A 57,671-nucleotide genomic window follows, 5' to 3' on the forward strand; every position below is an offset into this window, starting at 1 on the left:
TGGGGACTCAACCCGAAGTGCTGCTGGCGCAATCGGCTCTGGAGACAGGTTGGGGCCAGAAAATGGTCCGTGGTCATAAAGGTGAGTCCAGCAACAACCTGTTTAATATCAAGGCCGACAGACGTTGGCAGGGTGAGAAAGCGGCAGTGTCTACCCTGGAATATGAGCAGGGCACAGCTGTGCGGCAAAAAGCTGACTTTCGGGTGTACGACAGTTTTGAGCAGAGCTTTAACGACTTTGTCCGCTTTATTTCCGATAACGATCGTTACAGCCAGGCGCGCAAGATGGCCGCTAATCCCGACGAGTTTATCAAGGCACTGGCCGAGGCGGGATACGCCACGGATCCTCAATATGCCAACAAGGTGATGAAAGTGCTGGATACCATCAAGGCCGATTTTGGTCAGTTGTTGCAGGAGTTCGGCTCAAAGCCGGGCCAGTAAAGGTGCAGGAGCGATAACCCATGTCTATGGATCTGTTCAATATAGCCCGCAGCGGGATCCTGGCTGCCCAATCACAATTGGGGGTGACCAGTAACAATATTGCCAACGTTAATACCGAAGGCTATCACCGCCAGGTGGCTATTCAGGGCAGCTCCACCTCAATGCGTCTTGGCAATAACTTCTATGGCACAGGTACTTATGTGCAGGATGTAAAGCGTATCTACAATGATTATGCTGCCAGAGAGCTGCGTATCGGTCAGACAGGGCTCAGTGCTGCCGAGGCCAGCTACACCAAACTCAGCGGGCTGGATCAGCTGTTTTCCCAAATAGGCAAGGCGGTGCCAGCCTCATTGAATGACTTTTTCTCCGGTCTCAACAGTCTGGCTGACCTGCCAGCGGATCTGGGGATCCGCGGCTCTGTGCTCAATTCGGCCTCGCAACTGGCGCAGAATCTCAATCAAATGCAGAGTCATCTGACAGGTCAGGTGCAGCAAACCAATGATCAGATTGAAAGCATTACCACCAGGATCAATGAGATCAGTAAAGAGATGGCGCAGATCAATCTTGAACTGATGAAGTCACCCGGTAACGATGCGCAGCTGTTGGATAAGCAAGATGCGCTGATTAAAGAATTAAGCCAGTACGCCGAAGTCAATGTGATCCCGCTGGAAAACGGTGCCCGCTCCATCATGCTGGGCAGCTCTTTTATGTTGGTATCCGGTGAAGTGGCCATGACCATGGGCATGACCGCAGGTGACCCCTTCCCCAATGAGCCAGAGCTGACCTATAGCCTCGGGGGCAACGAGTTGAAGGCTGACCCCGCCAAGCTTGGGGGGCAACTGGGCGCCTTATTTGATTTTCGTGACAACACCCTGATGCCCGCCAGTCATGAGCTGGGGCAGTTGGCGCTGGGAATTGCCGATGCTTTTAACGAGATGCAGTCCCAGGGTTTTGATCTCAATGGCGAGCTCGGACAACCCATTTTTACCGATATCAATGACCCTGTGATTGCCGCCGGCCGTGTCGGCGCCTATTCCGGCAACGCGGGCACAGCTTCTTTGAGCGTTAATATCGATGATGTCGGCGCCCTGTCCGGCAGCAGTTATGAGCTGAACTATACCAATGCCGGTACTTATGAACTCAAAGACATGAAGACGGGGGCGGTGACCAATTTGACGCTCAACGGCGATACCCTGGAAGGCGCCAACGGCTTCAGTATCAAAATTGATGCCGGTGCCATGGCTGCCGGTGACAGGTTTGAAATACGGCCAACGGCCAATGCGGCGGCCAACATAGATGTAGTGATGTCCGATCCCAAGGGTATTGCCGCAGCGGCGCCGAAAATCACCGCCAACGCAGGTAATTCAGGCAGCACTTCAGTGAAGTTGGTCAGCATAGACGACAGAAGCGCGGCCAATTTCCCCGTGACTGACAGTGAGCTGACATTCACCCTGGATACCAGTGTCAATCCGCCTTCCTATGAAGTCTTTGATGTCAACGGCGCTTCTTTGGCAACCGGGACGGCTGCGGGCACTCCGCCGCAGATCAGCGCCTTTGGTTTTACTTTTGAAGTTGATGGCAGCAGTGGCGGTAGTGAGAGTTTCACCTTTGATCTCAGCTTTGCGCCGGGTGACAACAGCAATGCCTTGGCCATGGCCAAACTCAGTGACAGCAAGATAATGAATAACGGTAAGTCGACCCTGGGTGATGTGTTTGAAAAGACCAAGCTGGATATTGGCAGCCAAACCAAATCTGCCCAAGTCAGGGCCGGTTCGGCGGAGGCCATTTACAACCAGGCCTATGCCAGAGTGCAATCGGAATCCGGGGTTAACCTGGATGAAGAAGCGGCCAATTTGATGCAGTTCCAGCAGGCCTATCAGGCATCGGCACGGATCATGACTACGGCCAATGCCCTGTTCGACACCCTGTTCAGTTCGGTTCGATAGGAGCTTGAGAGATGCGTATTTCAACTTCACAGATGTATCAGCAGAATTTAAACAGCATTCTGCAGAAGCAAACCGATACCAACAGGATCCTCGAACAGCTCTCCAGCGGTAAAAAGGTCAACACTGCCGGTGATGACCCGGTGGCAGCTATCGGCATAGACAACCTCTATCAGCAAAATGCGCTGGTGCAGCAGTATCTCAAGAATGTGGATTACAGCAAAAACCGCTTATCTTTGGCGGAAAGCAAGCTCGGCAGCGCCGAAACTTTGGTCACCGGCATTCGTGAACAGATGTTGCGTGCAGTAAATGGCACCCTTGGTCCCTCGGAACGGCAAACTATTGCCGATGAAATGCGCAGCAGTCTGGATGAACTTCTAAGTATTGCCAATACCCAGGATGAGTCAGGCAATTACCTGTTTGCCGGATACAACACAGATTCTCAGCCCTTTGCCTTCGATGCCAGCGGCAACATGGTTTACAGCGGTGACAGCGGCGTTCGTGACGCCTTGGTGGCACAAGGGGTTGCTATGGGCACCAATATTCCCGGGGACTCGGCTTTTATGAATGCTGCCAACGCCTTGGGTGACTATGGCGTCAATTATTTGGCCCCGCAAACCGGGGAGTTCAGGGTACTCAGTGCCAAAATAAGCCCTCCTGGGAGCCATGTGGCTGATACCTACACCTTTAACTTTACCGATAACGGCGCTGGTGGGGTTGATTTGCAAGTGTTGGATTCAAGCGGCACGGCTGTCAGCAATGTGGCTAACTTCGATGCCAGTAACCCAGTGAGCTTCAACGGTATTGAGGTGAAGCTGGATGGCACGCCGGCTGGCGGGGATTCCTTCACCATGGAACCTAAGGCCGAGGTGCCGATTTTCGACACCATTCAGCAGGCGATAACCCTGCTGGAGGATCCAGACCTGGTCAATACCCCCAACGGACAAGCTGAGTTGGCACAGTTATTGGATAATCTTGACAGTGGTATGACTCAACTCGGTGTAGCCAGAGGCGTTGCGGGCAACAGTCTCAAAAGCCTCGAAAGCTACAGCAGCAATCATGCAGAAGAAGAGTTGGTGAATAAGTCGGCATTGTCACTGCTGGAGGATCTCGATTACGCCGCGGCGATAACCGAATTTCAAAAACAGCAGTTGGCCTTGAACGCCGTTTCAAATGTGTTCAGTAGAGTGGGTTCTGTTTCCCTGTTTGACTTTATTTAACAGTAAACAAAGACCTACCCGTCTGTCAGATAAATTGTTAACAATTTTAGCCAAGCTCCGAGTCTTGGCGCTAAAACTAGGAAGAGGAACTCAACATGGCTATTACCGTTAATACCAACGTAACTTCATTGAAGGCGCAGAAAAATCTTAACGGCGCCAACAACCAGCTGCAGACCTCCATGGAACGTCTGTCCAGTGGCCTGCGTATCAACAGCGCCAAAGACGATGCTGCCGGTTTGCAGATCTCCAACCGTTTGACCAGTCAGATCAACGGCCTGGATGTGGCCCAACGCAACGCCAATGACGGTATTTCTATCGCCCAAACGGCCGAAGGCGCCATGCAGGAGTCCACCAATATTTTGCAGCGTATGCGTGATTTGTCACTGCAATCGGCCAACGGCTCCAACTCGGCCGAGGATCGCACCGCTATGCAAAAAGAGTTGTCGGCCCTGCAGTTAGAGTTAACTCGTATCTCTGAGACCACCTCTTTTGGGAATCAGAAGTTGTTGGATGGCAGCTACGGAACTCAGGCCTTCCAGGTGGGCGCCAATGCCAATGAAACGATTTCCGTCACGTTGGGAGATGTGGGCGCTGATGCAATAGGCAAGTCAGGAGGAAAGGAAGTCACGGGTACTTTTGCAGCTGCTAACGTTACCGGTTTGATTGCGGGAACCGGTAACGAGGCTTTGGAGTTCGGTTACACTGATGCGGACGGTAACACAAAAACGCTTACAGTTGACTTAACAAATGCATCAGATATTGATGGTTTGGCGTCTGCAATCAATACTGCTTTAGCCGATACTGGAGTTTCTGTTGTTAAAGACACTGCTGGCACAGGGTTGACGTACAGTGGTGTTATGGAAAATGGCAGTACTGCTTTGACAGTATCAAAAGCTACGATAGATGATGGTAGCGGTGGTTCTTCGGACATTGCAGCAGCCGTTGCCGTAACAGTTGGCGTGGACGATTCAGGATTTTCAGCAATTGGAGATGTTGACATATCCACTGCCGATGGAGCACAGAGTGCTGTTAGCGTGATTGATGCTGCAATTGCCGGCATTGATAGCCAACGAGCAGATTTGGGTGCGGTGCAGAACCGTCTGAGCTTTACTATCAACAACCTGAACAACATCTCTACTAACGTTTCAGATGCCCGTAGCCGGATTCAGGATGTGGACTTTGCCAAGGAAACGGCCACTATGACCAAGCAGCAAATTTTGTCTCAGACATCTTCTGCCATGCTGGCCCAGGCTAACCAGTTGCCTCAGGTAGCTCTGTCACTGCTTGGTTAAACTTGACAGGTAAATAAAAACTGCAATGGCATCAACCCACAACAGCGGCCAAAGCCGCTGCTGTGGGTTTTACTCATTAATGTGAGCGGGAAATTAAGTTATAGCAATAGCACGACTATATAAAAGTTATTAAAATACAATTAATTAGTTATAATTTATAAAAATGATGATTTTTTGGCTAAAGTCTCTCAGTTGGCTGCCGTTACAGTGACTGTAACAGATTAGCTCCGCTTGGCTTGACAGCCAGCCAGCGGTCAACCAGCAAGAGAGGAACCTATTATGGCCATTTCCGTCAATACCAACGTGACTTCCCTGAGTTCACAAAAGAACCTCAATAATGCCAACAGTGCATTGAAAACCTCCATGGAGCGTCTGTCCAGTGGCCTGCGTATCAACAGCGCCAAAGACGATGCTGCCGGTCTGCAGATCTCCAACCGTTTGACCAGTCAGATCAACGGCCTGGATGTGGCCCAACGCAACGCCAACGATGGTATCTCCATCGCCCAAACGGCCGAAGGCGCCATGCAGGAGTCCACCAATATTTTGCAGCGTATGCGTGATTTGTCACTGCAATCGGCCAACGGCTCCAACTCGGCTGAAGACCGTGCTGCTATGCAAAAAGAGATTACCTCGCTCCAAGAAGAATTGACCCGTATTTCCGATACCACAGCTTTTGGTGGCCAGAAACTACTTAACGGTAATTACGGAACTCAGGCCTTCCAGGTGGGCGCCAATGCCAATGAAACGATTTCCATCACGTTGGGAGATGTGGGCGCTGATGCAATAGGCAAGTCAGGAGGAAAGGAAGTCACGGGTACTTTTGCAGCTGCTAACGTTACCGGTTTGATTGCGGGAACCGGTAACGAGGCTTTGGAGTTCGGTTACACTGATGCGGACGGTAACACAAACACGCTTACAGTTGACTTAACAAATGCATCAGATATTGATGGTTTGGCGTCTGCAATCAATACTGCTTTAGCCGATACTGGAGTTTCTGTTGTTAAAGACACTGCTGGCACAGGGTTGACGTACAGTGGTGTTATGGAAAATGGCAGTACTGCTTTGACAGTATCAAAAGCTACGATAGATGATGGTAGCGGTGGTTCTTCGGACATTGCAGCAGCCGTTGCCGTAACAGTTGGCGTGGACGATTCAGGATTTTCAGCAATTGGAGATGTTGACATATCCACTGCCGATGGAGCACAGAGTGCTGTTAGCGTGATTGATGCTGCAATTGCCGGCATTGATAGCCAACGAGCAGATTTGGGTGCGGTGCAGAACCGTCTGAGCTTTACTATCAACAACCTGAACAACATCTCTACCAACGTGTCAGACGCCCGTAGCCGTATTCAGGATGTGGACTTTGCCAAGGAAACGGCACAGATGACCAAGCAGCAGATTTTGTCTCAGACTTCTTCTGCCATGCTGGCTCAGGCTAACCAGTTGCCTCAGGTGGCTCTGTCACTGCTGTAATCCAAGCGATTAAGGCATAAAAGGTTATAATCAGGAGGGGGAGGGCTTAGTGCCCTCCCTTTTATTTGACGTACCGGGAATAATGGGTTTGCAATGTCACCGGATGATGTTTTAGTCCTTTATGGCTTTTGTTGTACTGGTTATGATGTGACCGATTGCCAGATGTCCAAAGGATGAAAGTGCGTCGTTAAGTTTGTGGCAAACCGTAACAGTGAGTAGGGAGAAACCTATGAGCGGTGAAATACAAATGGCTCCTGCAATTTCAGTTGTGGCAACGCCAGCAACTGAAAAATATGACAGGGCACAACAGAATAGCAGCTCAGACAAGTTGGCTGAAGTTGGCACGAAAGCTGCTTTGAATCCAACAGAGCTAGCCGGTGTTGCGTCCGCAAAGCCAGTCGAGGCTGAAGTAGATACTGATACCCTGATAGCGCTGACAGATTCTCTGACTGATATGATGAGCATGATGCGTAAGGGGTTGGAATTCAGGGTCGATGAGATGCAAGGAATGCCAGTTGTCAGTGTGATGGATATGGACTCGGGTGAACTGATAAGACAAATTCCTTCCGAAGAGGCTTTGGCCTTGGCTGAGAAAATGTCTGAAATTGCCGGTGTATTGATGAAGACTGAGGCGTAACTGGTACGTCACAATATTTAGGAGGTTAGCATGGCGGGTTTAACTGCGACCGGCATAGGTTCTGGGCTGGATATTAGTGGTATTGTTTCTGCTTTGGTTAATGCCGAGAAAGCCCCCAAGGAAGCTAGGCTCAATCAGACAGAAGGGTTGATCAACACTCAAATTTCGGCGATAGGTGCGTTGAAAAGCAGTATTTCCGAGTTTATGGATAAGTTGAAACCCTTGTCTGAAAGCAAAACCTTTACCGGCTTTACTTCCAACTTATCCAAGAGCGATTATTTATCGGCCAAGGCGACGCCGGATGCTGTTGCCGGCAGTTACAACCTGGTGGTTGAACAGTTGGCGCAGAGCCAGAAGCTGGGTTCGGCCAATGTAACCGACGTGACCTCCTCTATTGGCAGTGGTTCGCTGGACATTGATGTTGCAGGTGAAAGCTTTGCAATTGAGGTCAACAGTGATGATTCGCTGCAGGATATAGTGAAAAAAATCAATAGCGCAGAGGATAATGTAGGGGTCACGGCGACTATTATCAACAGTGATGCCGGCCCCCAGATGGTGCTGACTTCCAATAAGACCGGAACAGAAAATCAGATTCAATTATCGGCTACAGATGATACTGGCACTGCGTTGGCAGATACTTTCGCAATGACGGAAGTTCAAGCCGCTAAAGATGCCATATTGTATGTTGATGGTTTGAAGGTAACATCAAATTCCAATGAGGTTGAGAATGCCATTCAGGGGGTGACATTAAACCTCAAAGATGCGGATGCCGATAAAAGCACAACTCTGACCATAGAGCCGGACAGGGCTGGGGCAACCAAGGCGATTAAAGAGTTTGTTGATGCCTATAACAGCATGATGGAAACGGCCCGTGGGATGTCGAGTTATGATCCTAAGACCAAGCAGTCAGGTGTATTTCAAGGTGACTCTCTTATCCGGAGTTTACAAGGGCAATTTAGGGGGGCCATCTCATCGTCTTACGGTGAAGGTATGGCGTTGGCCAATCTGGGGATCAAGACTACCCGCGATGGTTCCTTGGAACTTGATGAAGATCGTCTAAAAGAAGTGCTGGAAAATGATTTAGCCAATGTCACAGACTTTTTTACCAATGAAGAGAATGGGTTCGCGGCTAAAATGAAAAGCGTTGGTGATACCTATGTCCAAACTGGCGGATTGCTCGATAGTCGTGATGAATCACTGGATAATCGTCTGGCCAGGATTGGAGATGAACGCGAGTCTCTGGAATTAAAAATGAAGGCTTATGAGGATAGGCTCACTAAACAATACAATGCGATGGATTTATTGGTTGGTCAACTCAACTCTCAAGGAGCCTTGCTGAGCCAGCGTTTGAATTCTCTCCCTGGATTGGTATCCAAAGATAAGTAACTCTATTATGGAGGTTAATTGAATTTGGAGCAGCAGATACTGTTGGACGAGTTGGCAAATTTGTCCAAGAAGCTTGTGGGGGTAGTAGACCAACTTGAGCAATGCTTGATGGAGCAGCTGGAAGAACATGAAGAGTTGGCTAGAGTCTTGCATGATTTGGTATTCGAGCGCCAAAAATTAATCGAACAGTTGGTAACATTACCACTGGAAAGTAGTCAAGATGTATTGGAACAACAACACCAACTGACTTTGGACATAGAACGTCGGATTTCTGTTGTTAGGAAAGCCTATGCCGATACTTTGATTACGCTCCGGGGGAATGATCGCAAACTGAATGTTTATCGATCCCTAGATTTTGAAAGGTAGGAACGAGCTATGAGAGGTTCACTGCAGTCGTATAGAACAGTTTCTCTGGAAAGCCAGCTTTCTGAGGCGAGTCCTCATAAAATCACTCAAATGATGTTCAGCGGGGCTTTGGAAAGAATCGCGCAGGCCAAAGCTGCGATGGAGCAAAATAATGTTGCCCAAAAAGGCGTCCTCTTGGGTAAAGCTATTGGTATTATCCAGGGGTTAAGAGGAAGCTTGGTAATGGAAGCCGGTGGTGAAATCGCTACCAACCTCAGCAATTTGTACGACTTTATGCTGCGACGTATTACAGAGGCGAATCTCAACAATGATGTGCAGGCTCTGGATGATGTTGCGGCTGTGCTGCGGGATATCAAAGAAGCCTGGGATGCTATCCCCGCCGATAAACATCACCTTACGGCTCATGAAGAAAATCGCTGAGTTATTGCTCACTCTGAACAAAGGCGCTTAAAGCGCCTTTTTGACGTTCGCCATTTAATTGACGATATCGGCGTTTATACCCTGAATTTAGACTAAAATCTGGAAGGGGTAGGCAGAAAAGCCATCCTAGGCTTGCTTATATCGTGCCGATAATACAATATTCAGCATTGCTACAAATTTAGCTGAGTATGTGAAGAAAGCATTGCCAGACTTTCCAGAGCAACTAACACTAATAATTAATGCGAATCCATAATTGCCAAAGCTTAGCGGCCCACTGAATGATGCATACAGATCAACGAATTTTACTTGTCGGACCCCCCTCTGAGCGTACCAATCGCTTGTCTTGTGTTTTAGAGTTTATTGGTGAGCAAGTGGAAGTCGTGGCTCCCGATACAATTGATGCACAATCGCCGGAAACTCGATGTCGGGCCATGATTTTGGTTGCAGATAGCGTAGAGGGTGATGCATTACAATCTCTGATGTTCAAACTGCCATGGCAGCCTATGTTGCTGCTTGGGCAGAGTAGCATTAGCTCCTCGAATCTGCTCGGCCGGATTGATGAACCCCTGAGCTATTCCCAGTTAACCGAGTTGTTGCACTTCTGTCAGGTTTTTGGCCAGGTCAAGCGGCCTCAGGTACCTACCAGTGCCAATCAGACAAAACTGTTCCGCAGTCTTGTTGGCCGTAGCGAAGGTATCGCCAATGTGCGCCATCTGATCAACCAGGTGGCCGGCTCTGATGCTACTGTGTTGGTGCTGGGTCCCTCTGGTACAGGCAAAGAAGTGGTTGCCCGTAATATCCATTATCTTTCAGAGCGTCGTGATGGCCCTTTTATTCCGGTCAATTGCGGCGCCATTCCACCGGAACTGTTGGAAAGTGAGCTGTTTGGTCATGAGAAAGGTTCTTTTACCGGCGCCATCAGCTCCCGTAAGGGGCGTTTTGAACTGGCCGAAGGCGGCACTTTGTTCCTCGATGAAATCGGCGATATGCCGCTGCAGATGCAAGTCAAGTTGCTGCGGGTGTTGCAGGAGAGAGTGTTTGAACGTGTGGGCGGCAACAAGGCGATTAACGCTGATGTACGGGTAGTTGCCGCGACTCACAGAAATCTGGAAACCATGATTGAAGAAGGAGAGTTCCGCGAAGACCTCTTCTATCGTCTCAATGTATTTCCCATCGAAATGCCGCCCCTTAGTGAGCGCCGGGATGATATCCCGCTATTATTGCAGGAGTTGGTCAGCCGGGTGTTCAATGAAGGCAAGGGCCGGGTGCGTTTTACCCAGCGTGCCATCGATTCGCTTAAGGAACATGGCTGGTCAGGTAATGTCCGTGAACTGTCCAATCTGGTTGAGAGGTTAACTATTCTCTACCCGGGTGGCCTGGTTGACGTTAATGACTTACCGGTTAAATACCGTCATATTGATGTGCCCGAGTACTCGGTTGAGGTTAGCGAAGAACAACTTGAGCGTGATGCTTTGGCATCTATCTTCAATGACGAAGAACCGGTTGATCTGCCTGATACCCGTTTCCCCAGTGAGCTGCCGCCTGAAGGAGTCAATCTTAAGGATCTCTTGGCTGAGTTGGAAATCGATATGATACGCCAAGCACTGGATCAGCAGGATAATGTCGTTGCCCGCGCGGCTGAAATGCTGGGTATTCGCCGCACCACTCTGGTGGAGAAAATGCGTAAATATGGCATGAGTAAAGATTAATATCCTGATAATTTTGACTTTTAAGTTGGCATAAAGTCTGCATTAACCCTGTCAGCATCGTATTTTTGACGGGGTTTATATGTCCGCAAGCCCGCTGGCACAGCTCGAAACCATCTCTCATCATGGCCGCGAATGGATCCCGGTAAGGGAAGCCGCCAATATGTCCAATCGTATGGAGCATATTCTGCAGGCCATGCCTTCGGGCGTCGTTATCCTCAATGGTGACGGCTTGGTCAGCGAAGCCAACCCGGTTGCCGAATCTTTGTTGGGTGTTCCTTTGGTGGGTCAGCGCTGGCTCACTATTATCAATCGCGCCTTCGCGCCGCAAAAAGACGATGGTCATGAAGTTTCCCTGCGAAATGGCCGCCGGGTGAAGCTGGCTATTACGCCGCTGACACCTGAGCAGGGGCAGCTGATTATGCTGACCGATCTCACCGAAACCCGGCTATTGCAGCAAAATCTTTCCCACCTTGAACGCCTGTCTGCTCTGGGAAAAATGGTTGCCACGCTGGCGCACCAAATACGCACTCCGCTTTCTGCCGCTTTACTTTATGCCGCTAATTTGGGCAGCCCAAGGCTGGATACCGGCTCCAGAGAGCGTTTTCAGGGCAAACTGCTCGACAGACTTTCCGAGTTGGAACAGCAGGTCAATGATATGTTGTTGATTGCCAAAGGTAAGCAAGAGGAAGCCTGCGACAGAGTGCCTTTCTCGACAGTGCTGGAAAAAGTGATGGCCAACTGCGAGCCAATTGCCGCCAAGCAAAACGCCGAATTGAGTCTGCAACTTGAAGGTGACCGCGAGATGCAGGTCAATCTTCATGGATTGAGCTCTGCCATCAATAATCTGGTGATCAATAGCCTGGAAGCCGGTGCCACAAACGTCATTCTGCGCCTGAGCTGTGACCAGGCACTGCGCCTTGATGTGATAGATAACGGCAAGGGGCTTGATAGCAAGATGCAAAAACAGGTATTGGAGCCTTTCTTTACCACCAAGCGTCAGGGCACAGGACTTGGGCTGGCGGTGGTGCAGTCAGTCGTGCGCAGCCACGGCGGCAAATTGGATCTCAGCTGTGAGTTGGACGCCGGTTGTACCGTTACGCTGAGCTTCCCACTGATGACAGCTTCTCAAGGGGGGGCGGTATGAGCGAAGCAAAAATTCTTTTGGTGGAAGATGACGCCGCGCTCCGGGAAGCGCTGCTCGATACCTTGCTGCTGGCCTGTTACGAGTGTGTTGACGTCGCCAGCGCCGAAGAAGCGATAACGGCTTTGAAAGGTAATCGTTTTGACATGGTGATAAGCGATGTACAGATGGAGGGTATCGGCGGTATGGGGCTGCTGGATTATCTGCGTCAGCAACATCCGCAGTTGCCAGTCCTGTTGATGACGGCCTATGCCACTATTGATAATGCCGTCAGTGCTATCAAGTTGGGAGCGGTAGATTATCTCGCCAAGCCGTTTGCTCCTCAGGTGCTGCTTAATCAGGTGAGTCGTTATTTACGCCCCAAGGTGGTTAGTGGCAGCCCCGTAGTGGCTGATGAAAAGAGCTTGGCCTTGCTGGCATTGGCGCAGCGGGTAGCCGCTTCTGACGCCTCTGTGATGATAAGTGGCCCCAGCGGCTCGGGCAAAGAGGTGTTGGCTCGCTACATTCATCAGCACAGCCAAAGACCTGACGGGCCTTTTGTGGCGATTAACTGCGCTGCCATCCCGGAAAATATGCTGGAAGCCACCTTGTTTGGCTACGAGAAAGGCGCCTTTACCGGGGCTTATCAGGCTTGCCCCGGCAAGTTTGAACAAGCTCATGGTGGCACACTGCTGCTCGATGAGATTTCCGAGATGGAGCTGTCTTTGCAGGCCAAGCTGCTGCGGGTGCTGCAGGAGCGTGAGGTTGAACGCCTGGGGGGCCGCAAGACCATTAAGCTCGATGTCCGGGTACTGGCAACTTCCAACCGGGATCTGAAAGAGATGGTGGCCAAGGGCGAGTTTCGCGAAGATCTTTATTACAGGATCAATGTGTTCCCGCTTGCCTGGCCGGCATTGAATCAAAGACCGGCGGATATCATTCCGCTGGCCAAGCATCTGTTGGCACGCCATGCCGAAAATGCGGCAATTAACCCGGTTCCAGCTCTTAGCGATGCTGCCGTGCGGCGTTTGTTGGCCCACCGCTGGCCGGGGAATGTCCGTGAGCTGGATAACGTGATCCAGCGTGCACTGATCTTGAATCAAGGGCAGATAGAAGCCGGCGATATCATTATCGATTTGCAGGATGTTGCGCTGGGAGATACCACAGCCCAGGAAACGCCTGAGGCGCTCGGTGATGAGCTCAAGGCTCAGGAGCATGTGATTATTCTCGAGACTCTGGCCCAGTGTCAGGGCAGTCGCAAGCTGGTAGCCGAGAAATTGGGGATCAGTGCCCGCACTCTCAGATACAAGATGGCGCGCATGCGCGAGATGGGCATAGAGGTGCCCGCCTGAATATCCCCCAAAGCGGCCGTCAGGCCGCTTTCCAATCTTTATGTTTTTCCTCTGGCTCTGCTTGAATTCAGGGCCTTTAGCCATCTCAATTTTGATTATTCCACTTTTGGCAAACTAATTGCATAGAGTCCGGTAACCCAGATTTTTCGTCAATTCGCTGACGACAGGAGTGAGAAGATGCAAATAGGTGCCAATTCTTTATTGCAGGAAATGCAATCACTTAAAGGTGAAATTGCCCCAACGGGATTTCAGTCTTCGCCTGTACGTCAGGTGGGCAATACCTCAGGGGCCGACTTTAGCCAATTGCTGGCCCAGGCGGTCGGCAATGTCAGTGAGTTGCAAAGCACATCATCCAATCTGGCTACCCGGCTGGAGATGGGCGACACCACTGTGTCTCTGTCTGACACTGTTATTGCCCGCGAGAAAGCCAGCGTTGCCTTCGAGGCCACAGTGCAGGTGCGCAACAAGCTGGTTGAAGCCTACAAAGAGATTATGAGCATGCCTGTTTAAGGCCTGCTTGCATCACAGATCCCGGATAACAGGAACGCACAGTGAGCACAGAATTAGTAGCAGGATCCAATGTTTCCGCCGCTGGAACTACGCTGGATGGGGCCCAACAGGAAAATAAGTCGGGTGTATTGGGCTCCCTCGGGGGAGTGGATATGCTGCGGCAGATCACCATGATCCTGGCATTGGCTATCTGTCTGGCACTGGCGGTATTTGTGATGATTTGGGCTCAGGAGCCTGAATATCGGCCACTGGGCAAGATGGATACCCAGGAGATGGTACAGGTTCTCGATGTACTGGATAAGAACCGGGTGCCGTACAAGATTGAAGTCGATGTGATTACTGTGCCTGAAGACAAGTACCAGGACGTGAAGATGATGCTGAGCCGCGCCGGTATAGATTCCAGCGCCGATGCCAAGGATTATCTGAGCCAGGATTCCGGCTTTGGTGTCAGTCAGCGGATGGAACAAGCCCGGCTGAAGCAGAGTCAGGAGATGAATCTGGCGCGGGCGATTGAAGAGCTCAATAGTGTCAGCCGTGCCAAGGTGATCCTGGCGCTGCCAAAGGAAAATGTATTCGCCCGCAATCGCGCCAAACCCAGTGCCACAGTGGTGGTCAGTACCCGCAGGGGCGGTTTGGGCCAGGAAGAGGTTGATGCAATAGTAGATATTGTTGCCTCTGCAGTTCATGACATGGATCCCAGCCGGGTGACTGTGACAGACTCCAACGGCCGCTTGCTGAACTCAGGCAGTCAGGATGGGGTATCTGCCCGCGCCAGACGCGAGCTTGAGCTGGTGCAGCAAAAAGAAAACGAATACCGCAACAAAATTGACTCGATTCTGATGCCGATCCTCGGCCCGGAAAACTTCACCTCTCAGGTGGATGTCAGCATGGACTTCACCGCCGTCGAGCAAACAGCCAAGCGTTTCAACCCGGATCTGCCATCACTTCGCAGTGAAATGACAGTGGAAAACAACAGCGTTGGTGGCAGCAGTGGCGGCATCCCCGGAGCCCTTTCCAATCAGCCGCCGATGGAGTCCAATATTCCTGAAAACGCTGCCGATGCCGCAGAAAGCAGCAGTGTTACTTCAGGCAACAGCCATAGGGAAGCGACCCGTAATTTTGAGCTGGATACCACCATCAGCCATACCCGTCAGCAGATAGGTGTGGTACGCCGGGTCAGTGTCTCAGTGGCGGTCGACTACAAGGCAGGTGCTGCCGGTGAAAATGGTCAGGTCGCCAGAGTACCTCGCACAGGTGAAGAGATGGCCAATATCCGTCGCTTGCTGGAAGGCGCCGTTGGCTTCAACAGCCAAAGGGGCGACATGATAGAAGTGGTGACTGTGCCCTTTATGGATCAACTGGTTGAAGATTTGCCTGAGCCACCTCTGTGGGAGCAGCCCTGGTTCTGGCGGGCGATGAAACTCGGCATAGGTGCCTTGGTGATTTTGGTGCTTATCCTGTTCGTGGTGCGTCCCATGCTCAAACGCCTCATCTATCCCGATGGCCAGAATATGCCGGATGAACCTGCGCTGGGACATGAGCTGGCAGATATTGAAGATCAGTACGCTGCCGACACCCTGGGCATGCTCAACCGCCCTGAAAGTGAATACAGCTATGCCGATGACGGTTCGATTCTGATACCGGATCTGCACAAAGATGATGATATGATTAAGGCCATACGTGCTCTGGTGGCCAATGAACCTGAACTGTCCACCCAAGTGGTGAAGAACTGGTTGCAAGAAGATGCCTGAAAAAAAAGCGGATAAACCAGCCGAGAGCGGCTTCGACGTCAAGAATCTCAACGGGATTGAGAAGACCGCCATTTTGTTGCTGAGTCTCAGTGAAGCCGATGCGGCCTCTATTCTCAAACACTTGGAACCCAAACAGGTTCAAAAGGTGGGTATGGCCATGGCGGCCATGCAGGAGTTCGGCCAGGAGAAGGTGGTTGCGGTTCACAAGCTGTTTCTGGATGATATCCAGAAATACTCCTCCATAGGCTTTAACAGCGAAGAGTTTGTGCGCAAGGCACTGACTACCGCGCTGGGTGAAGACAAGGCCGGTAACCTTATCGAGCAGATTGTCATGGGCAGTGGCGCCAAAGGCCTCGACTCGCTCAAGTGGATGGACGCCAGGCAGGTGGCGACTATCATCCAGAATGAACACCCGCAGATCCAAACCATTGTTTTGTCCTATCTTGAACCGGATCAGGCGGCGGAAATCTTTGCCCAGTTCCCGGAAAACACCCGTCTCGATTTGATGATGCGTATCGCCAACCTCGAAGAGGTGCAACCTGCAGCACTGCAGGAGCTTAACGACATCATGGAGAAACAGTTTGCCGGTCAGGGTGGCGCCCAGGCCGCCAAGATGGGTGGCTTGAAGGCTGCTGCCAACATTATGAACTACCTGGATACCGGGGTGGAGAGCCAACTGATGGAAACCCTGCGCGAGTCCGACGAAGAGATGGCGCAGCAGATCCAGGACTTGATGTTCGTGTTCGAAAACCTTATTGATGTCGACGACCGTGGTATTCAGACGCTGCTGCGGGAAGTGCAGCAGGATGTACTGATGAAGGCGCTCAAGGGCGCCGACGAGCCATTGAAGGAAAAGATCCTCGGCAATATGTCCAAACGTGCCGCCGAATTGCTGCGTGACGATCTCGAGGCCATGGGGCCAATTCGTATCAGCGAAGTGGAAGTGGCCCAGAAAGAGATATTGTCCATCGCCCGTCGCTTGTCCGATGCCGGAGAGATTATGCTCGGTGGCGGCGGCAGTGAAGAATTCCTCTGACAGGCGAGTTTGAATGACTGACAAAAAGGTGTCCCACAACATTTTGCCGCCGGATGAAGCGGACGAGTTTGTTCATTGGCAGTTGCCCGATGTGGGTGACGCCATGCCGCTTAAGCCGAGTAATCTGTTTGGCTATAAGCCTGGACGCATAGAGCCCAAGGCCGCCGAAGAGGCTGTATCACCACCGACTTTGGCTGAAATCGAATCTATCCGCGAGCAAGCCGAGCAGGAAGGTTTTGCCGAAGGCAAGGAACAAGGGCTGGCCAAAGGCCTGGAGGAAGGCCGTCTTCAGGGCTTGGAACAGGGCTACAGTGAAGGTTTTTCCCAGGGGCTTGAGCAAGGCCGGGAAGAAGGCTTGCAACAGGCCGCCGCCATGATAGAGTGTTTCGACGCCTTGCTCGCTCAGTTCGAGGCGCCGCTGGCGCTGCTGGATACCCAGATAGAAGAATCTTTGCTGACCTTGGTCGGCACTTTGGCGCGCAATCTTATTGCCCATGAGCTGAAGACCCACCCGGAACATATACTGGCGGCGCTCAGGCAAGGGATAGATGCCCTGCCTCTCAAAGAGCAGAAAGTGAATCTGCGTTTGCATCCGGAAGATATGGCTTTGGTCAGCGAGCTCTACGGTGAAGAGCAACTGACACGTAACCGCTGGACACTGGAAGCCGATCCCGGCCTCAACCGGGGCGATTGTGTGGTGGATAGCCAACGCTCGCAAGTGGATATGCGTCTGGAAACCCGTTTGGAAGGGGTGTTTGCCAATCTTGAAGCCGAACAATCCATGTTGGCGAAAAAGGCAGCCCAGCAGCAGGCCGCAATAGACGATAGGCCAAGCCCGCCTATACCGGACAGCGAGCAGGAGCAAACGCTTGCCGATGAACAAACTGCCGCGATAAACGATAAGACAGAGACTGCAAGCCAAGAGGGCGAACAGCCCAGCGAAGGAGACACTCATGATGCAGCAGCGCCGAAGCCAACTGCTGAGTGAACTCAAACACTTGGCTGAAAAGCAGGCGCCGTTTCAAGCGGTTGCCAGCGGCCAGTTGGTGCGGGTGGTTGGCCTGACGCTGGAAGCCAGTGGTTGCCGGGCGCCGGTTGGTAGTCTCTGCGCCATAGATACCATGGCGGGAAAGCTTATTGCCGAGGTGATAGGTTTTGACGATGAGCTGCTGTATTTGATGCCGGTGGAAGAACTCAGGGGCGTGCTGCCCGGCGCCAAAGTGATGCCGCTCGGTGAGCAAACCGGGCTCAGTGTTGGTTTGAGTCTTCTTGGTCGGGTGCTGGACGGCAACGGCCAGCCGCTCGATGGTATGGGCGCCCTGCATACCGACGAACAAGCCTCGCGCCACAGCCCGGCAATCAACCCCTTGGCCAGACGGGCGATTACCGAACCGCTCGATGTAGGCGTCAGAGCCATCAACGCCATGCTTACCGTGGGCAAGGGCCAACGTATGGGGCTCTTTGCCGGCTCCGGCGTGGGTAAGAGTGTGCTCCTTGGCATGATGACCCGCGGCACCACGGCCGATATTATTGTGGTTGGCCTGGTGGGGGAGCGTGGCCGGGAGGTGAAAGAGTTTATCGAAGAGATCCTGGGCGCCGAGGGGCGGGCCCGCTCTGTGGTCATAGCCGCCCCGGCCGATACCTCCCCCTTGATGCGCCTTCGCGCCTGCGAAACCTCGACTCGGATAGCCGAGTATTTTCGCGATCTCGGCTATGATGTTCTGCTGTTGATGGATAGCCTGACCCGTTACGCCCAGGCGCAGCGGGAAATCGCCCTGGCGGTCGGTGAGCCGCCGGCAACCAAGGGGTATCCGCCTTCGGTATTTGCCAAGTTGCCCCGTTTGGTGGAGCGCGCCGGTAATGGCGGTGAAGGGCAGGGCTCGATCACTGCCTTCTATACTGTGCTTACCGAAGGGGACGATCAGCAAGATCCCATTGCCGATGCCTCGCGGGCTATTTTGGATGGTCACATAGTGTTGTCACGGGCCTTGGCCGACTCTGGGCATTATCCGGCGATAGATATTGAAGCTTCCATCAGTCGGGTGGCACCTATGGTGATAAGCGAGGGGCACCTGGAAGCGATGCGACGCGTCAAGCAGGTTTATTCGCTCTACCAGCAAAACCGGGATCTGATCTCCATTGGTGCCTATTCCCAAGGCTCGGATCCGCGTATCGATAACGCCATACGCCTGCAACCCGCCATGAACGCCTTTTTGCGGCAGGGGATGCGCGATGCCATCAGTTTCAGCGATTGCCAGCAGATGTTGGGGCAGCTTGCCGCCCAATGTAAGGTGTAATGCTATTGAGTGCGGGAGTTTGCGTGCTCGACAAAAATGCAGTGACAATAGGGGAGCCTGATCTCAATAGAGCGCCGGGTTAAGGCCCGCAAGGCAGGCAATTTTAAGGAATAGTATTACAGATGGCGAAACCCGATCCTTTGCACACTGTGTTGAAATTGGCGGTCGAAGCCGAAGAGCAGGCGGCACTGCAGCTTAAAGCTGCGCAAATGGAATGCCAGAGGCGTAAGTCTCAGTTGCAGGCGCTGCAGGAATACCGTCTCGACTATATGAAGCAACTCGATGCCCAGCAGGGGCAGAGCATTGGCGCCTCCTATTACCAGCAGTTTCATCGATTTGTGCGTCAGGTAGATGATGCCATAGGGCAACAACTCGCCGTGGTTGCCGAGGCCGATAAGCAGCGGGGCTATCGGCAGCAACATTGGCTGGAGAAGCAGCAAAAGCGTAAGGCGGTGGAGATGTTGCTGGAGAAAAAAGCCCTGCAGGCCGAAGCCAAAGCCGCCAAACAGGAGCAGAAACTCATCGATGAGTTTGCTTCCCAGCAGTTTTTTCGTCGCAAGCTGAACCACTGAGCTTCCACAGACTTTCATTCCCGGACAATTCCTTAAGAATCCATTCTATATTTTTTGTTGGCGTGAATTTTGCTTTGTTTGAGACAGAGACATTAATTCTGACTCGGCCTATCTTTATCTATTGAGGGCCTAGGTGCTGGAGGAAGGCATGCAGCAGTTATCCAATATCCTGTTCGGCAATGCAGGCAGCAAGGGCGTGGCCGCTACAGATGCGCTGCAATCAACTGATAACGAAGCTTTTTCTGCTGCTTATCAAGAGGCGCAGACTAAATTCTCATTCGACTCGCAAGGCGTTAAGCCGACATTTCCCGGCGGCAGTCTTGACAGTGAAAACTTCCATGCAAAGCAGGCTGTCGATGTCTCGCTCATTTTGGGGCAGATAGCCATGGGCAAGAACTTGCCGTCTGAAGACGGCACTATGGTCAACACTATGGCCACCAATATGGCCACCGAAGTCGATGAGCAAAGTCTGCTAACACAGATTGCCGCACTTACCGGGCTCAAGGAAGATGAGATTAAGGCCATGTCTCCAGAAGAACAGATACAGCTCTTGGAAAACCTTAAACAGAGTGGTGTCGAGCTTGGCATGTTAGCGACAGATAGCCTGGAAGGCGCAGAATTGATTACCGCTGACGAAAGCGACGAGAGTGAACAAGACAGCGCCCAATTGGCCGCTGCTGATGAGAAAGCGGCAAATAAAGGCGATAGCAAAGCCGAGGATGAAACCATAGATGCTCCTTTACTGGCTCTTGACAAGACGGCTGCAACGGCGGACAAGGCCAGGTCTCAGCAAGGCGAGCGACAAATGGGTTGGGCGGATGCTGATAAGTCAGTGCGTAAGGCGGCGACTCAGGATGGTATGGCTGCTGTGGTTCGTGAAGCTGTGCTTAATGCTGCTGAGGAAAAGAGTGACAAGATCTTGGCGCAAAGCGCAATTGCCGATAAGGCCAAGACAGATACTGCCGGCAAGTTGGACGCTGCGGTGGCAACGGCGGCAACGTCTGTTGGCGCTGACGGCAAGAGTGACAAAGCTACGGCCAAGGATGTTCTGGCAGGCGTGCTGAAGGCGGAGGCGAAAGGTGTGCAGAGCGCTGCCGAGGTACGAAGCCCTGTGAGTGACGCCATACATCAGGCGCTCAAGGGCGATGCGGCATCAACCCAGACAGATATCAGCCCATTCCAGCAACAGCTGCATCAACAAGGATTACAGCCTCTCCAAAGGGGAGAGATGGCCCAATATCAACTGTCGTTGAGGCAGGGGATGGAACAATCACTGCAAACCGCCGATATGGTGCAACGCTTTGCCCCCGTGATGCGGCAACAGTTGATCACCATGGTCAGTAATGGTGTGCAACAGGCTGAAATTCGTCTCGACCCACCTGAGCTTGGAGCCATGATGGTCAGGGTTCAGGTGCATGGTGATCAGACTCAGGTGCAGTTCCATGTCACCCAACCGCAAACCCGGGACATGCTGGAACAGGCTATGCCCAGATTGAGAGAAATGCTGCAGGAGCAGGGAATGAACCTGGCCGATAGTCATATTTCCCAAGGGGGGCGTGAGCAAGGTGAGCAGCAAGGTGGCAATGGCGGTGCTTTTGCCCAGGAGACTGCCAACGGTGAAATTTCCGCCGAAGAAACGGTACAAAGCACAAATCACACAACAAGTTATGGCTCGGGTATAGATTATTACGCCTGAGCAGGTAACCTATAGGGATGGCATTTTTCCGCGGGCAGTGCGGTTGATTAAGGGATAGGAAAGAGGATGGCAGAGCAAGAAGAGCTTGAGCTGCAAGAGGCGCAGGCGCCTAAAAGTAAAAAGAAACTCTTTATCTTCGGTGGCATAGGTCTGGTGGTGTTGCTGCTCATTGGCGCTGGCTTGTGGTTTTTCCTGGGAGGCTCAGATGATTCTGCGAACGATGCGGCCAAGGGTGAGCAGGAAACCGAAGTCACTCAGGTCAACGACAGCAGGGAAGCCTTCTATGTCGCTATGCCCAGGCCGTTTCTGTTTAATCTGCCGGGAGCCAATCGCTCCAGGCTGGTGGAGATCAAGGTGCAGCTTATGGTGCGGGGCAGTGATGACGATGTCACTATCAGGAAGCATGTACCATTGATTGAAGATGCACTGCTGACTACCTTCAGCGGTGCCGATGTCGAAAAGCTCAGCAGCCAGGCGGGTAAGGATGAGCTCAGGCAGTTGGCGCTGCTCAATGTGCAAAACACGCTGCAACCGGTGACAGGCCGAAAAGTGGTTGAAAAAGTGCTGTTTACCGGCTTTGTGATGCAGTAACAGGGACAAGAGGCGAAGGCAATATCGTGAGTGATTTATTAAGCCAAGACGAAATTGATGCGCTGCTGCATGGCGTGGACGACGTCGAAGAAGATGATTCGCAGGAGTCGACTCTTGAAGCTCAGTCCTATGACTTTTCTTCCCAGGATCGTATTGTCCGTGGCCGGATGCCGACCCTGGAAATTGTCAATGAGCGCTTTGCCCGTCATCTGCGGATCAGCATGTTCAACATGATGCGCCGGGCCGCCGAAGTCTCCATTAACGGCGTACAAATGCTCAAGTTTGGTGAATATGTGCACACTCTGTTTGTGCCAACCAGCTTGAATATGGTGCGCTTTAGTCCGCTCAAGGGCACGGCGCTGATCACCATGGAAGCCAGATTGGTGTTCATTCTGGTGGACAATTTCTTCGGTGGTGATGGTCGCTTCCACGCCAAGATTGAAGGGCGGGAGTTCACCCCGACAGAGCGGCGCATAGTGCAACTGCTATTGAAGATCATCTTTGAAGATTACAAAGATGCCTGGGCGCCTGTGATGGATGTCGAATTCGACTATCTGGACTCAGAGGTTAACCCGGCGATGGCCAATATCGTCAGCCCGACCGAAGTGGTTGTGGTTAACTCCTTTCATATTGAGGTAGACGGTGGTGGTGGCGATTTCCACATCACCATGCCTTATTCTATGATCGAGCCAATCCGTGAACTCTTGGATGCCGGGGTTCAAAGTGACAAGCAAGATACTGATATGCGCTGGTCTCAAGCGCTGAAAGACGAGATCATGGATGTCGAGGTGGGGCTGGATGCGCGCTTGCTTGAAAAAGAGATGACCTTAAGAGACGTGATGGAGTTCAAGGCCGGTGATGTGATCCCGGTTGATCTGCCTGAGCATATAGTGATGAAGATTGAAGACTTGCCTACTTACAGATGTAAGTTGGGGAGAGTCAAGGAAAACCTGGCGCTGAAGATCTGCGATAAGATCCCGCGTCCGGAAACGGTCAAGACCGAACTGCAGCTGGTAACCCGCAAAGGGAAATCCAAGGATATCTCGGAAATATAAGGTGAGAGAGAATGAGTACTGAAGAGATGGACGATTGGGCTGCCGCCATGGCTGAGCAGGCTGAAGAAGAGGCCAAAGCGGTTGATTTGGATGAGCTGAAGAATGATGCCAAGCCCTTGTCGGAAGCGGAAGCCGCCAAACTGGATACCATTTTGGATATTCCCGTGACTATCTCCATGGAGGTGGGACGCAGTTTTATCAGCATTCGCAACCTGTTGCAGCTTAACCAAGGCTCGGTAGTGGAACTGGATAGAGTCGCCGGTGAACCTTTGGATGTGATGGTCAACGGCACCTTGATTGCTCATGGTGAAGTGGTTGTGGTCAACGACAAGTTCGGTATCCGTTTGACGGATGTGATAAGCCAGACAGAACGCATCAAGAAACTTAAATAAGCCGGTGGCCATGACTCAAACAACGACCCAGGCGGCAACCGCCTTGACTCACGACGGCGGCAACAGCCTGGCGACCATGGCCAGCATGATGGGTGGGCTTATCCTGGTACTGGCGCTGATTTTTGTGCTGGCTTATCTGGTTAAACGCCTTAATCTGGTGCCGGGCAGCCAATCGGCTATCAAGACGCTGGCGGTTACCCCGCTCGGGCAAAAAGAAAGGTTGGTGTTGGTGGAGCTGGACGGTCAGCAGTACCTGCTGGGAGTTACCGCGGCGCAAGTTTCCCTGGTGGATAAGCTGGAGCGGCCGGTGACCATAGACAACGAGAGCTTCGCCGCCAAGCTCAGACAAGCCAGGGTGAAACCATGATGAAATATTGGCCACTCCTGCTACTTCCCCTGATATTGTTGCCAGGCTTTGCTCAAGCTCAGGATGCGCTGTTTCCTGCGGTAACTGTGACTACCGGGCCGGATGGTTCGACCCAGTATTCGGTGACCATGCAGATCTTGCTGCTGATGACCGCCATGAGCTTCCTGCCGGCCATGGTGATTATGCTGACTTCTTTCACCCGTATCATAGTCGTCTTATCTATCTTGCGACAGGCGATAGGGTTGCAACAGACTCCCTCCAACCAGGTTCTTATTGGTATGAGCCTGTTTATGACCTTCTTTATCATGGCGCCAGTATTTGACCGTATCTATGATGACGCAGTGCAGCCTTACATGAATGACAGCATGACCTTGCAGCAGGCATTCGATGCCGGACAATCGCCGCTTAAAAAGTTTATGTTGTCGCAGACCCGCACCACAGATCTCAACTCCTTTATTGAGATCTCAGGTTATCAGAATATCAACAATCCTGAAGATGCTCCCATGACTGTGGTGATCCCGGCCTTTATCACCAGTGAGCTCAAGACCGCATTCCAAATAGGCTTTATGCTATTCGTGCCATTTCTGGTACTGGATTTGGTGGTGGCCAGTATCCTGATGGCCATGGGTATGATGATGTTGTCCCCCATGATTGTTTCCTTGCCGTTTAAGATCATGCTGTTTGTACTGGTCGATGGTTGGACCCTGGTGATGGGTACACTTGCCGGCAGCTTCGGTTTATAGGAGGCATAAATGACTCCCGAAGCACTGATCGACATTTTTCGCGAAGCCCTGGCGGTGATTGTGTTGATGGTTTCGGCCATAGTGGTGCCCGGGTTAGTTATAGGTTTGATTGTGGCCGTGTTTCAGGCGGCAACCTCCATTAACGAACAGACATTGAGTTTTCTGCCCAGGCTCTTGATGACTCTGTTCGCACTCATGTTTCTTGGCCATTGGCTGGTACGCACCATGATGGAGTTTTTTATCGAGATGGTTCACAGGATCCCGCAAGTGGTGGGTTGAACCATGGAGATATTGTTCGACAGCATTCAACAAACCCTGGCCGCCTATCTTTGGCCCCTGTTTCGGGTGGCCAGCATGTTGATGGTGATGGCGGTTTTTGGTGCCAATACCACGCCCGCCAGAGTCCGTTTGTTGCTTTCGCTGGCCCTGACTGTGGCGATAGCACCTGTCCTGCCGCCCATGCCCGGGGTGGACCTTTTCTCTCTGGCGGCGGTATTTATTACTGCTCAGCAAATTCTTATCGGCACTGCCATGGGTTTTGTCACCTTACTTATCATGCAAACCTTTGTGCTGACCGGGCAGATAATCGGTATGCAGACCAGTTTGGGTTTTGCCTCTATGGTGGATCCCAGCTCAGGGCAGCAGACACCTGTGATAGGTAACTTCTTTTTGCTGCTCACCACCATGATCTTCCTGGCGGTCGATGGTCACCTGGTGATGATACGTATGTTGGTGGCAAGCTTTGAAACCTTGCCGGTATCCAATGAAGGGATAAAAATCGCCAATTATCGAACTCTGGCCGAGTGGGGCAGTTATATGTTTGGTGCCGCTTTGACCATGTCTATCTCGGCCATTGTGGCTTTGCTTACTGTTAACCTTTCTTTCGGGGTAATGACCCGGGCGGCGCCACAGTTGAACATCTTTGCCATAGGTTTTCCCGTCACCATGATAGGCGGGCTGATTATTCTGTGGCTGACGCTGGGGCCTGTAATGGCTCACTTCGATGAGGTTTGGCATGCGGCGCAGCTGTTGCTGTGTGACATGCTGGAGCTGACCTGTAATCTGGATGGAGTGCCCTGATGGCAGAAAACGAAGATGGGCAGGAAAAAACCGAGGAGGCAACCTCCAGGCGCTTGCAACAGGCCAGAGAGAAAGGGCAGGTTGCAAGGTCAAAAGAGTTAGGTACCTCGGCGGTATTATTGGCCGCAGCTATGGGTTTTGCCATGCTGGGGCCAAGTTTGGCTGCTAGTCTGGCCTCGGTCATGAGCCGTATCTTCTCCATGGAGCGGGATCAGATATTCGATACCAACAGCATGTTCAATGTCTGGGGTATAGTTGCCGCCGAGCTGGGTTGGCCTATGGCCGGTTTTATTCTGTTTCTCGGTTTCGTGGCCTTTGTCGGTAATATTGTCCTCGGTGGTATTAGTTTCTCGGCTCAGGCATTTATGCCCAAGGGCAGCAAGATGAACCCCTTGAACGGTTTTAAACGTATGTTTGGGGTACAGGCGCTGGTGGAGTTGGCCAAGGGGATTGCCAAGTTTTCTGTGGTGGCACTATCGGCTTATCTGCTGCTGAGTTTTTATTTCGACGATATCCTGAGGTTGTCGCAGGATCACTTGCCGGGCAATATACGCCATGCACTGGAGCTCTTGGTATGGATCTTTATTTTGCTCTGCGCTTCGACCTTGGTGATAGTGGTGATCGATGTGCCGTTTCAAATTTGGAATCACGCCAAACAGTTGCGGATGACCAAACAGGAAGTCAAGGACGAGTACAAAGACACTGAAGGCAAGCCTGAAGTCAAAGGCCGTATTCGCCAGTTGCAAAGGGAGATGGCCCAGCGGCGGATGATGACCGAAGTGCCCAATGCCGATGTGATAGTGGTTAACCCTGAGCACTTTGCGGTGGCGATAAAATATGATGTCGACAAGTCACCGGCGCCCTTTGTGCTTGCCAAAGGTGTCGACGATGTGGCCTTTAAAATCCGTGAAATTTCCAGGGAGCACCAAGTCGCCATAGTGTCGGCGCCGCCATTGGCGCGGGCGATTTACCATACCACCAAGCTTAATCAACAGATCCCCGAAGGTCTTTTCACCGCTGTGGCCCAAGTGCTCGCCTATGTGTTCCAGCTCAGGCAATACCAAAAAGGCAAGGGCACACGGCCCAAACCCATTCCTCTCAATCAACCCATTCCGGATGAATACAAGCAGTATTGAGGTGAACTTGGCGTGAAACTTGCTGAACTCAGCCCAAGTGTCAAACTTCAGGCTAATAGTGAATGGATGTTAAAGCGACGCTCGGGCAACTGAGGCAAGTAAAACCGGCAAACTTCAAGGGCGTAGGCACGCCGCTTCTGGTGCTGGCGACATTGGCCATGATAGTTTTGCCTATGCCGGCCTTTCTGCTGGATATCCTGTTTTCCTTCAATATCGCTTTGGCGCTGGTGGTGCTCTTGGTGGCTGTTTATACCCAAAGGCCGCTGGATTTTGCCGCTTTCCCGACCGTTTTGCTGGTTGCCACTTTGCTCAGACTGGCGCTTAACGTCGCCTCTACCCGGGTGGTGTTGCTTGAAGGTCACAATGGTGGTGATGCCGCCGGTAAAGTGATTGAAGCCTTCGGCTCGGTGGTGATCGGCGGTAACTATGCCGTGGGTCTAGTGGTGTTCCTCATTCTGATTATCATCAACTTTGCCGTGGTGACCAAAGGTGCAGGGCGTATCTCTGAGGTAAGTGCTCGCTTTACCTTGGATGCTATGCCGGGTAAACAGATGGCGATTGATGCTGACCTCAATGCTGGGATCCTTAACCAGGAGCAGGCCAGGGTGCGCCGCGAAGAGGTGACCCGCGAGGCTGACTTCTACGGCTCTATGGATGGTGCCTCCAAGTTTGTTAAAGGGGACGCGATTGCCGGTATTTTGATCTTGGTGATCAATATTCTCGGTGGTTTCATCATAGGTATAGTCCAGCACGGGTTGAGTTTTTCCCAAGCGGTAGAGATTTACACCCTGCTGACCATAGGTGACGGCTTGGTAGCGCAGATCCCCGGGCTGCTGTTGTCGATAGCTGCGGCGCTGATGGTGACCCGCCAGAATGAGTCCGGCGATATGGGACAGCAGGTCGTACAGCAGATGTTCGACAATCCCAAATCTTTGATGATCGCTTCGGCAGTGCTCTTTGTGATGGGAATAGTACCCGGCATGCCACATCTGGCATTTTTAACCTTTGCAGTACTGACCTCTGTGGGCGCTTTCTTTATCTATAAGCGCAATGAAAAGAACAAACAACAGGCGCTGGAACTGGCCAAGAAAGGGCCGACCGAGAAAAGCCTTAGCGAACCCAAAGAGCTTAGCTGGGACGATGTGCGTCATGTTGACACCATAGGCTTGGAGGTGGGTTATCGCCTTATTCCTTTGGTGGATAAAGGTCAGGGCGGCGAGCTTCTTGGCCGTATCAAAGGGGTTCGCAAGAAGTTGTCTCAGGAGCTGGGATTCCTGGTGCCGGCGGTGCATATCCGCGACAACCTGGACCTTTCCCCGAATGCCTATCGTATCTCCTTGATGGGGGTGGCCAGTGGTGAAGCCGAAGTGCGTCACGATTGCGAATTGGCAATCAACCCGGGCCAGGTATTTGGTAAGCTGGATGGCATAGAAACCAAAGATCCCGCCTTTGGTCTGGATGCGGTATGGATTGCACCCGAGCTCAGAGAACACGCCCAAACCCTGGGTTACACGGTTGTGGATGCCGCCACTGTGGTCGCTACCCATCTCAGCCAACTTTTGACCAACAACGCCTCCAAACTGCTGGGTTATGAAGAAGTGCAACAGTTGCTGGATATGCTGGCCAAGCATTCGCCCAAATTGGTCGATGGTTTTATTCCCGATGTGATGACCTTGGGGAATGTGGTTAAAGTGATGCAAAACTTGCTTAATGAAGGGGTGTCGATTCGGGATCTGCGTACCATAGTGCAAACTTTGCTTGAGTATGGGCCCAAAAGTAATGATACCGAGGTGTTGACCGCCGCCGTGCGTATTGCCCTCAAACGTATGATAGTGCAGGAGATAGCCGGTCCTGAGCCGGAAATCCCCGTCATAACTTTGGCGCCAGAATTGGAACAGATGTTGCATCAGTCAATGCAGGCGACAGGGGGCGAAGGTCCGAATATCGAGCCGGGACTGGCAGAGCGTATGCAACAGTCACTGGCAGGCGCAGCCCAGAAGCAGGAAATGGTCGGTCAGCCCGCCATATTGCTGACATCCGGCATGCTGCGTTCTACCCTGTCTCGTTTTGTTAAGCACACTATTCCCAATCTGCGGGTGATCTCTTATCAGGAGATCCCAGACGAGAAACAGATACGTATAGTGTCAGCCGTTGGCCAACAGGGGTAACCGAGAGTGAAGATTAAACGTTTTTTTGCCAAAGATATGCGCGCAGCCCTGGCTCAGGTGAAAGAGACTCTGGGCGCAGATGCCGTGATCATGTCCAATAAAAAGGTTACCGGCGGCATCGAAATAGTGGCAGCGGTTGATTATGACGACCCCAAGCCAGCAGCGGCACCAACCGCATCGCCTTTTATGGAATTGGGAGAGGATAAAGTCTCCCTCGGCGCTGGGCATGTACACACTAGCAGAAAAGCCAAACCAGAGCCTGTGGCCGACTCTTTGCAAGCTTTACTTGAGCGGCAACAGAGCCGTTTGAATGAACAGCTTGGGCAGCAAAGTAACGTCAAGGAACTCGAGATGCCGGCTTGGGCCCAAGGGCTTACTGAAGAGCACAAACCTGCACCACAGCTGCGGGAAAAGACACCGGAGCGGGTAAGCAAGGGCAACAGCGCCAAGCAACAGCAAGAGATGGAGGCCATGCGTGAAGAGCTGGCTTCGCTGCGCGGCTTGTTGACGCACCAGCTGTCCAGTCTAATGGCAGATCAGCGCAGCCGCACCGATCCCGTCGGCGCTATGCTGGAACGTAAATTATTGGAAGCTGAATTCTCCCCTGAAGTTGCCGAGCGTCTGGCATCGCTGAGTCAGCACTATCAAAGCGCTGAGCTTGGACATGCCTTGCCGCAAAGTCTGGCAAACCTGCTTGATAATCAGGGGGATGATTTAATGCGTCAGGGTGGAATTGTCGCCCTGGTCGGCCCTACAGGAGTCGGTAAAACCACGACATTGGCTAAACTGGCGGCCCGTTTTATTGCCCATCATGGCCCGGATTCCGTATTGTTGGTTACCATGGACCATTATCGCATCGGAGCCTTTGAGCAATTGGCAACTTATGGCAAAATAATGGGATGCCCGGTGAAGCAAGCTCATGACCTCAATGAGTTGGAGCAGATACTGTATCAGTTCCGCAGCCGGAAGCTGGTTTTGATAGATACCGCTGGTATGGGTCAAAGGGATATGCGCCTGTACCAACAACTGGATAATCTTGCCGCCAATACCCGTTTGCCTATTCGTAGCTATCTGGTGCTCTCGGCGACCGGCCAACGTCGGGTGCTTGAAGAGGCGGTAAGTCATTTCCAGCGAATTGATCTCGCGGGGGCGGTTTTAACTAAACTTGATGAGTCCGTCTCTTTGGGGGCCGCGTTGAGCGTGTTGATCCAAAGTGGATTATCATTAAGTTATATTACTGATGGTCAAAGGGTTCCTGAGGATATGCAGGTCGCCGATACCCTGACCTTGGCCAAGCAGGCATTGGCCATACTGAACAAGACTGAAGCAAGTCATTTTAATAATAAAGCCAGGTCAGAAGAGATGACCTATGCATTTGAGTAAAGCTATGACCCGGGACCAAGCGAGCGGTTTACGAATGATGAATCAACCAAATAACGAAAAAGTAAAAGTAATTGCCGTGACCGGAGGCAAGGGGGGCGTGGGTAAAACCAGTGTCTCCATCAATACTGCGGTTGCTCTGGCAGAAAAAGGCAAACGTGTCCTGGTTTTGGATGCTGACTTAGGGTTGGCTAATGTGGATGTGATGCTCGGCCTACGCGCCGAACGCAATTTGTCCCATGTGCTATCGGGAGAGTCTGAACTTGATGATATTATCGTTCGTGGCCCAAAAGGAATAGGCATTATTCCTGCCACCTCGGGGACTCAGGCAATGGTCGAACTGACTGCGGCACAGCACGCCGGGCTTATCCGCGCCTTCAGCGAAATGAAAACCCAGTTTGATATCTTGGTAGTCGATACGGCCGCCGGGATCTCGGATATGGTACTCAGCTTCTCTCGTGCATCACAGGATGTACTCGTGGTTGTCTGTGATGAACCCACCTCTATTACCGACGCTTATGCGCTGATTAAGATACTCAGTCGTGAGCATGGTGTGTTCCGCTTCAAAATTGTCGCAAATATGGTACGGAGTTTGCGGGAAGGGATGGAGTTATTTGCTAAGCTCAGTAAAGTAACAGACAGATTTTTGGATGTGGCACTTGAACTTGTGGCAACTATCCCGTTCGACGAGAATCTGCGTAAGTCGGTGCGGAAACAGAAACTGATAGTGGAAGCTTATCCCAAGTCTCCGGCCAGTATTGCTTATCATGGACTGGCAAACAAGATTATGAGCTGGCCTATACCTCAGCAACCTGGGGGGCATCTCGAGTTTTTTGTTGAGCGCTTGGTTCAAAGGACAGATTACCGAGAGGATGGTACGAGTGAATAAAGCGGCTGCATACGCAGGTTTAAACGATAAGACACAGATCGTTGAGCATTATGCACCGCTGGTAAAACGAATAGCCCATCATCTGCTTGCCCGTCTGCCTGCATCGGTTCAACTCGATGACCTGCTGCAGGCCGGCATGATGGGATTGCTGGAAGCTTCATCCAAGTTTGATGGCAGTAAAGGCGCCAAATTTGAGACCTTTGCCGGGATCCGCATCCGTGGCGCCATGATAGATGAGATACGCCGTGGCGACTGGGTTCCGCGCTCGGTTCATCGCAATAACCGGCGAGTCGCTCAGGTGATGGATGAGCTTGAACAGGAGTTGGGGCGGGATGCCCGTGATAGTGAAATTGCCGAGCGATTGGAGATGTCGTTGGATGAATATCATCATATTCTCAATGATGTCTCTACCGGTAAAATCATAGGAATAGAAGATTTGGGGGTAGCGCCCGATGTGTTGATGTCGGAAGATATGCCGGCAGATGACACTTTTGAGGGCCTGGCTCAAAGCCAATTCCATTCAGCCTTAACCGATGCCATTAAGCGCTTGCCAGAGCGCGATGCCTTGGTTTTGTCGCTGTATTATGACGAAGCACTGAATTTAAAAGAGATTGGTGTCATTCTTGAGGTAAGTGAGTCCCGGGTGAGCCAGATCCATAGTCAGGCCATGCTGAGGCTGAAAGCCAAACTCAAGCATTGGACACAAGCGTAATTAATGATTGAGCAACTTATAAGTATGTCAGCTCACCGGAGGAAACCTTGGACAAGAATATGAAGATTCTTATCGTTGACGACTTTTCAACGATGAGACGGATCATTAAGAACTTGTTGCGAGACCTGGGGTTCAATAACACCCAGGAAGCAGACGATGGTTCAACAGCTCTGCCTATGCTGCAAAAGGGCGACTTTGACTTCGTCGTGACCGACTGGAATATGCCTGGGATGCAGGGAATCGATCTGCTCAAGGCGATTCGCGCCGACGAGCATCTCAAACATATCCCTGTGTTAATGGTAACTGCCGAAGCCAAACGTGAACAGATTATTGCGGCGGCTCAGGCCGGCGTGAATGGTTATGTTGTTAAGCCTTTTACCGCGGCTACGTTGAAAGAGAAATTGGATAAGATTTTCGAACGGCTCGGTTGAGTGGGGTGATGCAATGAAAGCAGAGACATCCGGGCTGGTGACTTTGGAGCAGGCACAGGAATTGGTTGCCCTGCTCAGTCAAGGAGAGCAGGACAAGGCCGACGAATTGCTGCGGGAACTGGCGGCTCCCCTGCAAAGGGACCTGTTCGAAGAAGTCGGTAAGTTGACCCGCCAGTTGCACAACGCCTTAGTGGATTTTCAGGTAGATAGCCGCCTTATTGAGCTTGCCAACACTGATATCCCCGATGCCAAAGAACGTCTTACCTATGTCATTGATATGACAGAGCAAGCAGCCAACAAAACTATGGACGCAGTCGAAGAATGCCTGCCTTTGTCGGATGCTTTGAGCACCAACCTGCAAAATGTCAAACCAGCCTGGGATAAGCTGATGCGCCGTGATTTGGCCTTGCATGAGTTCAAGGGCCTGTGTCATGACGTACAACACTTTATGCAACAGAGTGAAGCTGATGCTTGTCGGCTGCGGGAATTACTGAATCAGATACTGATGGCTCAGGATTTTCAGGATTTGACCGGACAGATGATCCGTCGGGTCATAGAACTGGTGCGGGAAGTGGAAAACAGCTTGGTTTCTTTGCTGACCGTGTTCGGTGAGCAGCCGCTGGATGATCTCTGTGGCGCTGAGGATAAGAGCATAGAGGCAGAAGGTCCCATACTGAACGCAGAGCAACGCGAAGACGTGGTGAATGGTCAGGATGAAGTCGATGATCTGCTATCAAGTCTGGGTTTCTAATTAGGAGTCAATTTAATGGCCTTTGATGTTGATGAAGAGATACTCCAGGATTTTTTGATTGAAGCTGGCGAGATCCTTGAGCTGTTGCAGGAACAGCTGGTATCTCTGGAAAATAATCCGGAAGATACAGATTTGCTCAACGCCATCTTCAGGGGATTTCACACGGTCAAAGGCGGTGCAGGATTCCTCGGGTTAGGGCCCATGGTGGATGTCTGCCACGAGGCAGAAAACACCTTCGATTTATTGCGTACCGGTAAGCGCAGTGTCAACTCCGAGTTGATGGATATCATACTGCAAGCGTTGGACACGATTAACACCATGTTCAACCAAACCCAGTCCGGTCAGGAGCAGGAAGCTGCAGATGAAGTGTTATTGGCGAAACTTAAGCTGCTTAGCTCAGGTGCGCCTTTGCCTTCAGAACAGGCTCAGGCGGAAACGCCTGCCGCAGTTGAAACCGGCGATGAGAGTGTTGATGAGTTATTTGATGGCATGCTTGATAGCGCCGCGGTGGAGCTGTTTGAGGAGCCAACTTCACAATCCCCCGAGACATCGAACCAAAGCGGTGCAGCCAGTATAGATGAAATCGATGAAGCCGAGTTTGAAGCCTTGCTGGATGCCTTGCATGGTTCAGGCAAGGGACCTTCTGCCGGTAGTACTCCGGCCCCGAGTAGTGATGCTACCAACTCCAGCGACAGCGCCTCTGTAAGTTCTTCTTCGGATGACATCACTGACGATGAATTTGAACGACTGCTCGATGAGTTGCATGGTAAGGGGCAGTTTGCCGCGGCGCCTGCAGCCAACAGCGCAGTCGTTGAGGAAGCCGCATCTGCCAGTGTCGATGCCGATGAAATCTCCGATGATGAGTTTGAAAAGCTCCTCGATGAGTTACATGGCAAAGGCGCCGGTCCAGGGGCTAAAGCCAGTGGTTCAGAGCCTGCTGTATCCCAACCCTCGGCATCTCAAGCTTCTACATCTCAAGCAGCCCAGTCCAAAGCGCCTGCAGCGGCTACACAAAAGGTCACAGCTGCAACTGCCAAAGTCGAGGCTCCTAAAGCCGCCGCCAAACCTCAGGCCAAGTCTCCAGCTGTTGCTAAAGAGGCTACACCTGCCAAGGCTGCAGCCAGCGTGCCGCAGGGGGAAACCACAGTTCGGGTTGATACGGCTCGTCTGGATGAGATCATGAATATGGTCGGTGAGCTGGTATTGGTGCGTAATCGCCTGGTCAGTCTTGGGATATCCCGTGAAGACGAGGAGATGTCCAAGGCGCTGGCCAATCTGGACCTAGTGACTTCCGATCTGCAGGGTGCTGTGATGAAGACCCGGATGCAGCCGATTAAGAAAGTATTCGGTCGTTTCCCTCGGGTGGTTCGCGATTTGGCCCGCAGCCTCAATAAAGAGATAGATCTGCGGATGATAGGTGAAGACACGGATCTGGATAAGAACCTGGTCGAAGCCCTTGCCGACCCTCTGGTGCACCTGGTGCGTAATTCAGTGGATCATGGTATTGAAATGCCTGATGTACGTGAGGCCAATGGTAAGCCCAGAACTGGGGTGATTACCCTGGCAGCCAGCCAGGAAGGTGATCATATTCTGCTTAAAATTGAGGATGACGGCGCCGGTATGGACGCTGGAAAACTCAAAGAGATTGCTATTAGTCGTGGCGTGCTGGATGAAGACAGCGCTGCCCGTATGTCCGATCAGGAAGCCTATAACCTGATTTTCGCCCCCGGCTTCTCGACCAAGGTAGAGATTTCTGATATTTCCGGCCGTGGGGTGGGGATGGATGTGGTTAAGACCCGTATCACCCAACTTAACGGCTCTGTACATATCGATTCAGCCAAAGGTAAAGGCACCCGTCTGGAGATTAAGGTACCCTTGACCTTGGCGATTATGCCCACTTTGATGGTGGAAGTTGCCAAGCAAGTGTTTGCCTTGCCGCTCTCCAGTGTGAATGAAATTTTCCATCTGGATCTGACCAAGACCAATATAGTGGATGGACAACTGACGGTAATTGTCAGGGAAAAAGCGGTGCCGCTGTTCTATCTCGAACGTTGGCTTAGCCGTAAACCCATGAGCTTCCAACATGGTGACAAGAAGCATGGCCATGTGGTTATAGTGCAGCTTGGCACTATGCAGATAGGCTTTGTGGTGGATGCCCTGATAGGTCAGGAAGAGGTGGTGATTAAACCGCTGGGCTCCATGTTGCACGGTACGCCGGGGATGGCGGGGGCCACTATAACATCGGACGGCGGTATTGCGCTGATCCTCGATGTACCAGGATTATTGAAGCACTACGCCAAGTCCAAGCGTTGAAGTGCTGTATAAGGATTTAAATGACCATTAAAGTTTTGGTTGTCGATGATTCGAGCTTCTTTCGACGACGAGTCAGCGAAATAGTCAATCAGGATCCTGAGCTTGAAGTGATAGGAATGGCCAATAACGGTGCCGAAGCCGTTAAGCTGGCCGCTGAGCTCAAGCCTCAGGTAATCACCATGGATATTGAAATGCCGATAATGGACGGAATAACCGCCGTGCGGCAGATAATGGCCACTCATCCGACACCTATCCTGATGTTCTCTTCTTTAACCCATGATGGCGCCAAGGCGACCCTGGATGCGCTGGACGCCGGGGCTTTGGATTTTCTACCCAAGCGTTTTGAAGATATTGCCACCAACAAGGATGAAGCGATTCGTTTGCTGCAGCAAAGGGTCAAGGCGTTGGGACGCAGGCGGATATTTCGCCCCATAGTTCGGCCGAACGTAACACCTACGCCTGCTGGTTCGTCAAACCGACCAGCAGCGTCAAGCAGTTTGCAGCGCCAGAGCTCTACAGCAGCAAGTATTGCTGCCAATCGCCAATTGCAGAGACGCAATACGGGGGCGGCGCCTGCAAGAGCCAGCGGCAAGCAATATAAATTGCTGGTGATAGGCACTTCCACCGGTGGGCCTGTGGCATTACAGCGAATATTGACCCAGTTCCCGGCGGACTATCCACATCCCATTTTATTGGTGCAGCATATGCCGGCAGCTTTTACACCGGCCTTTGCCAGCAGGCTTAATGGTTTGTGCAAGATAGAAGTCAAAGAAGCTGTCAACGGTGACATGCTCAGGCCCGGTTGCGCTTATCTTGCGCCCGGCGGCATGCAAATGATGCTGGAGCGTTCAGGGGCCTCAGGCCGGATTAAAATTCTCGCCGGCAATGAAGACATGAATTACAAGCCCTGTGTCGATATCACTTTTGCTTCGGCTTCCAAGGCGTTTGGTGGTGATGTTTTGGCGGTTATCCTGACGGGAATGGGCGCCGATGGCCGTGAAGGGGCGCGCATGCTCAAAGGTGTTGGCGCTACCATCTGGGCCCAGGATGAAGCTTCCTGTGTTGTTTATGGTATGCCGCAGGCAGTGACAACTGCCGGTATCTCCAGCCAGTCCATTTCGCTGGATAATATGGCTGAAGCGATATTGCGAGAGTCGGCTCGTGGCTGATAACGAAACGCGCATACTGGGATACCGGTTGGCGCTGTTTTTATGTTTGGTTGCCCTGTTGGTTGTGGCTGCACTTTACTGGGATTTGCGACAAAAGAACCAGCAACTGAGTGAGGAAGTCACCCAGCTTGAGTCGTCCCAAGTGCTCTTGATGGTGCCGGATGAACAGGCGGCGATTATTGCCGATTGGATGAGCCGTCATCCGCAGCAGACTGCATCCTTATTGGATGTGATTAGACCTAAGGTGGCATCGGGGGCAGAGACGGCAGCGGATGTATCGCCTCAAGTGCAAGCTCCCCGGGTGGCAGTGGCTGCAGAGAACCCTGAAAAAATAACGGTTCAAGGCACTGCTGTAACGCCAGCGCCCCAAGCTGAGACTGAAGATGCCAGGGTGACGGAGTTGGAAAATGGCGTAAAAGTAATACGTTTACCTCACGGTGGGATCCGGGTCACTACCCGTGAAGAGGGTAATGAGTAGCCGTACAAGACAAGAACGACAATAATAGTGACTCGTTTCACGAGTTGGCCGACAAGGCGAGAATAAGGGGCAGAAAGTGAAGGTCTGGACCATTGCAAACCAAAAAGGCGGAGTGGGCAAAACCACAACAGTAGCCAGTTTGGCGGGCACGCTGGCCAAGCGTGGTCAGCGGGTTCTGATGATAGACACAGATCCCCATGCTTCGCTGGGTTACTATTTGGGCATAGATTCGGAAGAGGTGCCCGGCTCATTATATGACCTGTTTCTGGCTCATAAGCAGCTTGACACCTCTTTGGTAAAGCAGCATGCGGTTCCCACCTCGGTTGAGGGAGTCGATCTTTTGGCGGCAACTATGGCGTTGGCAACTTTGGATCGCGCCCTTGGTCACCAGGAAGGCATGGGGCTGGTGCTGCGTAATATTCTCAAGTCGGTTGAGGATGACTATGATGTCGCCTTGGTCGACTGTCCTCCTGTGCTGGGGGTATTGATGGTCAATGCTCTGGCAGCCAGCCAACATATAGTGATCCCGGTTCAGACCGAGTTTTTGGCGATTAAAGGCCTGGATAGAATGATCAAAACTATGGAGCTGATGGGGCGCTCGAAGAAGATCCGCTACAGTTACTCCATAGTGCCAACCATGTATGACAGACGCACCAAGGCTTCGCCCGCAGCTTTGCAGCATCTCGGCGAGGTATACGGCGATACCTTATGGCCGGATGTTATCCCTGTGGATACCAAGTTTCGCGACGCCAGTTTGGCCCACCTGCCGGCGTCCCACTATGCCCCCAACACGCGGGGGGTGAAGGCCTACGAGCGTTTGCTCGATTATCTGCTGGCGGGGGAGTTTAATCATGTCAAAATCGGTTGATGAGACTGTTTTTGATTATTTCAACCTGTTGCTGACTGAGTCTGACCCGGCAGCCCAAACGACACCCACTGGGTTAAGGGATAATACTGCTGCGCCAATAGAGGCTGAGCCCAAGATGACGGTCATTTCCCGGCCTGATACAAGTGCCGAGCAATATCCGGCAGCGCAGAAGACGCCGACACTTGACCGCAATGCGCTGGAGCAGTTGTTGGCGCCGGTGTTTAAAGAGGCGGTTGCTGAGACGAAAGCGGCTGAAGTGGCTACAGAAACGCCGTTGAAAACGGTTAACAAGCTTGAACCGCAGGTGGAAGCTATTGCCGGGCAGTTGAATGTTCAAACTGATGCCGCCGTGAGCGAACAGGCTCAGACCCAAGAGCTAACAGAGCCTGAGCGACAGGAAGTGGTGCAATTGGAGACGCAAGTCGGCGCACCGGCAGTGCCTCTAGAACCGCTTAAGGATCAACTGGAAGACGAGTTTCAAGTATTGTTCTTTAAAGTGGCGGGACTGACATTGGCGGTGCCGCTGATAAGTCTGGGCGGTATCGTCAGAATAGAGCGTATTAATCATATTTTTGGACGCCCAAGCTGGTTTATGGGGGTTCAGGGCTACCGGAATTCACAACTGAATATCGTTGATACCTGTGCCTGGGTTATGCCGGAAAAATACGACGATAAACTGGCGCAATCCGTAAATTATCAATATCTTGTAGTATTGGAAAACAGTAATTGGGGTTTGGCTTGTGAGTCTTTGGTCAATGCGGTCAAAATTGACAAGTCGCAGGTCAACTGGCGAGGCAGTCAAGGTAAACGCCCCTGGTTGGCCGGAGTAGTGAAAGAACAAATGTGTGGCATTTTACATGTGCAGGCATTGATTGAAATGCTCAATGCCGGGTTAGGTTGTCAGGATCCGATAGACTGAGGTAAATATGACTGATTCAAGAAATGTAGCAGCGGTATCTGCAAGCAAGGACGATGCCGTTCTCCAGTGGGTAACCTTCAGGCTGGATAACGAAACCTATGGCATCAACGTGATGCAGGTTCAGGAAGTATTGCGTTATACCGAAATTGCCCCGGTTCCGGGGGCTCCTCACTATGTATTGGGGATCATCAATCTGCGCGGTAATGTGGTGACTGTTATTGATACCCGCTCGCGTTTTGGCTTACCTTCCTCAGAAGTGGACGACTCTACCCGAATCGTAATTATCGAAGCGGAAAAGCAGGTGATAGGTATTTTGGTCGACAGTGTGGCTGAAGTGGTTTATCTGCGCCGTTCTGAAATCGATAACGCGCCGAATGTGGGTACCGAAGAGAGTGCCAAGTTTATTCAGGGCGTCAGCAACCGTGGTGATGAGCTATTGATCTTGGTCGACTTGGACAAGCTGCTTTCAGATGATGAATGGGCCGAGTTGGCACAGATCTGATAGGCCTTGGTGGAAAAGGAGTTTTAACCCATGATGGGCGATGGTTTCTTGATCGCTGCGCTGGTATATGTCATTGCCTGTCTCGGACTGGTGCTGTACCTGCAAAAACAAAGCAACAAGCTCAGGAACAAGGTTGAGGCGTTAACTGTCCTGGTCAAGGAAAGCGACCGACAAAGAGAGTCCTTCAAGCGGGAGCTGCAGGAGCTGCGTAGCGGTACCATAGGCGTTGGCCGTCGGGTGTTGGAGCTTGAAAAACGTCTCGCGCAGCAAAATGCTCGTCTGGATGAGTCAATGCAGCAGGACCCTCAGGCCAAGCTATACAGCCGGGCAATGAAAATGGTGCAACTGGGAGCCGGTGTCGATGAGCTGATCCGTGAGTGTGAGCTACCCAAAGCGGAAGCTGAACTCTTAATTCGCTTGCATGGCAAGACAGCCCGGGCCTGATAATCAACCAAATAAAAAGAGCGCATCTTGGATGCGCTCTTTTTATTTCTATCGTAATGAAAACCAATGAATCCCCTTCAAGGTGTTGCAGCTTTCAAGGTAACCCTTTGCCTGTGTTAGCTCTCTTTCTTTAGGCCTTGTCGACAATTCTTTGATGCAGGTTATTCCACTGCTCGGGAAACTTGCCATCCAGCATATAGACAAAAGCGATCAGCTCAGCGATCAGTTGATAGAGTTCCTTGGGGATCTCTTGTCCTAACTCCAGCATTTGCAGAAAATCACTTAAGTAAGGATCTTGATGGATATGAATACCCGCCTCTTTTGCCAAAGCGATAATCTCTTCAGCCAGCAGATCTTGCCCTTTGGCGGTGATTTTGGGCGCAGTTTTGCCATCATAACTCAGGGCCACCGCCTGACGAGGTTTGTTTGGCTTGTCGTTTGAATCTTCGGACATGGTCTTTCCTCAGGCCTTCAGTTGTACCAGGTAATGATCGCCGGGCAACAGGGACGCGGGTACAGGGGCAACGTGGGCGTTCAATTCATTGGGAGTGAGTCCTAACTGAAGCAACTTTTGCGACAGTGGTTGCAGGAAATTACTGACTCTATTGATCAGGGTTTGGGTGCTGCCGATAAACTGCAGGTCGACCTTGGTATCCTTCACTTGCGCTTTAATGAGCAAGGAGCCCATTCCCAGGTTAAACTTGAGCTGCAACTGCCAGGCTTTGTCTTTGTCTTTGTCCGTGTCCTGATCCGACTCTTGATGCTCGAACTTGCCTTCCAGTTGCTCATTTCTTTGGTTGAGATAGTAGGGCAGCATAAAATACCAGCATTGACCGCCGTTATCTGTATTGGCCTGTTGATAGAGTGCTACCGCCTGAGACATCTGCTGCAGCGCATCCAGTGTACCTTGCTTTTCCAGCGAGGCCAGTTGGTAATTTTGCAAACCGGATTGACTTTGCAACCCTTCTAAATATTGCCTCAAACGCTGAGGTACACTGAGGTTTTGATTGCCGGCCCTGATGCCAAGCAACAGCTGAAACAAGGTGGTAATGGCACCGGCTTGTGTCAGCGTTTGCGACGGTGCTTGTTGGTGGGTTAGTTGTAATCCAGTGAGGCCCAGTAGTTCAGCTCTCAGCAAAGAGGGCTCGGTCAGTTCACTCAGGGGGACAGGCGATAACGCCGGTAGCTGCTTGAGTAGCTCTGTCGCCTGGTTGTATTTGATTTCAAGAGCCATTGCCTCGGCCCTCGGCATGGCTCCGGCTTTGTTAAAGGCGCGCTGAAGAAAGTTGAGTTCGGGCGTTTTCGGCGCCTCTGATGTTACTTTATCGGATCTTGTCCTAGTCGTTGGTTTTTCCGTTGGGGCGGTTGGTTTTTCTGCTGTAGTTGTCCTTGCCAACTGTTGTAAAGCCTGAAGTGAAGCTTTGTCTGTCCTTGGTAAAACAGCCGCTCTTGACTCAACCAAGCTAATTTTATCAAGTGTTTGCTGTGTCAAAGGTAATGCAGCTGTCGATACCTTACTGCCAGGCGCCGTTATTGAATTGGTTTTGGAGTCAATACTCGCTCGGGTCTCTGAGTTTATTTGCGGCGCTTGAGCTTTGGGTTGTTGTTCCAGAAGTTTGATTAACCTGGCATAGGTTTGGGCGAGTTCCGGCTTGGTTATCAGACGCTCATTTGCCACATCGGTCGTTGTTGTTGACAAAGCAGGGGCCGGCGATAGTTTCACATCCAGTCTTGCGTTAATAGGGCTTAATTCCAGCTGCAGCCCTTGATTGTTGCTGATGACCTTGGCGACATATTCTCCTGCCGGTAGTTGTAACTGCGCCGGAAAGGCTATGCTGGTACCGTTGGCAAAGCGCATATCAGCCTGAGAAACAGTTAACATGGGTAGCGGGTAGCCTTGTGGTCTGGCTGCCAACTGTTGCAGTACGGTTTGGCTGATGCCATTTTTGGCTGCCAGCTGCATCAGTGCATCCGGCAGCTTTATCTGTACTTCATTCGCCAGCCACAGCAATTGCACCGGCCTGCCTTGAATAATCTCCCCTAAGGGACGGGTCAGCTCCAGCAGGGCAGTATTGGACTGATATATAAGTGCTTTAGCTTGTGTGTTGGCCTGAGGTTCGACGAACTGCAATTGGTACTGAGTATTTTGCAACTCTAATCTGAGCTCGCTACCTAAATCCACTACAGTTACCGGTAACAGCGGAATAGACACGTTTGTTTGAGAGGAAGGCCCTGGCCCTGAAGGCGGGATTGTACCTTTGATTGGATCCATTGTTGCAAACCCCACTCCTCTAGTTGATTTCTTGATGGGCAATCGTAAATTTAAATTTGATCTATTTCCTCAGCGAAGTATCCTTATCCGTCCGAATCGGCATTGGTAGAAGGTTGATTGTCGCACTGGATAATCTTGTTATCGGCGCATAGTAATCAAAGCTTTAACAGTTTTTCGGTTTGACTACAGTGGTACTTATACAAAGAGAGTAATATGAAGTTTAAATGGATTCTGATGCTTGCGGCTGCCCTGGGGGTTCATTCGGCAGTGGCTGCAGAAAGCGGTGAAGGAAAGAATACACAGGACGTACGCATCAGCTACAGTGACCCGCGGGATCCTATCGAAGGGTTCAACCGAGCCATGTGGGACTTCAACTACCTTTATCTGGATAGGTATCTCTATCGTCCAGTTGCTCATGGTTATAACGATTATCTGCCCATTCCGGTTAAATCAGGCATTAATAACTTTGTTCTTAACCTGGAAGAGCCCCACAGTCTGGTAAACAACACGCTGCAAGGCAAGTGGGGCTGGGCCTTGAATGCCGGAGGCCGTTTTACCGTTAACTCAACCGTGGGGTTGCTCGGCCTGATTGACGTCGCCGATATGATGGGAATGCCCCGTAAACAGGACGACTTCAACGAAGTGCTGGGTTACTACGGTGTACCTAACGGGCCTTACTTTATGGCACCATTCTTCGGTCCTTATATCACCCGTGAACTCGCTTCAGATTGGGTGGATGGTCTATACTTTCCTTTGTCAGAATTAACTATGTGGCAGTCAGTGATCAAGTGGGGGCTGAAGAATCTCCACGCACGCTCAGTTGCCATAGATCAAGAAAGATTAGTAGACAACGCGCTCGATCCATACACTTTCGTTAAAGACGCTTATATACAGCACATGGACTATAAGGTGTACGACGGCAATTTGCCTTCGAATGAGGACGAAGACGAGTTGCTAGATGAATATATGCAGGAACTGGAGTAACCCACCCTCTGCTTCTCTACCCGCAGGAGGTTAAAGGTTACTCGTTACCGGCGATTGATACCTGCGGGGATTTAACCATGGCGCTGAACAGTCTCAATGTACTGCTGGTTGAGGATGACCCTGTTTTTCGCAATATTGTTGCCGCCTTTTTGAGTGGACGGGGCGCCAATGTTGTTGAAGCCGAGGACGGTGAGCAAGGGCTGCAGAGTTTCAAAAGCCAGAAATATGATGTGGTGGTAGCCGATCTTTCCATGCCTCGAATGGGGGGCTTGGAAATGCTCAAGGCGATGTCGCGCATTAACCCCGCTATTCCTTCCATTGTGATCTCCGGAAATCAGGTTATGGCCGATGTAGTCGAGGCTCTGCGGATAGGTGCCTGCGATTACTTGGTTAAGCCAGTATCCGATCTTTACAGTATCGAGCACGCTATTAATCAATGCCTGACATCTGTGGATCAGGAGCACGCTGCTGTTAATCGGGACGTGGAAGAACTCTCTTTTATGGAGCTGAATGAAAACTTGGCTTTGCTTGAGCAAAATGCAGAAGCAGCCAGATGCGTGCAGCAACAGCTATTCCCCGCGAGTCATATTGAATATCCCAAGGCCAGATTGGATTACAGTCTGTTCAAGCACGAACAGGTAAGTCCTTACTTTATCGATTCTGCCATGGTTGGTAACCATCATTTAATTATGTATATGGCGCACTTTCATCCGGAGGATAATCGCGCTGCTTTTGCCAGTGTGTTGATGCGGAGTTTTGTTAATCAGAAGCTTAAACTTAATCGCACCGGTGTCAGTTCTGTGGTGATAGAACCCTTCAATATGTTGAGTTATCTGAATGATCGTTTGGTCAAATCAGGCTTGGACCTTTATTGCGATATGATTTACGTGGCAATAGAACTTGATAGTTACCGGGCAGCCATTGCTCAGGCGGGCAGGGGACTGAGGTGTTACATACGTAACCAAGATGGCATTACGCCACTGGCGCTGGCGGATTCGCTGCAGTTGGGACTACTTGAGTGGGGTAAGCCAACAACTCAATTTCGAAGCTTAATGCCCGCAGAGCAGCTTTGTGTTGTTTCCAGTGAGGCAGAACATAGACAGCTGCTGCAACAAAACAGATTCCTGGGGCTGAATTTTAACCCCAAGATCCCCCAGGGGGGCTTTGTGCAACTGTCGTTGTAACGCTTCATAATGACCAAGCCAAGGTGGCAAGTCATTAAATTGCAAAAGATAAAAAAGGCTGCATACTGCAGCCTTTTTTATTCGGTAACCGAATGATTATTAGCGTTTTATCGCTTCATGCTCACCTGTTACGGCAATTTCTTGCTCCAAAGCTTCTTCTTCGGAGTGATCGTGAATTTTGCTTTCTGCGCCGTGCATCCAATCGACCAGTTTATCGGCCATAAAGTAGAGGAGCACGCCTGAAATGGCTGCCGTGATGGCAATGCCGGAGAAGATAGACATGGCATTGGCCAGCTGTTCTTCTTTCTCGCCGCCGTGACCGATAAAGGAACCTACATAGCCTGCGGTTAAGTTAGCAATAAAAATAAAGCAGAACCAAAAGCCCATCAGCAGTGACATGATACGCAGAGGGGCCAACTTAGTGACCATAGACAAACCGATAGGGGAAAGGCAAAGCTCACCCATGGTATGGAAGAAGTAGGCACCAACCAACCACCACATACTGGATTTGGCAGAGGCGTCGCCACCCATCTCCAGTACTGCACCTATCATAAACAGGAAGCCAATAGCCAAAAGTATCAGGCCGAGAGCAAATTTAACCGGTGAGTTGGGTTCTTTATTTCCAAGACGGATCCAGATAGAAGCGATCACGGGGGCAAAAACCACGATAAAAATGGCGTTCAGTGACTGGAAGTAAGTTGTCGGCACTTCCCAATTACCAATAAAGCGGTCGGTGAACTCATTGGTGAACAGATTCATCAAGCCACCGGCCTGCTCAAAACCCGCCCAGAAGATGATGGTAAACAGACCCATCACCATGATCACTTTAATGCGATCACGTTCAACTTTAGTCAGGGGTTCTTTTCTTACTTCACCGCGCTCGGCAGCACGTTGTTTTTCAATTTTTGCTGCTGGAACTGTACCTATATCACCCAAGAGTTTTTGGGCAAAAAGGAACTGAATAAGCAGAGAGATCAGCATACCAACACCGGCACAGAAGAAACCGGCTTGCCAGTTGTTAACTGTCACTTCAACGCCATCGATAATTTCTTTATGGCCAAAGTTAGTATAGGCCCAGGCGACAACAAAGCCGGACAGGGCGGCACCCAAGTTAATACCCATGTAGAAGATGGTAAAGGCGCCGTCGCGGCGGTGATCGCCTTCTTCATATAGGTCACCTACCATGGTTGAAATGTTAGGCTTAAATAGGCCGTTACCTACAATCAGGGTACCAAGACCGGCATAAAAGACTATGGTCTCCATGCCGGGCACCCAACTATGGGGGGCTGCCAAAGTGAATTGGCCTATCGCCATCAAGGCACCACCGATATAAATCGCTTTCCGCTGGCCAAGAACATTGTCGGCCAACCATCCACCCAAAAGTGGTGTCAGATAGACCAAGCCGGTAAACCAAGCGTAGAGTTTCAAAGCGTCTGCTTGAGTCCAGCCTAACCCCCCTGCGCCTTGGGTTCTTACTTGGTCAACAAGATAAAGTACCAGAATGGCACGCATCGCATAGTAACTGAATCGTTCCCAAAGCTCTGTTGTGAACAGCAGGAACAATCCCTTGGGATGTCCGAGCACAGTCCCCTGAGGTTTTGCTAAGCTCATGAAGTCTTCCACCTTAAAATTGTTAATTGGCCGTGTGACAAAAGTCGACACAGAAAGCGATTGTATTTATCCCAGCTGTTTTGCCGTTAACATCACACTGTTTTGTAAAGTGTTATGGGCATGTCTTTTAATGCGCTGTGATTGAGGCTTTGGTTTTCTGTATTGTAATTTGTTCATCAAAAGCAACAAAGCTCACCTTATATACTCTGGATCCAGTTACAAAGTCAATTTCAGGGCCGGGAAGCGGCGGCTTTATGAGCAATACATGCCTTTATGTGGTCAGACCTGTTCGGTTTGTAACCGTAATTTCAATTAGACCAAAGTGGGGGGAGGGAGAAACCTGAAATTCACTTTCAATTGTAAACTTATGTCTGATATGATTGCCCGCTGTGATAGGACGTCACCCGACAGAAACCAAGTAGTGAGAACACCATGAAGGCCTGGTACCTTTTGTACTGTAAACCTCGCAGTGAAGTGAGGGCTCAACAGAATCTGATGCTCCAAGAGCTTGAGACCTATTTGCCGATGGTGCGGCTTGAAAAGAAAGAGAAAAACAAAACTGTCGTTCAAAAGCAACCTCTGTTTCCCAACTACCTATTCATCAAGTTTGATCCTGAACTGACCAGTGTGCGTCAGATCCGCTCTACTCGCGGTGTTGCCAATTTGGTTAACTGCCGTGAGAAACTGCTGCCAATTGATGAGCAACTGATCAATCAGCTCAAACAACGTGAATTAGCTACGCCCTTGATCACAGAAAAGCCCCTGCAATCCGGTGATAAAATACAGTTTACCGAAGGGCCATTTACTGATTTTGATGGCATATTTGCTGAAAAATGCGGCGATACTCGCTGTAAAGTATTGTTTACTTTCCTTGGTCAGCACAAGAGCATAATAGTGGACCAAAAGGCAATTAAAGCAGCGTGTGCGTAATTGCCTGCTGCCCGTGTAGGACATTTCCCATTGTTACAAAGCTCAACATTTGCGAACTATGAATAAATTTGCATTTTTTGCCAAAAAATCAATATCTTATATTTTTCATTTTTGCAAAAATAGTCTGACTGTAACTTGGTAGTTGAATTATTGCTCAGCTTAACAAGGGTTGGGTGTTTTTTGAACTGCATCACTTGGGGGGTTGGGATATAATCCCCCGGCAAAGTAAGACCTGGTACAGGAAATGAATGTTACCTTAAAGACTTTGGGTAGCATTTTTTTAACGCTTTAAAAAATATAGTTTTTGCATCGCAAAGGGCAAGTTGGAGGCCGCAATCCATGGGCGGTAGCGTGTCTGAAGGACAAGAATGTGAATAGTTTCATATTCTTAGTGGACGCCGAAGCTCTCTGAGCGCCACGCGGAACGGTAGCGTGTCTGAAGGACAAAAGTGGAAGCCGAAGCCCTCTGGGCGCCACGCGGAACGGTAGCGTGTCTGAAGGACAAGAATATGAATAGTTTCATATTCTTAGTGGACGCCGAAGCTCTCTGAGCGCCACGCGGAACGCTAACCCTGTGATGGTGCGAAAACCTGTATAACTCAATGGGTTTGATGTTTATGGCTAAACGCTATTATCAGGTTCAGAGAAGTTAAACCGGAAACTGTTCAGTTTCCGCCATTTAAAAAATCAGCAAGTAAGAGGCGTTGGTCTCAAATGGAATCCGGGTTGAAGCGCTTATGGCGTTAAACGCGGTTGTTGCATTGCTGAAAGGTTCATTTGATTTTTAGTGCTATTCACCATTACGGAGACAACTGGTGTTACAGAAAACCAAAAAACTCATCATAGCGGGTATCGGCGCTTTGGCTTTGCTTGGCTCGCAAGCTCAAGCTGTTACGCCATCACCTCAAATGATCGAACAATTCAAAAATTTGCCTCGCGCAGAACAGGAAAGGTTAGCCAAGCAGTATGGAATAGATCCTTCCATATTGAGTGGAGGCAGTAACATCAGTCAGAAACCGGTCAATCCGCAAGTTGTTTACCCAAGAGAAAAAAAGGATAACAGCGCTAATGGGGGCGAAAAGCCAACTTTAGACTTTACGGTTGAAGCAACAGACAAGAGTGCTCTCAAGCGTTTTGGTTACTCCTTGTTTGCCGGTGAACCCAGCACTTTTGCTCCGGTTTCCGATGTGCCTGTCCCCAGTGAGTATCTGATGGGGCCAGGGGATACCCTGATGGTGCAACTTTTCGGTAAAACCAATAGAGAGTTCTCACTTACCGTTAATCGCGATGGCACTGTACAGTTCCCTGAACTCGGCCCTATCAGTATTGCCGGTTTAAGTTTTGCCGAAGCCAAAGATACCCTTAAAAAACGCATCAAACACCAGATGATAGGCATAGAGTCGAATATCACTATGGGTGAACTGCGCTCTATTCGTATCTTTGTGGCCGGTGATGCCTACAAACCCGGTTCTTACACTGTATCCAGTCTGTCAACCATGACTCAAGCGCTGTTTGTCTCCGGCGGCGTGAATGAAATAGGTTCACTGCGTAAGGTACAGTTGAAGCGTGGCGGTAAATTGGTCGGTACTCTGGATCTTTATGACTTATTGATGCGCGGTGATGCCTCCGGCGATTTGAGGTTACAATCCGGGGATGTGGTGTTCATTCCTCCTGTGGGTGGGCTGGTCAGTGTGGCCGGCGAAGTACGTCGCCCTGCTATCTATGAGCTGAAAGGCGGTGAAACCTTTGGGGATGTGGTGAATATGGCCGCCGGTGTTAAGCCGGGTTCCTATCCAAAGGCCAGTGTGGTCGAACGTTACAATGACCAAGGCCTTAAATCTTTGCTCACAGTCGATCTCACTTCAGCCAAAGGTCAAAAAACAGTGGCCAAAGCGGGCGATGTGGTTAGGGTTAAGGGAACCTCAGGGCAATATGATAATGCCGTGACTCTGGTTGGCGCTGTTGTCCGGCCTGGAAAGTACCAATGGCATCAAGGTTTGAGGGTGAATGATATTCTCAAATCCATTTGGTCTGATTTACAAATATCCGCCGATTTGGATTATGCAATTTTGCTTCGTGAGGTGGATGACTATGGCAACATAGAGGTCTATCAATTTGCACCTGGAAAGGCGATTGTTAATCAGGACGCCAAGGAAAACCTGGTACTGCAACCAAGAGATAAGCTGGTTGTTTTCAACTTCAGTGACGATAGCCTTAACCGATATGAGCTGAATAAGCTGGTCAAGCAAAGAGTGGCCAAGGTGACTTCGCTTTCGGGGAACTCACTGATAGGAAATGATCTGTTCAAGGCAGGTTTCAACCTGCTGCAAAGTAAAACTTTGCATAAGCGCAATGCTGTTGGTGGGGTAGTGGTTGATGACAGCGATGCAACAAGTGATGAACAGGCCGTTGTAATCTCAGAAGTCAGTAAGATGTTATTGAACCTGTTTGATGACACTGACTTAATCAAATATAGCTACATGATGAATCGTAGCGAACTCTTGTACCCGGTTATTAGTAAACTCAACGCCCAGGCGCGCGCCGGTGACAGTGTTAAAATTGTTGCTGTTGGCGGCCAGGTTCGCCACGAAGGTATGTACCCGCTGACGGTTAACGCTTCTGTCAGCTCTTTAATTGAAGCCGCCGGGGGTTTGAAAGAAGGCGCCTACACAGCCAGAGCTGAGTTGACCCGCACTGTTACCAATGCCGGTGGTTCATCCATAGAGCATAAAACCGTGGACTTAACCAGTGCGCTTCAGGGGAACAAAACCGCTGATTTACCGCTGGAAGGGCGCGATATCCTTACTGTGATGACTACCCCTGATTGGCAGGAGCATCAAACCGTTGAAATACGCGGCGAAGTTAAGTTCCCGGGTATTTACAATATCCGCCGCGGTGAAACGCTGCAGGATGTGATCCAACGGGCCGGTGGCTTTACCGAGTTTGCTTATCTCCCTTCTGCGGTATTCGTACGGGAATCGGTGCGTAAGCAGGAGCAGATGGAAATTAAGAAGCTGGCCGACCAACTGCGGCGGGATATCGCCACCAGAGGGGTCTCCAAGGACGGCAACTTAGTTAACTATGCCGATGCTCAGTTGATGCTGAAAGATTTGGAAAGCATTCAGGCTGTCGGCCGTTTGGTGGTGGATTTGCCGGCTATCTCAGTGGGGATATCCCAGGCAGATATCCAGATGGAAGATCAAGATATTCTTTATGTGCCATCAACCAAACAGACCATAGCGGTTATGGGCGAAGTGCAGCATGCATCAATCCATAGATATAAAGAAGGTATTACTCTTGACCAATACCTTGATATGTCCGGCGGTACCCGTAAGCGCGCTGATGAAGACAGAACTTACGTAATAAAGGCAGATGGCTCGGTAATGATGCCTAAACGCTCCATGTGGTTCAGTAGTGAAGACAATCTGCAACCCGGGGACACAATCATAGTCCCATTGGATACAGAGTATAAAGATAACCTGACGCTCTGGAGCCAGGTGACTCAAATCATTTACAACACAGCGGTGGCAGTAGCAAGCATTTCCGGGTTGTAACCCCACATAAAATGGCTTTGTTCCAGAGAGGCGTTAAGCCGCTCTGGAGCAAAATCAAAACCACTTATTACTAGATAAAAAAATATGACATCAAATATTACCCCTCAGCATCATCCTGACGCGCAGTTTGCGGCGAATGCGCTAAGAGATGATGAAATCGATCTTCGTGAACTTTTCAGCGTAATTTGGCAAGGTAAATGGTTGATTGCGGGTATCACCCTGGTGTTTGCCGTCGCCTCAGTGGTTATCGCGCTAATGCTACCGAATATCTATAAATCGGAAGCATTATTGGCCCCTGCGTCGGAAGAGCAGGGCGCAGGAGCGCTTGCGGGACTTGCCTCCCAGTTTGGTGGCCTTGCCAGTATGGCGGGGATTAACTTAGGTGGCAAAGGTGGCACTGATAAGACGCAACTGGCGATTGAAGTACTCAAATCAAGGCAGTTTATCGGCGACTTTATTGAAAAACACCAAATATTGCCTGAGCTAATGGCTGTCGATAAGTGGGACATGGCCGACAACAGTTTGTCATTTGTTCCTGAAATGTATAACCAACAAAGCAATACTTGGGTGCGTGAGGTTAAGCCCCCATTTCAGCCAAAACCTTCCTTACAGGAGGCTCATAAAGAGTTTTTAGAAATTTTTTCTGTTAATAAAGATAAAGATACAGGGATGGTTAAAATCACGATAGAGCATAAATCTCCTTTTGTTGCCAAACAATGGTTAGATTGGTTAGTTTCAGATATCAACCTAACCATGAAAGAGCGGGATGTTGCAGAGGCTAACCGAAGCACGGATTTTTTAAATAAACAGATTGAACTCACTAATGTCGCCGACATTCGAAGTATTCTATATAAACTGGTAGAAGAACAAGCTAAAACCATAATGTTCGCCGAAGTGCGGGATGAATATGTGTTTAAAACAATTGACCCAGCCTTTGTTCCCGAAGAAAAGGCCAAGCCAAAGCGTGCATTAATTTGCGTACTAGGAACTATGCTAGGCGGTATGTTGGCCGTGATGATGGTTCTTGTCAGGCATTTTGTTAAAAAAGAAAGTTAAAAAAAAGAAATTAAGGGCCTATTGGGACAGTTTGAAGAAAAACACTAAAACCTAGGCTTTACGTGGGATAGCAAAGATACTGCTGTCTCAAAATGGATGAAAAGTGTCTCAGCTTGGTTTGGATGGCTGAGATGCTAAAGCGTAATTTTCTCGTTTGGTTAGTGCCATTCAGCCAGTAGAATGAAGGAATTTGTCTTGTCTAGTGCACAAAACCTACAACCAAAATGGTTGAAATTACTACCGAATAAATTATCTGAGCGCTTATCCGGCAATCATAGTTTACTTGCTGCTATTAATAACAGTGGCTGGTTAATGTTTGATAAGTTGGTAAGACTTCTGCTTGGTTTGTTAGTCAGTGCATGGGTTGCGCGTTATCTTGGCCCCGCGCAATATGGTGAACTGGCTTATGTGTTAGCGTATTTAGCATTCTTTCAAGCGGTGGCAGTGCTGGGGATGGATGGCATTGTTGTCCGTGATATTGCCAAGGATAAAACCAAGGCTGGTGAGATACTCGGCACCGCATTTATCTTAAGAATTTCAGTCGGCTTATGTTGTTGGTTAATGGCCATCGCAAGCATGGGTTGGTTTAATGGTTGGCAAGACCGTAGTGTTTATGTCACTGCACTTGCTGGGGCAAGCTTGATATTTCAAGCAGCAGATACGATTGACCTGTGGTTTCAAAGCCAAAGCCAGAGTCGGCGTACTGTCATTGCTAAACTAGTCGCTTACCTGATTTCTAACGGCTTAAAAATTTTACTGATTTTAAATCAAGCGCCACTACTTGCATTTGCGGTTGTGATGTCAGTTGAATTTTTGTTTGCCGCCATTGCTTTAGCGTATGCATACCGAAAATTTACCTGCCAGCAACCATGGCAGTTACTTAAGAGTCGAGCCGTCAGGTTACTAAGAGAATCTTGGCCATTTATTTTGAGTGGTTTGTCTGTATTGGTTTATATGCGAATAGACCAAATTATGATAAAAGAAATATTAGGGGAGGCTCAGTTAGGTATATATGTTGCGGCAATTCCCTTGGCGACTTTAGGTTATATTTTACCAAGTATTATTTATACAAGTTTGGCTCCACACATTAGCAGGGTTAAGTTAAAGTCAGAGTATGAATATAGAAGTGCTTTAAGTAAGATATTTGTGTCCTTCAGTGTAATAGGTTGGATTGTTTCAATCCCAATTGCAACCTTATCACCATTTCTTATAAGTTTACTGTATGGTGAACAATATCAAGAATCATCAGTGGTGTTGTCTATATATGTATTTACAAATATATTTGTTTGTCATGGTGTGGCTTTAGGCTTTTGGGTGATAAATGAAAATAAAGGAAAAATATCATTGATACGTACATTCATAGGTGCGCTGTTTTTAGTTCTGATTAATTTGTTTTTAATCCCTCGATTGGGTTTGGTTGGTGCGGCAATATCTGCTCTATCTGCGCAAGCCCTGTCTACAATTTTCCTTAACAGAATTTTTGCACCACATATATTTAAGATGCAGATGTGTTCCCTTTTATTTATTCGGTATAAGTATGAAAGAGTTTGTTAGGAAATTAATACACAAAACAGTTAATGTTTTTACACTTCTGAAGTTCAGTGCTTCAAGTGGAGCACTTAAAAGACAACTTGAAAGTTTATATTTTGAGAATGCTCTAGAACGTGATTTTAGTACAGTGAGAAATTTTTATTTGGGTAGGATATTGTCTCATGCAATAGATAAGGTTCCATTTTATAATAATGTTAGTAATCCTGTTCTTTGTGACTTTCCTGTAGTAAGTAAAGCTATATATCAATCAGAAAATGAAAGTTGTTTTCAATCGATAAGTATGTGTCTTACTGGTAAATATAAAATGAATACAGGTGGAAGTACAGGTGAACCATTTTATTTTTACGCAGGACTTCGAGCTGGATTGGTTGATTCCATGCATCAAGTATATCAGCACCGAAAAATGGGGCTAAAGCCAGAGCATAAATTATATACATTTAATGGTTTTATGCCTTCTAATGAACAGATAAAGAAAAATAAATTTTGGCGAGCAAAAAAAAATAAATTACAAATGCCTTTTGGTAGCAAGGAGTTTAGTACTCATTTTTTAAATGAAAGTTACTTTAGCTTCTATCTTGAAGAGTTTTTTAAGTCACCTCCAGACTATATCCGAAGCTATCCCTCTGCAATATGTGACTTTACACTGCTACTAATTAAATCTGGTTACAAAGTTAAACCTTTTGACTTGAGGGGAATACAGTTAACTTCTGAAGCTATGTCAGAGCAACAAGAGCATATTATTAATGAATATTGGGGTGATATTGTATATCACCAGTATGGTCATTCTGAAGTTGCTGTCATTGCGGCTAAATATCCTGGTGATGATTGTTATTCATTTTCTCCTATATATGGTGAAGTTGAGATTCTTGATGATAATAATATACATGTTGCACCTAATTGTGAGGGGCGAATAGTAGTTACTTCATTTCATAATTTTGCTAGACCATTTATCAGATATGATACGGGTGATCTTGCTATTTATAAAGATTCAGAAAATGGTATTGTTAAAGCATTTAAGATAACGGGTCGTTCTCAAGATTATGTGGTTAATAAATTTAATGAAAACATTTCAGTTACAGGTTTAGTCTTTGGTCAGCATTTCAAAGCATTCGCTAAAATTTTGCAGTGGCAGATTGTAAATACTATCCCAGGCGATTTGTTAGTAAAGATTATAAAAAATCGAGACTTCGATAAAGAAGATGAAAAAGAAGTTATTGAAAAGCTAAGTTTTCATGGTCAATTTTCTGTTGCAATTGAATATGTTACTACCATAGAAAAAACTGCTAGGGGGAAGCATAAGCTTGTGATTCGAGAATTTGATTTATAGTAGATGTTGCAGTCTATTTTAAATTTGACCAATTTTTTACCTTAAGATTAGAAAACGGTAATAGAGAACAATATGCTGACTCAAAAATCCCTCGCACCTGTAGTGTTATTCGTTTATGCCAGAGCCGATCACACACAACGTACCCTTACTGCTTTGGCTGCTAATCCTGAAGCAATAGACACAGATTTAATTATTTATGCAGATGCAGCCCGTGATGATAAAGATGCTGTTAAAGTCCAATCTGTACGTGATGTAATTAGTAATGTCAACGGTTTTAAAAGTGTGACCTTGCATTTACGTGAGCAAAACATAGGGCTTGCGCGAAATATTATTGAAGGTGTTAGCAATGTGGCTCAGCAATACGGCCGAGTCATCGTGTTAGAGGACGATATTGTAACTTCCCCTGCATTTCTTGGATTTATGAATGCCGCTCTGGAAAAATATAAAACTGAGCCTAAAGTTTGGCATATCAGTGGTTGGAATTATCCGATTGAAACTGATGGATTGGATGATGCTTTTTTTTGGCGGTTGATGAATTGCTGGGGTTGGGCGACTTGGGCAGATAGATGGCAGCATTTTAATAAAGAGCCTCAGCGCTTAATTGATAGCTGGAGTGATAAACAAAAACATAATTTTGATTTGGATGGCACTGGCGTTTTCTGGTCTCAAGTTACAAATAATAAAATTGGTAAAATCAATACTTGGGCCATATTTTGGTATGCAACTATTTATGAAAATGGGGGTGTATGCTTAAACCCAAGTAAAAGTTATGTTGACAATATCGGCCTTGACGGTAGTGGTGTACATTGTGGAAATTCTAAAACACTGACAACCGTGCAGAATCAGTTATGTATAACATCGCAATGGACCTGGCCTCTTGAAATGGTTGAGTCGCCCCAAGCTGTTGAAGCCATTAAACTTTATTATAAGAAACAACAAAAGTCATTCATTGTGCGCGCGACTAATAAACTGGCGCGTTTGCTTATCGGAAAGAATATTTTTTAATGAAAATCCTTATTGTAAACACTTCTGACATTCAAGGTGGAGCTGCACGGGCGGCGTATCGGTTGCATAAAGCGTTATTAGCTGAGGGCGTGGATAGCCAAATGTTGGTGCAGTCTAAGGCGTCTGATGATTTTACTGTTATTGGGCCTCAAACTAAGATTCAAAAGGCATTAGGAAAAATTCGTCCGACTTTAGATTCTTTGCCTGTTCTACGTTACAAAGGCCGAACTAAAACATTGTTTAGCCCCGGTTGGTTACCTTTTTCTGGCTTGGCAGATAAAATTAACTCCCTAAATCCGGATCTGGTACATTTGCATTGGATTGCTGGCGGAATGATGCGTATTGAAGACCTCGCCAAAATTAAAGCACCTATAGTATGGAGTTTGCATGATATGTGGGCTTTTACCGGTGGTTGTCATTACGATGAGGAGTGTGCCGCTTATCAAAATCAATGTGGCCAATGTCCGGTATTGCGATCCGACAAGAAATTCGATTTGAGTAGTAAGGTTTTGTTGCGTAAACAAGCTAGTTTCGCTCGGTTACCAAATCTGACCATTGTTGGATTGTCTAAGTGGATGGCTGAATGTGCATCTTCCTCCAGTTTGTTTAAAGATACTCCGGTGGTCAACTTACCCAATCCAATTGATACGCAAACTTTTGCCCCGTTTGACCAATTTGTAGCACGACAGCTATTAAATTTGCCGTTGGATAGAAAATTGATTTTGTTTGGCGCGATGGGGGCTACCAGTGATCCACGGAAAGGCTTTAAAGAATTAGCGCAGGCATTGGAATTGTTATCACCTGATTATGAGCTAGTTGTGTTTGGTTCGAGTGAACCAAAAACTCCGCAGGGTTTTAAGCAGAAAGCACATTATTTAGGTCATTTACACGATGACATCAGTTTACGTGTGCTTTATAGCGCCGCAGATGTGATGGTAGTACCGAGTTTACAAGAAAACTTGTCAAACGCAATAATGGAGTCTCTTGCCTGCGGCACACCAGTAGTTGGTTTTGCTATTGGAGGTAATGAGGATTTAATTGAACATCATCAAACAGGTTATCTAGCAAAGCCTTTTGATATTGAAGATCTGGCATTTGGGATCAACTGGATTTTAAATCATGACAATCCATCAGCACTTACAGATGCGGCTCGTGAAAAAGTTTTATGTGAGTTTGATAGTGAAGTTGTTGCAAAAAAATATATTAAGTTATATAGCCAAATGGTAACTAATGATATTAGTTAATCACATTATAAGTCTTTAACCAAACTTTTCTATTTATGAATGTATTTATCAACCGTTTTATGTTGTTTTAAATTGTTAACACTCATTAATAATGGTAAAAGTATAGCTTATCTTTGGTTGCATTATTCTGTTACATTTTTATTTTACTGTGGTCAAGGATAAGTGTCCATAATAATTTGTGATTTAACGGTTGGATTATTTAATCTCGAAATAATAAATAATTTTTTAAGTATGGTGTTATGGTAATGCCATATTTTGATTTATAATTCTACGTATTTAGGAATAAACTTTGTATACCGCTATTAAAAACTCGTTTATGATTTCATGTCCTGTAATTGCATTGGGGGTATATCAATCATTTTGGTTGATTTTTTTACATGACAATTATGAACCTCAGGCAACAGAGTTTACAATAATATTATTAGTAATATCGTATATATCATTCCTCTCATCATTACTTTATGGAAACTATATTGTCTTCTCTAAGAACAAGAATGTGCTGTTTTTAAGTAGAGATAATTCTGTAAACCCTATATTAAGGATGTTTTTTTTTGTTGCTGTTAGCATTGTGTTATTTATTCCATCTGTGAAATTATTTGTTTACATAATGGAAAATGGATATGTAAATATAAGGGCTGTTTATTTTTCTGATTATGATTTTTTATTTTCTTTATATGGAGGGAAGTTGATGATGCAACTATCCCTTTTTGTTTTAAAGCCGACTATATATTTTATTTTTATATTATTCATTATATCCAGAAACAACTTTAAAGCTGAGGAGGTTTTTTTTATAGTTTCATTATTTTCTTTCTCTGTTGCAACCGCTGGACGCTTTGCTATTTACTGGATTTTTATTGTATTTTTTTTAAGATTCTTATTGTTACGTTCTGTTGATAATTTGTCTTTTCGTAAAATTGCCATAGCATCAGTTTTTCTATTTGTTTTATCTATAGGTATTTTAATTTTTCGAGTTGAACAGCAGAGTAATATTTTCACAAGTTTAATTTTATCTTTGCTGGAGTACCATGCAGTCCCTATTTTATTGTTGGCCGAAAAAATCGATACTGGCTTAGGTGATGCTTGGTTTATCGGTTATCCATTATTAAGTACACTGTCAACTTTACCATCTTTATTTTTTCCGTTATTTAATATTCAATCAATTAATTCACCAGTTTTTTACTTTGGTGAATTAATGAATGATTTTTCATTGTCTAGTGATTTTACTGGTAAGTCATTTAATGCGTTCTCAACATTTCTAATATTTTTTTATTCTGACTTCGGGTTCTTAATGCCAATATTTATTTTCATATATGTTTTAGTGTTATTTTTTACAGTTAATCTTGTA

At 49.1% G+C, this 57,671-nt stretch carries 53 protein-coding genes (2 of these 53 only partly in view); 50 read left to right on the forward strand and 3 right to left on the reverse strand.

The genetic code is table 11. The features are described from left to right. The 40 genes from flgJ to WKR14_RS07055 form a co-directional block, all read left to right on the forward strand. A protein-coding gene (flgJ, locus tag WKR14_RS06860) for a flagellar assembly peptidoglycan hydrolase FlgJ (protein WP_224866642.1) crosses the window boundary here: on the forward strand, positions 1–440 show its end. Its footprint begins 571 nt before the window's first position; only the last 440 of its 1,011 coding nucleotides appear in the window; its start codon lies beyond the left edge, outside the window; it ends in the stop codon at positions 438–440. 20 nt (positions 441–460) lie between these two features. Next, the gene (gene flgK, locus WKR14_RS06865; RefSeq protein WP_224866644.1) at positions 461–2,386 is read left to right on the forward strand and encodes a flagellar hook-associated protein FlgK; all 1,926 of its coding nucleotides are present in this window, start codon (positions 461–463) and stop codon (positions 2,384–2,386) included. Between the two features lie 11 nt (positions 2,387–2,397). After that, positions 2,398–3,603: a flagellar hook-associated protein FlgL gene (gene flgL / locus WKR14_RS06870; RefSeq protein WP_339087537.1), complete on the forward strand. Its 1,206-nt coding sequence runs from the start codon at positions 2,398–2,400 to the stop codon at positions 3,601–3,603. Between the two features lie 95 nt (positions 3,604–3,698). Next, entirely contained in the window at positions 3,699–4,895 is a 1,197-nt protein-coding gene (locus WKR14_RS06875) for a flagellin (RefSeq protein WP_339087538.1), read from the forward strand. 279 nt (positions 4,896–5,174) lie between these two features. After that, positions 5,175–6,368, forward strand: coding sequence for a flagellin (locus tag WKR14_RS06880; protein WP_224866648.1), 1,194 nt, complete (start codon positions 5,175–5,177; stop codon positions 6,366–6,368). Positions 6,369–6,597: 229 nt separating this feature from the next. Then, on the forward strand, positions 6,598–7,005 hold the full coding sequence (locus WKR14_RS06885) for a flagellar protein FlaG (protein WP_224866650.1): 408 nt from the start codon (positions 6,598–6,600) through the stop codon (positions 7,003–7,005). A 30-nt stretch (positions 7,006–7,035) separates the two neighbouring features. Next, positions 7,036–8,391 carry a flagellar filament capping protein FliD gene (gene fliD / locus WKR14_RS06890; RefSeq protein WP_339087539.1) on the forward strand — a complete coding sequence of 452 codons (1,356 nt, stop codon included), beginning with the start codon at positions 7,036–7,038 and terminating at the stop codon, positions 8,389–8,391. An 18-nt stretch (positions 8,392–8,409) separates the two neighbouring features. Beyond that, the gene (locus WKR14_RS06895) at positions 8,410–8,757 is read left to right on the forward strand and encodes a hypothetical protein (protein WP_165564786.1); all 348 of its coding nucleotides are present in this window, start codon (positions 8,410–8,412) and stop codon (positions 8,755–8,757) included. Positions 8,758–8,766: 9 nt separating this feature from the next. After that, positions 8,767–9,177, forward strand: a complete 411-nt coding sequence (gene fliS / locus WKR14_RS06900) for a flagellar export chaperone FliS (protein WP_101096079.1) — start codon at positions 8,767–8,769, stop codon at positions 9,175–9,177. Positions 9,178–9,455: 278 nt separating this feature from the next. Then, a complete protein-coding gene (locus WKR14_RS06905) occupies positions 9,456–10,886 on the forward strand; it encodes a sigma-54 dependent transcriptional regulator (protein ID WP_039035635.1) in 1,431 nt (476 codons plus the stop codon). Between the two features lie 79 nt (positions 10,887–10,965). Beyond that, complete coding sequence (locus WKR14_RS06910; RefSeq protein ID WP_165564787.1) at positions 10,966–12,030, forward strand: sensor histidine kinase; 1,065 nt, start codon at positions 10,966–10,968, stop codon at positions 12,028–12,030. Further along, positions 12,027–13,358, forward strand: coding sequence for a sigma-54-dependent transcriptional regulator (locus tag WKR14_RS06915; RefSeq protein ID WP_101096081.1), 1,332 nt, complete (start codon positions 12,027–12,029; stop codon positions 13,356–13,358). Before WKR14_RS06910 ends, WKR14_RS06915 begins: the two co-directional genes overlap by 4 nt. A gap of 177 nt (positions 13,359–13,535) precedes the next feature. Further along, on the forward strand, positions 13,536–13,868 hold the full coding sequence (fliE, locus tag WKR14_RS06920) for a flagellar hook-basal body complex protein FliE (protein ID WP_039035638.1): 333 nt from the start codon (positions 13,536–13,538) through the stop codon (positions 13,866–13,868). A 41-nt stretch (positions 13,869–13,909) separates the two neighbouring features. Further along, positions 13,910–15,619: a flagellar basal-body MS-ring/collar protein FliF gene (gene fliF, locus WKR14_RS06925; protein ID WP_101056065.1), complete on the forward strand. Its 1,710-nt coding sequence runs from the start codon at positions 13,910–13,912 to the stop codon at positions 15,617–15,619. Beyond that, the gene (fliG, locus tag WKR14_RS06930; RefSeq protein ID WP_025011061.1) at positions 15,612–16,655 is read left to right on the forward strand and encodes a flagellar motor switch protein FliG; all 1,044 of its coding nucleotides are present in this window, start codon (positions 15,612–15,614) and stop codon (positions 16,653–16,655) included. Before fliF ends, fliG begins: the two co-directional genes overlap by 8 nt. A 13-nt stretch (positions 16,656–16,668) precedes the next feature. After that, positions 16,669–17,643 carry a flagellar assembly protein FliH gene (gene fliH, locus WKR14_RS06935; RefSeq protein WP_286996825.1) on the forward strand — a complete coding sequence of 325 codons (975 nt, stop codon included), beginning with the start codon at positions 16,669–16,671 and terminating at the stop codon, positions 17,641–17,643. Further along, the gene (gene fliI / locus WKR14_RS06940; protein WP_101056100.1) at positions 17,612–18,952 is read left to right on the forward strand and encodes a flagellar protein export ATPase FliI; all 1,341 of its coding nucleotides are present in this window, start codon (positions 17,612–17,614) and stop codon (positions 18,950–18,952) included. Before fliH ends, fliI begins: the two co-directional genes overlap by 32 nt. Before the next feature lie 122 nt (positions 18,953–19,074). Then, complete coding sequence (gene fliJ / locus WKR14_RS06945) at positions 19,075–19,524, forward strand: flagellar export protein FliJ (protein WP_039035641.1); 450 nt, start codon at positions 19,075–19,077, stop codon at positions 19,522–19,524. Between the two features lie 148 nt (positions 19,525–19,672). Then, positions 19,673–21,220, forward strand: coding sequence for a flagellar hook-length control protein FliK (locus tag WKR14_RS06950; RefSeq protein WP_286996827.1), 1,548 nt, complete (start codon positions 19,673–19,675; stop codon positions 21,218–21,220). A gap of 66 nt (positions 21,221–21,286) precedes the next feature. Further along, complete coding sequence (fliL, locus tag WKR14_RS06955; RefSeq protein WP_101056069.1) at positions 21,287–21,811, forward strand: flagellar basal body-associated protein FliL; 525 nt, start codon at positions 21,287–21,289, stop codon at positions 21,809–21,811. 26 nt (positions 21,812–21,837) lie between these two features. Then, a complete protein-coding gene (fliM, locus tag WKR14_RS06960; RefSeq protein ID WP_101056070.1) occupies positions 21,838–22,866 on the forward strand; it encodes a flagellar motor switch protein FliM in 1,029 nt (342 codons plus the stop codon). Between the two features lie 11 nt (positions 22,867–22,877). Beyond that, on the forward strand, positions 22,878–23,258 hold the full coding sequence (fliN, locus tag WKR14_RS06965; protein WP_101056071.1) for a flagellar motor switch protein FliN: 381 nt from the start codon (positions 22,878–22,880) through the stop codon (positions 23,256–23,258). A 10-nt stretch (positions 23,259–23,268) separates the two neighbouring features. Beyond that, positions 23,269–23,625 (forward strand): flagellar biosynthetic protein FliO, encoded by a 357-nt coding sequence (gene fliO, locus WKR14_RS06970; protein WP_101056072.1) that lies wholly within the window; start codon positions 23,269–23,271, stop codon positions 23,623–23,625. Next, positions 23,622–24,368 (forward strand): flagellar type III secretion system pore protein FliP, encoded by a 747-nt coding sequence (fliP, locus tag WKR14_RS06975; protein WP_101056073.1) that lies wholly within the window; start codon positions 23,622–23,624, stop codon positions 24,366–24,368. The genes fliO and fliP overlap by 4 nt, the downstream gene beginning before the upstream one ends. A gap of 9 nt (positions 24,369–24,377) precedes the next feature. After that, on the forward strand, positions 24,378–24,647 hold the full coding sequence (gene fliQ, locus WKR14_RS06980) for a flagellar biosynthesis protein FliQ (RefSeq protein ID WP_039035647.1): 270 nt from the start codon (positions 24,378–24,380) through the stop codon (positions 24,645–24,647). A 3-nt stretch (positions 24,648–24,650) separates the two neighbouring features. Next, positions 24,651–25,448 carry a flagellar biosynthetic protein FliR gene (fliR, locus tag WKR14_RS06985; RefSeq protein ID WP_165564789.1) on the forward strand — a complete coding sequence of 266 codons (798 nt, stop codon included), beginning with the start codon at positions 24,651–24,653 and terminating at the stop codon, positions 25,446–25,448. Next, on the forward strand, positions 25,448–26,584 hold the full coding sequence (flhB, locus tag WKR14_RS06990; protein WP_339087542.1) for a flagellar biosynthesis protein FlhB: 1,137 nt from the start codon (positions 25,448–25,450) through the stop codon (positions 26,582–26,584). The genes fliR and flhB overlap by 1 nt, the downstream gene beginning before the upstream one ends. A 62-nt stretch (positions 26,585–26,646) precedes the next feature. Further along, positions 26,647–28,752 (forward strand): flagellar biosynthesis protein FlhA, encoded by a 2,106-nt coding sequence (gene flhA, locus WKR14_RS06995; RefSeq protein WP_101056075.1) that lies wholly within the window; start codon positions 26,647–26,649, stop codon positions 28,750–28,752. A 6-nt stretch (positions 28,753–28,758) separates the two neighbouring features. Next, the gene (gene flhF, locus WKR14_RS07000) at positions 28,759–30,135 is read left to right on the forward strand and encodes a flagellar biosynthesis protein FlhF (protein WP_101056076.1); all 1,377 of its coding nucleotides are present in this window, start codon (positions 28,759–28,761) and stop codon (positions 30,133–30,135) included. A gap of 4 nt (positions 30,136–30,139) precedes the next feature. Continuing rightward, entirely contained in the window at positions 30,140–31,021 is an 882-nt protein-coding gene (locus WKR14_RS07005) for a MinD/ParA family protein (protein ID WP_039035673.1), read from the forward strand. Next, on the forward strand, positions 31,014–31,733 hold the full coding sequence (locus WKR14_RS07010; protein ID WP_335921982.1) for an RNA polymerase sigma factor FliA: 720 nt from the start codon (positions 31,014–31,016) through the stop codon (positions 31,731–31,733). Before WKR14_RS07005 ends, WKR14_RS07010 begins: the two co-directional genes overlap by 8 nt. Positions 31,734–31,780: 47 nt before the next feature. After that, positions 31,781–32,164, forward strand: coding sequence for a chemotaxis response regulator CheY (gene cheY / locus WKR14_RS07015; RefSeq protein WP_025011074.1), 384 nt, complete (start codon positions 31,781–31,783; stop codon positions 32,162–32,164). A gap of 13 nt (positions 32,165–32,177) precedes the next feature. Continuing rightward, a complete protein-coding gene (locus tag WKR14_RS07020) occupies positions 32,178–32,915 on the forward strand; it encodes a protein phosphatase CheZ (protein WP_039035653.1) in 738 nt (245 codons plus the stop codon). Between the two features lie 15 nt (positions 32,916–32,930). Beyond that, a complete protein-coding gene (locus WKR14_RS07025; protein ID WP_226564840.1) occupies positions 32,931–35,228 on the forward strand; it encodes a chemotaxis protein CheA in 2,298 nt (765 codons plus the stop codon). A gap of 20 nt (positions 35,229–35,248) precedes the next feature. After that, positions 35,249–36,397 carry a protein-glutamate methylesterase/protein-glutamine glutaminase gene (locus WKR14_RS07030; RefSeq protein ID WP_101056079.1) on the forward strand — a complete coding sequence of 383 codons (1,149 nt, stop codon included), beginning with the start codon at positions 35,249–35,251 and terminating at the stop codon, positions 36,395–36,397. Next, complete coding sequence (locus tag WKR14_RS07035; RefSeq protein WP_287591187.1) at positions 36,390–36,875, forward strand: membrane anchored protein in chemotaxis locus; 486 nt, start codon at positions 36,390–36,392, stop codon at positions 36,873–36,875. The genes WKR14_RS07030 and WKR14_RS07035 overlap by 8 nt, the downstream gene beginning before the upstream one ends. Before the next feature lie 76 nt (positions 36,876–36,951). Next, complete coding sequence (locus WKR14_RS07040) at positions 36,952–37,743, forward strand: ParA family protein (protein WP_101056081.1); 792 nt, start codon at positions 36,952–36,954, stop codon at positions 37,741–37,743. Continuing rightward, positions 37,727–38,662: a chemotaxis protein CheW gene (locus tag WKR14_RS07045; protein WP_339087543.1), complete on the forward strand. Its 936-nt coding sequence runs from the start codon at positions 37,727–37,729 to the stop codon at positions 38,660–38,662. Before WKR14_RS07040 ends, WKR14_RS07045 begins: the two co-directional genes overlap by 17 nt. 7 nt (positions 38,663–38,669) lie before the next feature. Beyond that, positions 38,670–39,164, forward strand: a complete 495-nt coding sequence (locus WKR14_RS07050) for a chemotaxis protein CheW (protein ID WP_101056083.1) — start codon at positions 38,670–38,672, stop codon at positions 39,162–39,164. A 33-nt stretch (positions 39,165–39,197) separates the two neighbouring features. After that, entirely contained in the window at positions 39,198–39,608 is a 411-nt protein-coding gene (locus tag WKR14_RS07055; protein WP_101096111.1) for a DUF2802 domain-containing protein, read from the forward strand. A gap of 130 nt (positions 39,609–39,738) precedes the next feature. Here the strand turns inward: WKR14_RS07055 and WKR14_RS07060 are convergent, their stop codons facing one another. Next, the gene (locus WKR14_RS07060; protein WP_144361902.1) at positions 39,739–40,062 is read right to left on the reverse strand and encodes an EscU/YscU/HrcU family type III secretion system export apparatus switch protein; all 324 of its coding nucleotides are present in this window, start codon (positions 40,060–40,062) and stop codon (positions 39,739–39,741) included. 9 nt (positions 40,063–40,071) lie between these two features. After that, positions 40,072–41,790 (reverse strand): hypothetical protein, encoded by a 1,719-nt coding sequence (locus WKR14_RS07065; RefSeq protein WP_339087544.1) that lies wholly within the window; start codon positions 41,788–41,790, stop codon positions 40,072–40,074. A gap of 303 nt (positions 41,791–42,093) precedes the next feature. Between WKR14_RS07065 and WKR14_RS07070 the strand changes: the two genes are divergently transcribed. After that, positions 42,094–42,864, forward strand: a complete 771-nt coding sequence (locus tag WKR14_RS07070) for a VacJ family lipoprotein (protein WP_339087545.1) — start codon at positions 42,094–42,096, stop codon at positions 42,862–42,864. 77 nt (positions 42,865–42,941) lie between these two features. Next, entirely contained in the window at positions 42,942–44,048 is a 1,107-nt protein-coding gene (locus WKR14_RS07075; RefSeq protein ID WP_101056087.1) for a response regulator, read from the forward strand. Positions 44,049–44,147: 99 nt separating this feature from the next. Here WKR14_RS07075 and WKR14_RS07080 read toward each other — a convergent pair whose 3' ends face one another. After that, positions 44,148–45,659 (reverse strand): peptide MFS transporter, encoded by a 1,512-nt coding sequence (locus WKR14_RS07080; protein ID WP_101056088.1) that lies wholly within the window; start codon positions 45,657–45,659, stop codon positions 44,148–44,150. A gap of 432 nt (positions 45,660–46,091) precedes the next feature. On the opposite strand from WKR14_RS07080, the gene rfaH reads away from it, so the two are divergent. The 8 genes from rfaH to WKR14_RS07120 all read left to right on the forward strand — a co-directional run. After that, the gene (rfaH, locus tag WKR14_RS07085; protein WP_101056089.1) at positions 46,092–46,589 is read left to right on the forward strand and encodes a transcription/translation regulatory transformer protein RfaH; all 498 of its coding nucleotides are present in this window, start codon (positions 46,092–46,094) and stop codon (positions 46,587–46,589) included. A gap of 815 nt (positions 46,590–47,404) precedes the next feature. Next, positions 47,405–50,143: an SLBB domain-containing protein gene (locus tag WKR14_RS07090; RefSeq protein ID WP_339087546.1), complete on the forward strand. Its 2,739-nt coding sequence runs from the start codon at positions 47,405–47,407 to the stop codon at positions 50,141–50,143. Positions 50,144–50,227: 84 nt separating this feature from the next. Next, positions 50,228–51,199, forward strand: coding sequence for a Wzz/FepE/Etk N-terminal domain-containing protein (locus WKR14_RS07095; RefSeq protein WP_165564796.1), 972 nt, complete (start codon positions 50,228–50,230; stop codon positions 51,197–51,199). 195 nt (positions 51,200–51,394) lie between these two features. Continuing rightward, the gene (locus tag WKR14_RS07100) at positions 51,395–52,753 is read left to right on the forward strand and encodes a flippase (protein ID WP_339087547.1); all 1,359 of its coding nucleotides are present in this window, start codon (positions 51,395–51,397) and stop codon (positions 52,751–52,753) included. Beyond that, a complete protein-coding gene (locus tag WKR14_RS07105) occupies positions 52,737–54,077 on the forward strand; it encodes a hypothetical protein (protein ID WP_109277561.1) in 1,341 nt (446 codons plus the stop codon). Before WKR14_RS07100 ends, WKR14_RS07105 begins: the two co-directional genes overlap by 17 nt. A gap of 72 nt (positions 54,078–54,149) precedes the next feature. Continuing rightward, a complete protein-coding gene (locus tag WKR14_RS07110) occupies positions 54,150–55,082 on the forward strand; it encodes a sugar transferase (protein ID WP_339087548.1) in 933 nt (310 codons plus the stop codon). Then, positions 55,082–56,326 (forward strand): glycosyltransferase family 4 protein, encoded by a 1,245-nt coding sequence (locus tag WKR14_RS07115; RefSeq protein WP_339087549.1) that lies wholly within the window; start codon positions 55,082–55,084, stop codon positions 56,324–56,326. Before WKR14_RS07110 ends, WKR14_RS07115 begins: the two co-directional genes overlap by 1 nt. A 289-nt stretch (positions 56,327–56,615) precedes the next feature. Beyond that, a protein-coding gene (locus WKR14_RS07120; RefSeq protein ID WP_339087550.1) for an O-antigen polymerase crosses the window boundary here: on the forward strand, positions 56,616–57,671 show its 5' portion. The gene runs 159 nt beyond the window's last position; 1,056 of the gene's 1,215 nt are visible here — the first part of the coding sequence; the start codon lies at positions 56,616–56,618; its stop codon lies off the right edge, out of view.

The organism is Shewanella chilikensis, assembly GCF_037953065.1.
In the GTDB taxonomy this organism is placed as follows: domain Bacteria; phylum Pseudomonadota; class Gammaproteobacteria; order Enterobacterales; family Shewanellaceae; genus Shewanella; species Shewanella chilikensis.

Coding starts and splice junctions, on each gene's coding strand:
- flgK (WP_224866644.1), top strand. CDS start 461: ATGTCTATGGATCTGTTCAATATAGCCCGCAGCGGGATCCTGGCTGCC.
- flgL (WP_339087537.1), top strand. CDS start 2,398: ATGCGTATTTCAACTTCACAGATGTATCAGCAGAATTTAAACAGCATT.
- WKR14_RS06875 (WP_339087538.1), top strand. CDS start 3,699: ATGGCTATTACCGTTAATACCAACGTAACTTCATTGAAGGCGCAGAAA.
- WKR14_RS06880 (WP_224866648.1), top strand. CDS start 5,175: ATGGCCATTTCCGTCAATACCAACGTGACTTCCCTGAGTTCACAAAAG.
- WKR14_RS06885 (WP_224866650.1), top strand. CDS start 6,598: ATGAGCGGTGAAATACAAATGGCTCCTGCAATTTCAGTTGTGGCAACG.
- fliD (WP_339087539.1), top strand. CDS start 7,036: ATGGCGGGTTTAACTGCGACCGGCATAGGTTCTGGGCTGGATATTAGT.
- fliS (WP_101096079.1), top strand. CDS start 8,767: ATGAGAGGTTCACTGCAGTCGTATAGAACAGTTTCTCTGGAAAGCCAG.
- WKR14_RS06905 (WP_039035635.1), top strand. CDS start 9,456: ATGATGCATACAGATCAACGAATTTTACTTGTCGGACCCCCCTCTGAG.
- WKR14_RS06910 (WP_165564787.1), top strand. CDS start 10,966: ATGTCCGCAAGCCCGCTGGCACAGCTCGAAACCATCTCTCATCATGGC.
- WKR14_RS06915 (WP_101096081.1), top strand. CDS start 12,027: ATGAGCGAAGCAAAAATTCTTTTGGTGGAAGATGACGCCGCGCTCCGG.
- fliE (WP_039035638.1), top strand. CDS start 13,536: ATGCAAATAGGTGCCAATTCTTTATTGCAGGAAATGCAATCACTTAAA.
- fliG (WP_025011061.1), top strand. CDS start 15,612: ATGCCTGAAAAAAAAGCGGATAAACCAGCCGAGAGCGGCTTCGACGTC.
- fliH (WP_286996825.1), top strand. CDS start 16,669: ATGACTGACAAAAAGGTGTCCCACAACATTTTGCCGCCGGATGAAGCG.
- fliI (WP_101056100.1), top strand. CDS start 17,612: ATGCAGCAGCGCCGAAGCCAACTGCTGAGTGAACTCAAACACTTGGCT.
- fliJ (WP_039035641.1), top strand. CDS start 19,075: ATGGCGAAACCCGATCCTTTGCACACTGTGTTGAAATTGGCGGTCGAA.
- WKR14_RS06950 (WP_286996827.1), top strand. CDS start 19,673: ATGCAGCAGTTATCCAATATCCTGTTCGGCAATGCAGGCAGCAAGGGC.
- fliL (WP_101056069.1), top strand. CDS start 21,287: ATGGCAGAGCAAGAAGAGCTTGAGCTGCAAGAGGCGCAGGCGCCTAAA.
- fliN (WP_101056071.1), top strand. CDS start 22,878: ATGAGTACTGAAGAGATGGACGATTGGGCTGCCGCCATGGCTGAGCAG.
- fliO (WP_101056072.1), top strand. CDS start 23,269: ATGACTCAAACAACGACCCAGGCGGCAACCGCCTTGACTCACGACGGC.
- fliP (WP_101056073.1), top strand. CDS start 23,622: ATGATGAAATATTGGCCACTCCTGCTACTTCCCCTGATATTGTTGCCA.
- fliQ (WP_039035647.1), top strand. CDS start 24,378: ATGACTCCCGAAGCACTGATCGACATTTTTCGCGAAGCCCTGGCGGTG.
- fliR (WP_165564789.1), top strand. CDS start 24,651: ATGGAGATATTGTTCGACAGCATTCAACAAACCCTGGCCGCCTATCTT.
- flhB (WP_339087542.1), top strand. CDS start 25,448: ATGGCAGAAAACGAAGATGGGCAGGAAAAAACCGAGGAGGCAACCTCC.
- flhA (WP_101056075.1), top strand. CDS start 26,647: ATGGATGTTAAAGCGACGCTCGGGCAACTGAGGCAAGTAAAACCGGCA.
- WKR14_RS07005 (WP_039035673.1), top strand. CDS start 30,140: ATGACCCGGGACCAAGCGAGCGGTTTACGAATGATGAATCAACCAAAT.
- WKR14_RS07020 (WP_039035653.1), top strand. CDS start 32,178: ATGAAAGCAGAGACATCCGGGCTGGTGACTTTGGAGCAGGCACAGGAA.
- WKR14_RS07025 (WP_226564840.1), top strand. CDS start 32,931: ATGGCCTTTGATGTTGATGAAGAGATACTCCAGGATTTTTTGATTGAA.
- WKR14_RS07030 (WP_101056079.1), top strand. CDS start 35,249: ATGACCATTAAAGTTTTGGTTGTCGATGATTCGAGCTTCTTTCGACGA.
- WKR14_RS07045 (WP_339087543.1), top strand. CDS start 37,727: ATGTCAAAATCGGTTGATGAGACTGTTTTTGATTATTTCAACCTGTTG.
- WKR14_RS07050 (WP_101056083.1), top strand. CDS start 38,670: ATGACTGATTCAAGAAATGTAGCAGCGGTATCTGCAAGCAAGGACGAT.
- WKR14_RS07055 (WP_101096111.1), top strand. CDS start 39,198: ATGGGCGATGGTTTCTTGATCGCTGCGCTGGTATATGTCATTGCCTGT.
- WKR14_RS07060 (WP_144361902.1), bottom strand. CDS start 40,062: ATGTCCGAAGATTCAAACGACAAGCCAAACAAACCTCGTCAGGCGGTG.
- WKR14_RS07070 (WP_339087545.1), top strand. CDS start 42,094: ATGAAGTTTAAATGGATTCTGATGCTTGCGGCTGCCCTGGGGGTTCAT.
- WKR14_RS07075 (WP_101056087.1), top strand. CDS start 42,942: ATGGCGCTGAACAGTCTCAATGTACTGCTGGTTGAGGATGACCCTGTT.
- WKR14_RS07080 (WP_101056088.1), bottom strand. CDS start 45,659: ATGAGCTTAGCAAAACCTCAGGGGACTGTGCTCGGACATCCCAAGGGA.
- rfaH (WP_101056089.1), top strand. CDS start 46,092: ATGAAGGCCTGGTACCTTTTGTACTGTAAACCTCGCAGTGAAGTGAGG.
- WKR14_RS07095 (WP_165564796.1), top strand. CDS start 50,228: ATGACATCAAATATTACCCCTCAGCATCATCCTGACGCGCAGTTTGCG.
- WKR14_RS07105 (WP_109277561.1), top strand. CDS start 52,737: ATGAAAGAGTTTGTTAGGAAATTAATACACAAAACAGTTAATGTTTTT.
- WKR14_RS07110 (WP_339087548.1), top strand. CDS start 54,150: ATGCTGACTCAAAAATCCCTCGCACCTGTAGTGTTATTCGTTTATGCC.
- WKR14_RS07115 (WP_339087549.1), top strand. CDS start 55,082: ATGAAAATCCTTATTGTAAACACTTCTGACATTCAAGGTGGAGCTGCA.